A 44,137-nucleotide genomic window follows, 5' to 3' on the forward strand; every position below is an offset into this window, starting at 1 on the left:
CTCTTCCCTTTCCGAACAGAGAAGTTAAGACCGCTAGCGCTGATGGTACTGCCAATGGTGGGAGAGTAAGTCGTCGCCACTCCTTTATAATAGCAAGTTCAATTTTTTTGAACTTGCTTTTTTTATATCTCTATGTATTATAGAGTTTTTCTTTGCATCTTTTTATACTGTATATGATTAGTAAAAGCTAATATCAAGATATTATGGTGATTATGGCAGCGGGGTACACCTCTTCCCTTTCCGAACAGAGAAGTTAAGACCGCTAGCGCTGATGGTACTGCCAATGGTGGGAGAGTAAGTCATCGCCATTCCTTTTTAAAGCGAGTTCAATTTATTTTGAGCTCGCTTTCTTTGTATAAAACCTATAGATTCCTTTAGATTAATTACTATTTTTGTAAAAAAGTATAAATATGTCAGAGAAAAGAAATTGGGTCAGTTTATATGACTTCGAAGATATAAGATTAGAGTTTTGGGAAGGAATTGCAAAAATAACTATCAATAGGCCAAGATATTATAATGCATTTACACCTACAACAACAACTGAAATGTCTGTAGCAATGGATATTTGCCGCGAAAATCAAGATGTTTTAACTGTAGTGATTACTGGAGAAGGGGATAAAGCATTTTGTGCTGGCGGAGATCAAAATGTAAAAGGTAAAGGTGGCTATATTGGAAAAGATGGAATTCCACGTTTAAATGTTCTTGATGTACAAAGAAAAATTAGATCTATACCTAAACCTGTAATAGCTATGGTGAATGGATATGCCATCGGAGGAGGACATGTTTTACATGTTGTTTGTGATTTAACTGTTGCTTCTGATAATGCTAAATTTGGACAAACAGGTCCCAAAGTAGGTAGTTTTGATGCTGGTTTGGGATCCTCATATTTAGCTGCTATAGTAGGACAGAAAAAAGCTAGAGAGATTTGGTTTCTGAATAAGCAATATACTGCTGATGAAGCATTAGAAATGGGGTTAGTTAATAGAGTTGTTCCTTTCGATAAATTAGAAGATGAAGTAGTGGATTGGTGTAAAACAATGCAAATGCGAAGTCCAATGGCTTTGAGAATGATAAAATTGGGTATGAATGCAGAGCTTGATGGTCAAATTGGGATCCAAGAATTCGCTGGTAATGCAACACTACTCTATTATATGACTGATGAAGCACAAGAAGGAAAGAATGCCTTTCTTGAGAAAAGAGATCCTGATTTTCATAAATACCCTAAATTCCCATAGTGTAAATGAGCAAGTTTAATAATTGGTTAAATGCATTTAGGCTTCGTACTCTTCCTTTAGCATTAGCCAGTATACTAATGGGAATAGCTGCGAGCGAAATGCATGGTGTTTTTAATTTAGATGTAAGTATATTTGCTATTATTACTACTCTTTTCCTTCAAATTCTTTCAAACTTGGCTAATGATTATGGGGATGGTATTAAAGGTACGGACAATGAGAACAGACTAGGACCAAAGAGAACAATACAATCAGGACTTATTTCTATTGAGGAGATGAGGAATGCGATTATTGTATTCTCCATATTTTCTTTAGTTTCGGGTTTATATTTAGTCTATATCAGTCAGATAAATATTCTAGAAATTACAATCTTCATTCTTCTTGGGGTTTTTGCTATTCTAGCTGCTATCTTTTATACTGTTGGTGAAAAATCTTATGGTTATCGTGGTTGGGGTGATATATTTGTATTTCTTTTTTTCGGTTTGTTGGCTGTATTAGGTTCTTTCTATTTGAATGCAAAATACTTTAGTCTAGATGTTGTTTTTCCTGCCATCACAGTAGGCCTTTTGAGTACAGCAGTATTGAACCTTAATAATATCAGAGACCTGAAGAATGATAAAGAAAATGGGAAAATGACCATTGCAGTTAAGCTAGGGGTGAAAAGGGCAAAATTTTATCATACCTTATTAATTAATCTGGCATTTTTTGCTTTACTGCTTTTCGTCAGTATGAGTGCAACTGCATGGCAGAATTATTTCGTATTCTTTATGTATCCTTTTTTCCTAATGGATTTATTGAAGATTGATAAAGAAACCGATTTGAAGAAATTGGATCCATATTTGAAGAAGACTGCATTAAAAACCTTTTTATTGGTTTTAATTTTCACCTTATTAGTATTTATATATTAGTAAGTAATGATAAAAGCAAAACAGGCTGTTCATTTAAATTTGAACAGCCTGTTTTTATTGTATTGTTTATTCCATTAAAGTTTAATAAATGGAATAATTTGTTGGTCACCTTTATTATTCAAAAGTTGAATATAATAGGTTGTAGGCTTGAATAAATGAGTATTAATTATAAAGCTACTCGAATTACTTCCACTTTCTATCAACTGTCCCATAGTATTAAAGATACGATATTCAATTTCCTCTTCAGATTTCAGTTTGATATTCAATACTTCTGAAATTGGATTTGGATATAATTGAGCAAGGTTATTATTCTTTGAAGAAGAAATATCTTCATTGCCTAAAATAACTGGATTTCCTGGAGGAAGAATAATAAAATCTAACCATGCAGCATCTAAACCACTTTCTCCGGTCTCATCCTTCATATATTCCCATTTAAATTCATGAATACCTTCAGTTACTGGGAACATAAATTGTTCAAATAAAACTAAACCACTCCATGCTGAAACTAAATAATCATCTATATAGAAATTTAGATAATCATGATTTTCTTCACTTGAAACCTGAAGATAGAATGATATTTCATTATCCGCAATTAATTCATATTCTAATGATAAAATGGAACTTTGATTGTCAGATATTTCACCAGAACGAGCTGAGAAATCTCCATCAACAGTATAATTATCCGCTATTGTCCATTCGAAGTCTCCTGTATTAGTCCAATTAAAACTATCAAAATTTTCAGATTCCCAATTTTCCACAATGATTCCAATATTGAAATAGAGCTCATTTTGAATAGTGAACGGATTAGCATCTAGCTCAAAAATTATGTTTGCAATATAGCCTATAGGTGCTGAAACATCTGTGATAATTTCAAAAGTTGCAGCTAAAGTTTCACCAATTTCAATTTGTTCAAAATTTGAGTTGCCTGAGTTGAGGGTGATAAATTCAGAATTAGGACTTATACTGATAGAACCTGCTGGTAATTTCATATGCCCATTATTCTTGATTTCTATAATTCCTGTAGCAGATTCACCTGCATCTAAATAGCCATTTCCATTGCCTTCAGTTTCCTCAAAACTAATGACGCTAAATTCTAAAGAAGGAGCAAAGACTTTAATTTTGAAGGTGCTTTCCCAAATAGAGTTACCATCAGTAGCAGAGAATGTAAATTCTACATTATGATTATCTGGAATATCAACTGAGGTGTTAAAACTAAAAGCATCAGTAATATTTATTTCCTCACCCGATGATAGGTTGCCAACAGAATATTCTGAACTTGTAATAGTAATATAAGAATCATCAGTTAAAAGTGAAATAATTACATTTTCAGCATCTGCAGAACCAATGTTTTTCACAATAAAATCTAAATCCACGGTTTCATTATAAGCAACGATACCATCCTCAGTTTCATCATTAATGGTATAACTTGTTTTCATAACATAGGCTCCTTCTGATGGAACAACTAAAATTTCACCTTCGTGACGGTAATAGTTTTGCTTAGTAATTACAATTTTAATGATAGTTCCCTCATTTTGATTAGGAATGGTTAAATTAGCAATACCATCCTCTATAAATCCATTGGAGATTAACTCTCCATCTACTGAAAGACCAATCAATGAACCATTTTCCCCACTGACTTGAATATTTGTAGTCGAAGTAGTTATTCCAGCTTCATAAGCAACTGGATTTTCTATAGGAACTTCAGTGTATACAGTATTAAAAGCATCACCATGGTGATGAAATAACCTATAAGTAATAGTTTTCATACTATTACTAGCCCAATTTGTTGAGGATAAGAAGTATTTTCCAGATGCTACTCCAAATGCAGGTCTAAAATCCCGTTCAGGAATTAGATTCCCACCGTAGTCTGGCATAAAATCTGGCCACATATTGTCATATAAACCCCAAACTAAAGCATCGTTTACAAAACTATAGGATACTTGTGTTGGAGCGGTTAGACTTAATGCTCCACCATTTTCATGCCTATGAAATTTTTCAGCGAAACAATTTTCACCTTCATTAAATTGACCTGTTTGGCAATTAATTGTAAATACATGACTTAATAAGTCAGCATTAGTTAATGAGTTAATATTATTGGTGTTAAAGTCTGGTTCTCCCCATCCATTATAATTTCCGTGATCTCTATGTTGAAGAATAAAAGCCCCAGCGTTTAGAGCATTGATAACATCAGTTTCAGTGCCACCGGTCCAATTTCCTAATTCGCCAGGTGTTGCAGGAAGGTATCCTAGACCATTTGGGCCAAAATAGCCTAAAACTGAACTTGTATTTGAAGCTGTAGACCATGGATCTATGGTGGGATTACCTTCGTATATAGCATTGATTCTAGTTGGATTTTTTCCAAGGACAGTTCGCATATATCCACCAACGGTCTCAGAACAAATTTGAAACCATCTTTCGGTTTGCCAACCAAGTGCTGTAATGGGTTCGTTATAAAAAGATTCTAGGGTAGGAGGGTTACGTTCATAATTCACAAATTTGTGTACCAGTACTTCAAATTCTTCATAACTTCTACCTGTCATACGGGCAAATACAAAATCAGGAAGGTTGTTTCCGGTAACATCTGCATAATAATTATCTGAGATATAAGTACCTTCATAGGGATGTGTCCATGAATTAGAAGTAATTCCATTTTCATCTTCACTGTAATCTGCCATTAGTAATACTGCTGATGGAACAGGATCCCAATTATCATATACTTCTTCAAAAAAACTATTAATATTTTCAATGTCATTGCCACCAATTTCGTCAACGGTCATTATTTTAGTATGAATACCTTGTTCATTTCGGAATTTTTTTATGGTATCTGCCCAAGGCAAGAAGTCTATATTATCAGGTACAACAATTAAATATTCACAACCTTCTTCTTTTGTGGTATTCATTCTTTTTGAATAGTCTATAGCAGGAATATCATCAATATTATAAGTTAAATCGCTTAAAATTTGATCCCAGAAAGGAGAACGGAATCTATCTTCACCATAGGTGCCTTTTGATTGACTTAATGAGATTTCTATTTCAATATTGTGATGAACCATTAATTCTTTACTTATGGCATTAAATTGGAAAGGTGAAATGGCAATTTGCAAGAATTGCATTCCTCTAATTTCTGATTGCTCAAAACTTGCAATGCTGCTTGGGTAAAATTCGTTTTTTTGATATTGAACTCCTTTTTTAGCCTTTATACTTTTTTGGGTGTCGAAAGGAATTGGAGCATTTGGAGCTAAATTAATACTTTCAATTATTTCTGATTGCGTGCTTTTAATAGCCAAATGAGGAATGGCACCATCGGGAATTAAAATTGATCTACTAAAGAAAGGAAGCTCGGGAGCCCCTTCAAGGCCAGGAACTAAACTTTCTTGGAATATTACTTTATTGAAATTCTCTCCATCAACTTCAGCTTCAATAAGTGTAAACTGATGAATATTAAAGCTTAAGTTTATAACTTCTTGTTTTGAGGAATTAATAATTAATCCTTCTTTACCTTTATTTGCGTCATAAGTATATTGCTGTGCTTGAAGAAATAAACCAATACTTAAAAATGAAAATATAAAAGTAAATTGTTTTAAAAAATGACTCATAGAGGTAAGTTTGTGTGTTTGAATGCACAAATCTAACAAAAATGACTAAGAATCCCCCCGATAGTTCAGACTCTTAAGTATTTATTTTGAAATATAATAAATAATGCCTACAATTAGCAATTATCTTTGTAGGCATTAAGTTCAGCTATTTTTAAATTGAGTTTATCTTGTAAAACAACATCTAAACGATTTGTTATTACTCATATCTTCTGTACTTGCATCATTACATGAGCCGTTACCTACTACAGTTGCTGTAGGAGATGCACCAGGTTGACCAGTATTTAACCATTCCCAGTCATTGGTCATATTAGTAGTACCACTGCCTGACTTCTGACATGTGTAATACCATTCGTCCCAAGTGCATAAACGGGAATCTTGATCACCACATAGTTTTGAAGCATCCCACCAGGTAATTGCACTTCTTTCATTAACTTCTATACAGAACTGTTCATTGATTGCCGACCAATCTCCAGCAGGGCAATCTCTTAAACTCGTTCCAGCAGGACCAATTGGTCCAGTGGGTCCTTGAGGACCTGTGGCACCATCAATTGTCATGATACTCCATGTACTTCCATTATATATGAAAGAAGCTTTCAATACGATATTATAATAAGCATCGTTTAGACTTGGGTTTGCAGGATCTCCTGCAGCTAATCCTCGCCAATTGATACTAGTGCCATCTGCTCCTGCAGGACCTGTATTTCCATCTGGTCCCTGAGCACCAGTTGCTCCAGTAGCACCAACACTTCCTTGTGGTCCAATAGGACCTTGGATTCCTTGAGGCCCAGTAAAATCTTCGCTAAGGAATGTAGTTCCATCTGTATAGGTTATAGTGAAAGTTCCATTGCCATTATTTACAGTTGATTGGATCCCAAGCCCTGTATTTCCAATTGGTCCTACGACACCTTGGGGACCAATAGGTCCTTGTACACCTTGAGGACCAGTTAGATCATCACTTATAAAAGTATTCCCATCAGTATAAGTTATTGTAAATGTTCCATTACCATTATTAACAGCAGATTGTATTCCCAAGCCTGTGGCACCTGTTAATCCAGCAGGTCCTTGGGTTCCAGTGACTCCTGTAGGTCCTTGAGGACCAGTTAAATCATCACTTATAAAAGTATTCCCATCAGTATAAGTAATGGTGAAAGTTCCATTTCCATTATTAACAGCAGATTGTATTCCTAAGCCTGTAGCTCCAGTTAATCCAGTTGGACCTTGGGTTCCAGTGGCTCCTGTTGGTCCTTGAGGACCCGTAAAATCATCACTAATGAAAGTTGTTCCATTAGTATAGGTAATAGTGAAAGTTCCATTTCCATTATTTATAGTGGATAGTATTCCAAGTCCGGTAGCTCCAGTTGCTCCTGCTACACCTTGCGGTCCAACAGGGCCTTGTACGCCTTGAATACCTTGTGGTCCTGTTAAATCGTCACTAATAAATATAGTTCCATTTGTATAGGTAAGTGTGAAGGTCCCATCTCCGTTATTTATAGCTGATTGTATACCTACTCCATCCGTTCCAGCAGGCCCTGTTGAACCACTTTCTCCTTGAGGACCTTGTGGTCCTTCTTGTCCAATAATAGAAGAAATATCTAGTGTGTTTCCAGAACTTATACTTAATGAATTTCCATCTAGACTTAAATACTGATTATCTGATGAAGTGATATCTAAGGTTTTGGTGGCAGGATTAAAAAATAAATTCGTCGCACCTGCTCCATTAATTTGCAATTGCTCTCCTAATTGAACCTCCCCAGAGTTTCCATGATCATCGTTTATTGTAATGGCAGAATGCTCTAATTTTTCATTAGTCACATTGGCATCGGCAATTTTATTAGTGATGATAGAGGCGGGGTTTAATATCATAACTCCAGTATTTGTTAATTGCGCATCGCCACTCAAATTAACTCCTGTAGCTATATTACTATTATTACCAATAAATATTTTTCCATTTTCTAGGCTTGGGTCTAAACCTCCTCCAGCTAATCCATTGATTTGATTCTGGAAGTGGGTACTATCTGTTATATTTTTGTTGTATAAAATTTGAATGGAGTCACTATTAACTGCATCTCGGTAGATGGCACGTGTTATTTCGGCTTGCAAAGAAAAATCTAAAGCATTTATTTGATTTTGAAAGCTTGTACTGTCTTCAAATATATTTAGTTGATTGATTAAAATCTCTTGAGTGTTGGCAGAAATACTATTTGAATTTTGCAATTCAGCTGAAATAGCTCTTGTAATTTCACCCAAAATAGAATTGGTATTGGCATCTATTAATTGTTTGAAATATAATGAATCACCATCGTATGAATTCTGAAGATTAGCAATAGCATCTGTATTGATTTGAATATTACTATTATTGATGGCTTCAGACATTATTGCACGAGTTACTTCTTGTAATATGGCATTTTGATTGGCATCGATAAGTGATTTGAGGTAAATACTGTCAGAAATAATTTTAGAGGTATTATTATCGATGAGGGATTGAAAGTAAAGACTGTCACTTTCAAATGAAATATTATCAAATAGATCTTGGAAATATAAACTGTCGCTAATAATTTGGATGGCATTCTGGTTGATAAGTTCTGCCAATTCAGTTTCAGCTCCAATGGCTCTATTCATTTCTTCAATGATACTCAGATCTAACAGCTCAAGAGCTTCATCTATACTCTGGAAATTTGACTCAAAATACAAACTATCGACTTTTATTTTTGAAATAAGTTCTTGAATTTCTTGAGAATTATCGAAAAAACTTAAATCAATACTTCCCCCTTCTTGAAGAAGGCTTAGAATATTCCCTTCCAATTTTATTTTTTGTAGTTCGTTGGTATTGCTAGTATCCACTACATTACCAGCAACAGCAGCATAACTAGCCATAGGTACAGATAATAATTGGGAAGTTCCCATCAGTACCCAGTTAGTACCTCCTTGGGGGTCTATACTCACTTCAATAAAATGTTCACCAAATCCCCAATCGATATCATTAAATGAACCTTGAGTCATTTCACCATTACCTACTTCAATGTTGATTAGTCCAAAACTATTGGTAGTCACAAAATGAGCTTCTAAATAATCAGCTGCATTTTCGCTAGTTATTTTAATTTGAATACTTACGTCGGCATCAGCGATAGGATAGCCAGCAGCATCACGAGCCACAGCTTGATATTTAAATGCCTGAGTATTTTGTCCAAAAGCAATGATTTGCAAGAGGAGCAATAAAAATAGAGGTATAGCTTTATATTTCATTTTTCTGTTTTTTAAATCGAGGATTCAATAATTATTGTTTAATAATTTTGAAAGTTTTAGTTTGTTGACCAAATACTATTTTCAAAATATAATGAGATCTTTCAAAAGATTGAAGGTTCCATTGAATGATGTTATGGCTAGATATTTCTTTTTCTTCTTTTATTAATCGGCCATTGGCATCGAAGAGTTGAACAAGGCAATTTTCATTGATTTGTTTTTCAGTATTAATTTTGATATTGACAAAATTGGGAGTAGGGTTAGGGTAAATATCTACTGATACATTATCTAATTTTATTTCATCAATAGCAGTAATAATATATAAATCCTGATGAAATCCTTGGGTTAAAATGTAATTTCCTTCAAATGTAGCAATGACAGGTTCCCCAAGAGTCCAACTTAAAGACACATTCCCATTTTCAAAATGATCACCTGCTGATGCAATAACTTCTGGACTAAGTTGTTGACTATAAGAATTTAATCCAAAAATTACAAATACGATTATAATAATTTGTTTCATGATCATTTGATTTTAATTTCAGTTTCACTCATCATTAGCTGTTTCTACGCAGAGCTATTGAAAATGTTACTTGTTTGGCGTGTTTTTGAGTTCTCATCCATCAAGCCTAACAAAGTTAAGAATATTGAAGAGGGATATCAATTAATGGCATAAAAAAAAGGCTACCTGAATAAGGCAGCCTTTATGAGAAATCTTATTAAAGCTTATTGAGCGATATACGACCAAGTAAGCGCATTAATATCAACTGTAAATTCATAAGAACCAGCAGCAGGAACTTCTAAGTTTCCAGCACTAGGATCGATAGATAAAGTACCATCTGTATCACCAGCTCCATAATTTGTGCCATCCCAAGAACCTTCAGAGGTAAACTTGAAAATAAGTTCATCACCAGTAATATCAACTATACCTACGAAAATACCATCAGCATTATCATCAGTTATTGTAGGTGCTGTTGCAGGATCCCATCCTTGATGAGCACCAGGAACATATAACATAGCTACAGGAGCATCAGAAACTACAGAATAGGTCATGTCATTTGTATTAACAGTGATAACATAAGTACCATCTGCTTCAACAGGGATTGCAGCAGGATCTGTACCAGTACCATCATTAACAGCAAGTTCACCAGCATTAGCTCCCATACCATATTGTGGTTGCCATTGACCAAGAACTGAAATAAACTTGATACCTTCACCACCAGCAATTAAATCAGCAGTGAGAGTGTATACTCCACCTGTTCCATTAAATGGAATAGCAACAGTATTATCCCAACCTGCAGCACAACCATCACCTAACATATAAAGTTCTGGATCAGTAGTACCTGCAGATTTAACTGTAAGTGTATAAAGTTCAGTTATAGCATCAATTTCTAATACGAAATCATATGTTCCATCAGCAAGAGGAACAAAGTTTCCATCACCATTACCTTCGAAATCAGCAGCAGCAGTACCAGCCATTGTTACATCTGGGAAACCGATTGATTTACCATTCCAGTCTTGACCTTCTCTAATTTTGAAAGAACCAGCAGTAGTTACTTCAACACCTTCATAAGTCCATGTGTAATTTGTTTCATCTACAGCAGGAACAGAAGTAAGAATAGTAACATCCCAGTTATGTTGCTCTCCACCAACTACAAGACCGTCACCAACTAAACCTAGTTCAGTAGCAGAATAGTCAATAGTTTCCAAGTCACCAGTTTTAACCATAGTAGCTACAGTACCACCAGTTAGAGACCAAGTTACTGTGATTGTATATTTACCAGGAGTATCATTAACAATATTATCTCCACCAGGAACTAATGCATTAACAGCACCACCATAGTTAGAGTTAACTTTGATACCAGCATTTCCATCACCAAGATCAAAATCGGGGCTTAAGATAACTTTCCAACCATTAGAATAACGGAATTTGAAATCAGCTTTAGTCATGACGATGTCAGTACCTGAGAAAGTCATAGTATTAAGATCGAAAGTAGCATCTAATTGAGTACTTCCACCCCATCCACCAGGAGTAGCAGCACCAATAACACCCCAAACCACTTTAGCTACAGTTACAACTCCCAATTCTGAGTCATAAGCAATATGGTATAAACCATCTTCAGATACTGTGAAAGGTGTAGTTGATTCAACTAAAGAACCACGATATAAACCTAAAGTAGGCTCATCACCATCAAGGTCTGCTTCAGCAACCATTCCGAAATCAGCACCAGGACCATAAATAGTCTGAGTAGCACCATCAACAGTAATAATATTGAATCCTTCAGTACCACCTTTAATAGCAACATAAAGATCCATTAATTCTGCTCTATCTTCTTGTAAAACTTCGTTACGAGTGATAGCCATTTTACCTTTAGTATCGAAATCAACTAAGGCTGTTCCAGCACCTTTAACATAAGTTCCATCCAATACGATTACTGGAGGAGTATCATTTGTATCATCGTCATCATCTTTGGTACAGGATGTACTAATTAATGCGAATGACATTAACATTACCCATGCGATATGGGTTAATTTGAAAAGATTATTCTTTTTCATAAGTCTAATTTTTGATAATTATTTAATCAGTTAATAAATTATTTTTTGTTTTTGTAATTGCAAATATACTTAATTTCCTAGATTAGGATTTACATCAATAGCCCATTGAGGGATTGGAAAAACATCCTTCTCAGCACCATGTGCAGCTTTTTCCCACCATGAATTCTGCCATTTGTTAAATCTAATTAAATCTTGACGTCTATGACCTTCTAAAAAAACTTCTCTTCCTCTTTCAGCCAGTAATTCATCAAGAGTACAGCCAGAATAAGGAGTAACTTGGGCACGCTCTCTAATAGGATTAACCCACTCGTCGCCACTATTCCCTAATCGAATTTCACATTCAGCTTTCATTAGATAGAAGTCAGATAGACGGAATAACGGAAAATCGTTAGATAAATTTTCCTTAGCACCCATTTTTATTTCATATTTTCTGAAACGGGCTCCTGTAGTTCTAATTTGTTCTGGAGTATAGCCATCAGTCATTGATAATGCAGGTAAATATGGATCGATATTTAATGGTTCACCTGTAATACTTTCAATAATTTCGGTTCCATCAGAAGCAAATTGAGGACCCCAAATAAAATGAGCTTCTTTTCTTAAATCAGTATCTTCATAAGTATCAAAATGTGTAGGAACTACAGCAAAACCATTCCAAGGACCAACAGACATGTCATATGTAAGGTTATGCTGATAATGTAGAGTTCTCATGTGTAACCTAAAACCTTGGAAATCATTTTCATCGTAAGGGATGGAGAAAATAACTTCTGAAGAGTTTTCATTAGCAGTTACAAATGGTGATTTTACATCGTTTGCTAAAGAATAAGGACCTTCCATAACTTTGTCGCAATATTCACCAGCTTTAGCCCACATTGGAGTTCCAGTATAAACTTCAGCATTAATATATAGTTTCGCCAATAAAGCGTGTGCCATATTTTGTGTAGCTAAGTATTTACTATCACCTGTTTTAAGGTAATCAAGATTTCTTTCAATGGTGTTTGTTAAACTGTCAAAAATAATAGCTCTATCCACTTTTTCAGGTTGAAAATCAGCAGGAACGTTAGCTGTTATCAAATAAGGAGCATCACCATAATTATCCATTAATAGATAATAATAGAAAGATCTCATAACTTCTACTTCACCAATTTTAGCTTTAATAGCCTCATTCGTTTCCAATAATCTGAGCATGTCAAGAGTTTGGTTTGATGTGGTTATCCCATCCCAAAATAAACTCCACATTCTATTTACACTTTCAGTATCATTACCCCAAGTATGCATATGAACTTCTGCCCATTTTCCACCATCATACCAGTCTGCTCCACGTGTAGGGGCACAGATTTCATCAGAACTGATTTCTTGGGCTAAATACCACCATCCATTATCATCAACCATATTTTGAAGTCTCTTATAAGTGTTAACACTTAAATTGGCAACTTGGTCGGCATTTTCTGGATACAATTCTCCAGGAATTTGATCGTATAATGGTTCGTCTAACTTAGTACAGGCACTAGTGAATGCTAGTGCTAGTAATACAATAAATGTTGTTAATATATTTAATTTTTTCATCGTTAGTTCCTCCTAAAATGTTGCATTAATACCAAATGTAAATGATCTTGTATTAGGGTAGACATTGTATTGGTCGATACCATAAGCAAGATTTGAATAATATATTTCTGGATCAGCACCAGAGTAACCAGTAATAGTAAATACATTATTGGCAGCAACATATAATTTTACTTTCTTTAACCAACTTACTTTTTCAAGGTTGAAATTATAACCTAAAGAAACATAATCAAGTTTTACAAAAGTAGCATCTTCAACATATTCACTAGCTACAACTGCAGTTGATGTTCTTCCTTGGTCATACCAATCTAAGGCATCTTCCATGGCATTTAAATCAGGCAAATCAAATGGAGAATCTAAGAAAGATTTTGTAGCATTATATTTTTGATGTCCAATCATGGAACGTAGAGCAAAATCCAAAGTCCAATTTTTATAAAATTTGAAATTATTACTCCACCCTACTTCTACATCAGGGTTAGGAGAGCCTACAAAAGTTCTTTTTGCATCGGCCATTTGAGTCGTGTACCCTCCACTTTGAGAACGGTAAATAAACTGGCCATCTTGAATAGAAACAATTTCAGGAGTATAAAACTCACTAACTTCGTGTCCTACTTGGTTTCTTACCGTATAGTAACCTTCACCTACTGCACCTCTACCAGAGATATATCCATCGTTTCTCCCTTCAGCTCCAAATTCTCCAAGTTCTTTCCACTCAGATTTGTTTTTTGCCACGGTTAAGGAAGTTTTATAGCTAAAGTTTGAGTTGTCAACTACAAAAGCTTGTAGAAATAATTCAATACCTTGATTGCTAACAGCGCCTATATTAGAGAATGTAGTACGGGCCAAGTTTGGAGGGACAGGCACATTCTGAGCATATAGTAAATCAGAAGTTTGTTTGTCATAAACCTCTAAACTACCACTTAGCTTGCTTTTAAAGAAAGCAAAATCAATTCCTATATTTACCTCTGCTGTTTTTTCCCATTTCAAATCAGGGTTTTCATTTCTAGCTGCTCCAAAAGAAACCACTTGTTGTCCTGTTTCTGGATTGGTGGCTAAACCTTGAGAAACCCAAGATAATTGACTATTTCCAATACCAATTTCTTGATTTCCAGAAATACCATAACTAGCTCTTAACTTTAATTGGTCAAGCCATGTGACATTATTTAAGAAAGCTTCATCTTGAATATTCCAACTGGCAGCAACAGTAGGGAACATACCCCATTTATTATTGGCTCCAAATTTTGATGAACCATCATATCTTAAACTAGCAGAAAGATAATACTTTGATAAGAAATTATACTGTGCACGTCCGAAGAATCCAATTAGAGTTTCTTGACTTTTATATGAACCTACATCACCATAATTAACTTCTGCAAAAGTTCTTAAATCATTAGCTCCAATATGAGGAGATTGAGGATTCTGTGCTTGTGCAAAAAGTCCATCAAAAGCTTTTTCTCTCCAAGAATAACCTGCCATCACATCGAGATTATGCTTTTCATTAATACTTTTGGTATAGGTTAAATATCCTTCGAAAAGTTTTTCAGCTGTATTGTCATATGATCTTCTACCAAATCCATTATCAGCAGAAGCAAACACACCTTTTGGTCTGAAATATGTATATTCTTGGTCATTTCTGATATAACTAATCATGGCAGTTCCTTTTAAACCATCAATGATATCTAAATCTGCCCTCAGGTTCCCTAAGTATCTTTTAGCATCTCTTTTATTTGTCACCATATTGATAACTGCTAATGGATTTTCATAATTGAAAACCCTTTGTGTTTGGTCATATCCACCGGTAGAATTATAAACAGGATCTGTAGGGTTTCTAGTTAATGCCTGATAAATAATGTCATCTTTATCATTTCCACCATAATTTTCATAATCATTGTTTTCGAATGAAGTAGAAAGATTTGCATTTAAGGTTAACTTATCATTTATGCCTTTGTGGGTTATATTCATTTTGGCAGTAGTTCGTTCTTTTTCTGTCCCTTTCATTACACCCACCCAGTTGGCATTTGTAATGGAAGCTCTGTAGAAGCTTTTTTCAGAACCACCAGAAAAGCTTAAATTATTTTCAAAAGTACTTCCTTGTCTATAGATTTCATTCTGCCAATCAGTATTTGCTCCACCATCAATGAAATAGTCACTTACTGTAGAACCAGGGTTCTCAGCAATAGCATCAGCATATTTGATTGGTGCAAAAGCTCTAATCTGATCCGCATTAAGCATGTTAATTGTATTAGCAACATTGCTTACTGAATATTTAGAATTAAAGTTAACCTCTGAAACTGCTTCCCCATTTTTAGTACCACCTTGTTTTGTAGTAATAATAATAACACCATTGGCACCACGAGAACCATAAATAGCAGTACTAGCAGCATCTTTTAAAACATTATAATTCGCAATATCTTCTGGAGCAACACTCGTGGGATCTGCACCAGGAACACCATCAATCACATATAAAGGCTCCACGCTACTGTCAAAACCAGAAGCACCTCTAATACGAACAGAGAAACCACCATTCGGGTCACCACCTTTTTTGGTAATTGAAACACCAGCTGCTTTACCTTGTAATCCTTGTATAGGATCAGATAATGCACCTTGGTTTAATTCCTCAGCTGTAACATGCGAAACAGCCCCAGTTTTGTCTGATTTCTTTTGTGTACCATAACCAATAACGATGACCTCATCAAGAAGCTCTGATTTTGGAGCTAAGACAATGTCGATTGTAGATTGTGCGGCAATAATTTCTTGTTCGTTATAGCCAATGTAAGAATAAACAAGAGTAGTTCCTTGTTCAACAGTAATGGAATAATTTCCATCGAAATCTGTAGTAGTACCTTGTGTGGTACCTTTTTGAATTACAGAGACACCTATTAATGTAGTTCCATCTTCCGAATCGGTAATGGTACCAGTCACGGTGATTTGCTGTGCGTTAGATAGCGATACCATTCCTATCATCAAGAATAGAAAAAGTATAGGCCATTTCCCCAGTTTTTGTAACATCATACTATGTTTTTAGTGTTAATTTTTGATTAATAACCCCGCTAAAGTAGTAAATTTTTAGTGATTTACAGTGGTTTTGCTATATAGAAGAGTCAATAAAGTCCGCAATCGTTTGCGAAAACGTTTGATGTTGACAAATATTAAAAAAGGCCATATTTATTAATATGGCCTTTAAATATTTTGTAAGTAATTTACTTATTTGAACTGGATGATGGTAGATTCTTTTGCGGGAATCTCAAAATCATCGATAATAATGGTTTCTTTTGAAAAAATATCAGTCCCTTCAATATTAGCTATTTCCATTTCAGGAAAGCTAGAAGAATTCAACTTTCTACTTCTATTTCCTTTATTGATGATCACCATGATTTTCTGATTTTCATCGTATCTAAAGAATACATATAATCCACTGTCAGGGGCATAATGCATTAATTTCCCTTGATGGATGGTGCTACAGTTCTTTCTAAAATTCAATAAAGTTTTGAGGAATTCTTGTGCTTCTAAAGCTTTTGGACTTAAGTTTTCTCCAGTAAATGCATTCACTTTATCATTTGGCCATCCACCAGGAAAATCTGTTCTGATTTCACCATGATCGTGGGAAAGTGGATTTGACATCAGAATTTCAGTTCCATAGTATATTTGAGGTATTCCTCTTGTGGTGGCAAAGTAAGTTAATCCCATTTTATAGAGCTCAAAATCTTCATTCAACTGCGTATAATATCTGTCCATATCGTGGTTGTCGGGAAAGATAACCAAGTTATTGGCATTTGGGTAAACATAGTCACAGGCAATGAGTTCGTATAGGTTATTTAAACCAGTATTCCATGCTTCCTCTTGTTTTAGGGACTCTACTAGTGTAGCCTGTAAAGGGAAGTCCATTAATGATGGCAGGCATGAGTTTAGGTTTTTGGTTTGTTCATTTCCTCTTTGCCATTTGGCGATAATAGAGGGGTTTAGGCTCCATTCTTCACCCACTATATTAAAGTTTGGGTATTCATCCATGATGGCACAGGTATAGGCTGACATGAATTCTGCTCCTGGATAAGGATGGGTATCGTGACGGATTCCTCCGAGGTCGGCTACTTCAACCCACCAAATGCTATTTTGTATCAAATTATCGCGTAATAGGGGATGATCGCCATTTAAGTCTGGCATTTCACTAACAAACCAACCTTTCTCGAATTTTGCTTTGTCGGAAGGAGCAGCATAAGGATCATTAATGACTGTTCTGCGGTGATTGGTGATTTGATAAATATCTTTATCATTGATCCAGTCTTGGTCAGGCATATCCTTCATCCACCAATGTTCGCTTCCACAGTGGTTCATGATTTGATCCATGATGAGTTTAATCCCTCTTTTATCTGCTTCTTTGGAGAGGAGGATATAATCATCAATTGTACCATAGCGAGGATCTATTTTATAATAATCGGTTGTGGCATAACCATGATAAGAAGTACGAGGCATATGGTTAATGAGTATTGGATTCAGCCAAATGGCAGTGAATCCCATTTCTTGAATATAGTCTAAATGATCGATGACACCTTGTAAATCTCCTCCATGCCTTGCTTGGTTATCTTTCCTATTGAGCTCATCTCCTAATTCATCAAAGTGATCATTATAAGGATTTCCATTGGCAAAACGATCTGGAGTAATGAGATACATCACATCAGAACTATTAAAGCCTTCTCGTTGTGCTGATTCTTCTCGTCTGTCTTTTAATTCATATTGTATAGAGGAGGCTATTTTATTATTCTTGAGAAAATTTATTTTAATGGCATCCTCCGAAAACTTTTCATCAATAGCAATATAGATAAACAAGTAATTGGAGTTGTTGGTGAGTTCAGTTCTTAAGAGCTGAATCTGTTTATTCTCGATTTCAATTTTATGTTCAGCAATATTCTCTCCATAAAACATGATTTGTAATTCAGGATTATTCATGTTTTTCCACCAAAAAGGAGGTTCCATTCTTTCAACCAACTCTTCTTGGGCAAAACTATTTATTGAAAATATAATGGCTAGAATTAAGATTATATATTTCTTCATTATTGAGATTATTTAATATAAAAAAGCTGCTTATGAATTAGCAAACTAAAACATAAGCAGCAATGATTTGATCACCTTTTTACTGAGGTGTTAAATTATAAGTTTGAGCAGCTAAATCTACTTCAATAAGGTAAGTTCCATCAGCAGGAACAGGAATATTAACTGGGTCAGGATCTGCTTCAGTTGGTCTGAAAGCTAAGCTTCCTCCATAACCAGAAGTTCCATCTACAGTTCCCCATTGAGGAGCCCATTGACCAAGTACTTCAATAAATTTGATGCTATTTGCAGTTAAATCAGCTGTAAGCGAGAATTTACCAGCACCATCATTTGTCATTTCGATCGCAGCAGTATTGTCCCAACCAGCAGCAGAACCATCACCTAATAGATATAGGGTAGGAGATGCGGCATAAACCTCATAGCTAAGATTAGCGGTATCCACAACAATTCTATATAATCCAGCATCTGTTGGACATGGCATAGCCACAGGATCTGCTACATCTTCTGTTGGACGGTAAACTAAGTTTCCATTCTCACCAGTTCCGGCATCATCAGTTCCCCATTGAGGAGCCCATTGACCAAGAACAGAGATGAATTTGAAGAATAACCCTTCACCTCCTAGATTTGCTATAATGCCAAATTTACCATCAGCAATATGACTGGCTGGAAGAGCGTCTGTATTTGACCATCCGGGGTCTGTACCATCACCTAACATATAGATAGACTTAATTTTAATTTCAGAAGAATAAGGAGTAATACTAAGAGTAATGGTTTCAGAAACAGCAGATTCGCTAGTGTTGTTTGAAGTGATATTAGACTTCACACGGAAGTTTAAATTAGCAGCTTCATCAGCAGGGAAATTATTGGTGAGAAGCAAAGTATTCATTTGTGCAACTGTATAGTTGATTTCCAATTCTTGGGTGTTTTCTAAGAATATAGGAGATTCAAAATTATTTGATGCTTCATCCATTTCCACAGTATAAACAGTATTTGCTAAATTATTGAGGTTGTATCCAGTAGCTTTCCATTGAAAGGCATCAAACATTTCAGAAGCATTAGCTTCCAATAGTACATGAGCAGTTCCGCTGCTGGGGCTTGTAAATACTGGAGCGGCTATTTGCTCTGTATTTAAGATAGGTTCTTTTTCTTCCTTTTCACAAGAATACATCAGGAGTAAACTGAACAATCCAAGGTATAATATTGTTATTTTTTTCATTGTCTTCGTTTTTAAAAAATTAGTATCCACTGTTTTGTGTAAGATTAGGGTTAGCACCTATATCTGTTGATGGAATAGGAAATAGATTATATTTTTCATCAACAGCAGTACCTGTAGCTACATTTCCTTTCCAATCCCAAAGATAATTACCACTAGTGAATTTACCGAAGCGAATGAGGTCGGTTCTTCTGTGACCTTCCCAATACAATTCTCTAGCCCTTTCATCTAATAAGAAATCAAGAGTTAAATCTGCAGCTGTAATGTTTTGAGAATCCTCACCAAAAGCTCTGGAGCGAACTCTGTTTACATATTCTACGGCTTTTCCTAGGTCACCATTACCACCTCTAATAACAGCTTCAGCATACATCAAGTAGAAATCAGCCAATCTGAAGACAGCATAGTCATTATCTGGATAGGTTAAATCAGAACCAATACTTCCATCTCTATTGATATTTCTAAACTTGGTGATGGCATAACCTTCAGTAAATTCAAAGATATTGTCAATCATTAATGTTTGACCATCAGCATGAAAAGCTGCACGAGAATCGTAAGAAGGAGCAGAGAATAATTCAACTAAATAAGTATAATCTGGAGCTCCAAGTTTGAGGCTGATTTTATAGGTTCCAGGAGCTGCAATAGCTATATTGTCTCCTCCCTCAGTTAGGATGCCGTCAGCACCAGTATCACCATAGTTTAGGTCCCAAGCATCATTAGCACGGAATTTAATTTCACCTTCTGCAAGGTCTGTAGTTAGTTCCCACATAGAAGTTTCGCTATTATAAACCATATCTTGGTCGGTATCCCATCCACCAGCAGTAGCAGAACCAATAAGTCCCCAATACGTATTTAATAAGGTATATGTTTTAGCAATTGTATCTACATTGATTTTATAGTATCCTGCATCGGAAGCAACAATATTTGCACCGCTTCTGTCTAAAGTTCCATCAGCATCATCATCACCCCAATCGTATGACCAGTCAGGATTAGTTGTAAATTTAAATTCTGTGCCTGCATCAGGGAAATTTAAGTATCCTTCATAAGTTCCATCATCAAGTACTGAAGCCAATACAGTTTCAGTATTACTTGGGTCCCAACCTTGGTGTGAACCGGGTACATATAATAATGGATAGTCGTTTAACTGTGGAGTAGGTGATAGCTTTAATGTCTCCTCGGTAATCTCTGGGTAGAATTTCTTAACGAAAGCACTTGTTGTACGAGTTCCTCCCCATCCACCATCGATACCAAAAGCAGCAGGATCCATAGTTCCACCAACTGCAGCATGAATGATAAAGGTCATACCTCCCCATGTACGAGTACTTATTCCATCAAATGTAACTGGGAAAATAACCTCAGAGCTTAAATGATTGTCAGCATTGAAATTATTGAAATAATTGTCTTCTAGTGAATAACCACCATCAATAATTTTACTACAATACTCAATAGCTTCAGTATTCATTTCAGAGTTGATATAAACATTTGCATTTAAATACAATTTGGCTAAAAGCGCCCAAGCAGCAGCTTTGTCAGCTCTTCCATATTCATTTGTTTTAGGATCGGGTAATTGACTTTCAATTGACTTTAATTCACCTTCAACATAAGCAAATAAAGCAGTTCTATCTATTTGTGTAGGTTGGAATGCTCCAACAGCATCGTTCTCAGTTACAAAAGGAGTGCTTCCATACATATCAAGCGCATGATAATAACTTAAGGCTCTTAAGTAACGAGCTTCTTGTCTATAGGCAATAATATTGGTTTTGTCATCTCCTGTGATATTTCTTTCAGATAATTTATCATCAGTAGATTCTCTAATGAACTCATTACATAAAGAAATTTGATAGAAAATACGATTATACATGGCAGTAACAAATTCATTTGAAGCTGTCCAATCCATGTCATGATAATCTCTTAAGTTACCATCGTTCCAAGCAATAACAGCTTCATCTGTTGTTAACTCTTGAGCTTTCCAATATTGTCTTAAATAGGTTGAAAACCCTTCGTCGATACCTGCTATATCGGGTTGTCCGGCAGGACCTTCTTGTCCACTAACAGAAAGGCCAGCATATAGTTTGGCCAGTACATTATAGTAATTAGCAGGGTTTTCATATACAGAGGCGGATGTGATCACAGTCTCATCCAAAGGGGTGGTGTCTAAATCTTTCATGCATGAAGAAAGACCAAGAGCCAATACTAATAATATGATATAATATTTTTTCATGATTTTATTTTCTTTGGATTAGATATTTAATTTTAAGCCTAGTACGAAGTTTCTAGAGCGTGGATAAACATTATTATCAACGCCACCAAATACTTCAGGATCAAGACCAGAATATTTTGTAAGAACAAATGCATTTTGCACTGTGAAAGATACATTAAGGTCTGATTTTTCACTAAAAAGTTTGCTAAATGTATATCCCAATCTAATATAATCCATTCTAAAGAAAGAAGCATCTTCTAGATAGTAATCTGAGAAATATTCATAATTACTAAAGTTAGTTTCAAGAGCGTCTTGTGTTACATTTATTAAATACTGAGTGTTGTTATACATTTGACCAACAGCTCCAGTAGAAGAACGAACATTATTATAGACATAATTTCCAATGTTACCATGACCTGCAAAGCTCAATTCTAATTGTTTGTAAGTAAATCTAGAGTTGATACCAAATGAATAATCTGCTGTAGGTTTATGAACTCTATATTTATCATCATCAGTAATAGTACCATCACCATTTCTGTCTACATAAAGGCCTTGTATGGGTTTACCTGCTTCATCATAAACTTGTTCATAAACATAGAATGAATTCATTGGGTAACCAACAGTATGAATTTGAATATTATTTCCTACACCACCACTGATTCCTCCGGTTGGAACGCCAATATAATCTGGATCATCATTTAGTGTTAATTTGGTGATTTTGTTTTCATTATAATTCATGTTTACACCTAATTCCCAATAAGTGTTTTGAGTAGAAATAATTCGTCCCGTTAAAGTAACTTCATAACCTTTGTTTTCCATAGAACCAATATTGGTTAAGATATAGTTAGACAAGTTTGATCCAGCAGGTACAGGAATGAAATTAATCATATCATCTGTGGTTTTCTCATAATATTCTAAGGAACCAAATATTCTATCTCTAGCAAAACCAAAATCTAAACCAACATTAAGCGTTGTTGTTTCTTCCCATTTAATATCTGGGTCATAACCACTAGGACGTAAGGTATATACAAATTGATTTCCGAATTGATACATAGCTGTCATTTCACTCCACATATATAACGGAAGGTAAGGATAATTAGATGTTCCAATATCTTGTTGACCTGTGACACCCCAACCTCCTCGTAATTTCAATTGAGATATGGCATTCACATCTTTCAGGAATGATTCTTCATTAATTTTCCAAGCTAAAGCAACGGAAGGAAATATACCAGCTCTAGTATCCTTAGAGAATCTGGAAGAATTATCATTTCTAACTGTAGCAGTTAAAAGATATTTCTCGTTAAGAGTATAGTTTAATCTACCAAAGAAAGATATTAAATAACTTTCAGTTGGTCTAATTGGACCATCTACAATATCAGTTTGAGAGATATTACTGTTATATCTATAGTCGTTACGATAAAAATGCTGCCAAGAATAACCAGCTGTCACATCAAATTTTGATTTAATGGACTCAATAGTTTTAGTATAATTTAAGTAAAAATCTAAAGTATTGTTTCTTTTGGCTTGAGAATAGTGATTCATGGTACCACCAATGAGGTTACCATCTCCATCAATGTCCCAAGAACTTCTTGCATTCATCGGAACATCTATTCTGCCTCTTGAACCACTAACATCGAAAGCCATATTCAGGTTGGCACGAAGTTCGGGTAAGAAATGGAATTTATAATCAGCCATAAAGTTTCCTAAATATCGGCTGACTTCTGAACGATCTTCTCTTTGTTCTAGCATTCCAACTGGGTTAGCAGGAGCAATAGTTATTGGATTCCCATTATCTTGCAACCATTCCCAATACCCACCATAGGCGTTTCCTTCGTCTCGAACAGGTTGAGTAGGGTCAAATGTTACAGCATTACCTATAGCACCATTATCGGCAAATCGGGTTTCTGTAAACATAGTTTTTATATTGAAATTTAGTTTTAAGTAATCATCAAAGAGTGTAGGGCTTAATGAAACCGCTGCAGTAGTTCTTTTGTAATTAGAAGTATTTACAATACCATTTTGGTCCATATATCCTAGAGATACATAATAAGGTATGTTTTCTGTACTTCCCTTTACGCTAACGGTGTGGTCTTGGCTAAAAGAATTACTCATGATTTCTTTTTGCCAATCGGTATTTGCAGTTCCTAATAAGGCCGCTTGAGTGGATTCCTCTCCAAAATAGCTTTTGATTTGGCTTCTGAATTGATTTGCATCAAGAGACTCTATATAGGCAGGAATAGTATTTACCGTAGCTTTTCCATTATAAGTCAATACAAAAGGAGCTCCCTTTGTACCTCTTTTGGTAGTCACCTGAATAACACCATTTGAAGCTCTAGAACCATAAATAGCAGTAGCACTCGCATCTTTTAGTACCGTCATAGATGCAATATCATCAGGGTTAATAGTACTTAAGGGATTACCTAATCCAGAAATTCCATCATTATCCACTGGAATACCATCGATGACCACAAGTGGATCATTGTTTGCACTCATACTAGCACTTCCTCTAATTCTTATAGTGCTACCACCACCAGGTGCACCATCAGTAGTAACTTGAACACCAGCAATTTTACCTGTAAGTAGTTCTTGCGGAGAAGTGATAACACCTTGGTTAAAGTCTTTTTCACCAATAGTGGCCACAGCTCCTGTTGCATCCCCTTTTTTTACTTCACCATAACCAATAACTACAATTTCATTTAAAATCTCTGATTTGTAGTTCATGCTGACATTAATTCGAGTACCAGATACTAGAATCTCTTGTTCCTCATAACCAATGTAAGTGAAAATTAATGTAGCACCTTCATTAACGGAAATAGAATACCTTCCGTCGATATCGGTAATGGTACCATTCATAGTACCTTTTTCAAGAACAGTTACACCAATTAAGGTAATACCGTCTGATTCATCAATTATTGTCCCGTCCACAGTCGTTTTCTGACCATAAACCATAACTGAAAATCCAAATGCTAAAATTAAAAGGCATAAGGACCGTAGTTTTTGATAAATTTGTAACATATTTGATTTGTTTGATGTGTTATTAAAATAACATAGTTTTGATTAAAAATTCAAAGCACTAATTTAAGAAAAATTAACATGAATAACAGGAAATCAATATTATAATAAAATATAGCTAACGCAATCGTTTTCACAAACGTTTGCAGTTGAAAAAAAATGTGTAATTTTATACCATAAAACTAAGAATAATCACATGAGTAGACACCCAATCACCATAAAAGATATAGCTAGAATTCTTAATGTCTCCGTTTCCACGGTGAGTAGAGCTTTAAAAGATCATCCGGATATTAGTAAAGCTACTAAAAAATCGGTGCAAGATATGGCTCGTGAACTCAATTATCGGCCTAATGAAATTGCATTGAGTTTAAAGAATAGAAGAAGTAAAATTATTGGGATTATGGTACCTCAGTTGGTACATCATTTTTTCTCTTCTGTGATTGAGGGTGTTGAGAATGTAGCCTATGATCAAGGCTATCAAGTTATGATTTATCATAGTGATGAATTATTAGAAAGAGAATTGCAATTGATTCAGTCTTTTATGTCCTATAGATTGGATGGTTTAGTGGTTTCTATGAGTAAGGAAACCAAAGATTTTGCTCACTTTAATAAACTCTCACAACTGGGCGTCCCCATTGTGTATTTTGATAGAGTTCCTGAAGGCGATTATAATAAAGTTTTATTTGATGATTATCAAGGTGCTTTTGATGCCGTTCAACATATGATAGATTGTGGATGTAAGAAGATTATTCATTTTGCAGCCTCCTCAAGTATGGATATTGGAAAAAAGAGAAAGCAAGGGTATATTGATGCATTGAAAAAGAATGGATTAGAGGTGAATGATGCCTTTATTGTAGAATGTGATACCTATGAATGTGCTTTGAAATCTGCAGAGGATATACTCTATTTGTTTCCTGATTTGGATGGGATTTTTGCAGTTAACGATTTAACAGCAATTGGAACGATGAAGCAATTGGTGAAAAAAGGCAAGAGAATTCCTGAAGATATTAAAGTAATGGGCTTTACTAATGAAACGAGTTCCGCTATTTATTCGCCAAGTTTGAGTACAGTGGATCAACAAGGTGTGCAAATGGGAGAGGAGGCTGCTAAACTCTTATTAGACAATATGGATGGGATAAAGCGTGCCATAACCAAAACCATCTCGGCTAGTTTAGTTTTACGAGAATCAACAGGAGTAAAATAGTTGAGTAATTACCAGTCGTTTGGTAAATCTTTTTGAGAATTAAAATTTCTAAAACATGTTTGTAAAGCATCTTCATGAGAAAGTTTGATGATATTATGTGATCTGCTTCTGATAAAACTAATAAGTTTTACCTTCTTGCTTTTGATATGCTCTTGCATGCTTTCCAGAATGCTTTTATGATAAAAACCAATGAGTGGATGTATTTTTCCGTCAGCTGTTTCAAATAATAGGATTTCCTCACCATTATAAGTATCAATGAGCTTTTGAATTAATTCTTCGGAAATAAATGGGCTGTCACAGGGCAGTATTAAATTTAATGCTAGATTTGATTCCATTAATGAAGAATATAATCCGCCCATAGGCCCTAGTTCTGGATAAATATCATGGATAACTGGATATCCAAAACGAAGATAATCTTTTTGATTGGCAGATATTAAAATTTTCGTGGAAAATATTTGCGCCATTTCTAGGGCATATTCTATCATTTGTTTCTTCCTGAAAACAAAAAGTCCCTTATCAGTACCAAACCGACTGCTTTTTCCCCCTGATAAAATAATAGATCCGAATTTCATATATGCAAAAGTACTATAATATTCAGTATGGATTGTGAATCGAAGTACCACGAAAAATATCTTTAAATTGCCATACAATTTATATCTTTGAAAAAAATTGCAAGCATGCTACTTAAAGAGAGAATACTGAGTTTGTCTGAAGAACTTTTTGAAACCATTAATGGACACAGAAATTGGCTTCACCAACATCCTGAAACTGCTTTTGAGGAGTTTAAAACAGCTAATTATATCTGTGCATTTTTAAAGGAGCAAGGCATTAAATATGAATATGGTATTGCTAAAACGGGGATAGTTGGAATCATAGAAGGCAAGAATCCTCAGAAGAAGGTCATTGCACTTAGAGCTGACATGGATGCTTTGGAAATTAAGGAGGAAAACGAAATTCCTTATAAGTCATTAAATGCGGGAATGATGCATGCCTGTGGTCATGATGCTCATATGGCATCATTAATGGGAACATTGAGTATTTTAAATCAAATAAGAGATCAATTTGAAGGCACTGTTAAATTTATTTTTCAGCCTTCGGAGGAGAAAAATCCCGGTGGTGCTAGTGTTATGATTAAAGAAGGAATTCTTGAAAATCCAGCACCAGAAAGTATCTTCGGACAACATGTTTATCCAGATTTAGAAGTTGGAAAAGTGGGTTTCAGACCAGGGAAGTATATGGCAAGTACCGATGAGATATATTTAGATGTACGAGCTAAAGGAGGACACGGAGGAATGCCACATCAAATTATTGATACTGTATTGATTGCATCGCATATCATTGTGGCATTACAACAGATAAGCAGTAGACGAGCCAACCCGACTATGCCCACAGTTTTATCCTTTGGTAAGTTTATAGCAAACGGACAGACTAATGTAATTCCAAGTCATGTTCGTATAGAAGGAACCATGCGTACTTTTAATGAGGCATGGAGGCAAGAGATGCATCAAGAAATCAAGCAAATTGCCTCAGGAATAGCAAAAAGTATGGGTGGAGGTTGCGAGGTTGAAATAAGTCATGGTTATCCATTTGTAGATAATAATGAGGAACTAACATTAAGAGCAAAACAGAATGCTATTGAGCTTTTGGGTGAAGACTTAGTTGTGGATTTAGATATGCGAATGACTGGTGAAGATTTTGGTTTTTATTCACAAGAAATACCAGGGTGTTTTTACCGTTTTGGAACAAAAAATGAAAAGCTAGGTATTCAATCTAAACTTCACACACCAACATTTGATATTGACTCAGATGCACTAAAAACGGGTATGGCCCTTATGGCATGGTTGGCTATTAAAGAATTACAAAATGTTGCGAATCAAATTTAAAAGCTCTACTTTTACATCTGCTTATTTAAAATCAAATTTATTGCCAATCATTTACTTGAATTAAATGCTTAAGTCTGTCATGTTGTTGGTTGCTAGTGCTGTATGATGGGTTTGAAATGGGTTGACGAATATAAAACTGTTTGGTAGAAGAAAAAATATTCTATTGGCACTTTATGCGTTTGATTACTAGAGAATAAAAATTAACGTCATGTTGGAGGATAAAAAGAAAGTTTTAATTGTAGATGATTCAATAACCAATTTGCAAGTTATTGGCAAGATGCTTGAAAGAGAACAATTTCAAGTTATTTTTGTTGAGAGTGGTTATGAAGCCCTAAATCTTTTAAAAGAGAATTACATGCCGGATATTCTTCTTCTTGATATTATGATGCCGGGTATGAGTGGTTTTGATTTTAAGGAACAAATTAATAAACATGAAATCTGGAAAACAATTCCAGTTATTGTCATTAGCGCCCTGTATGAGCAAAATGATAAATCAACAGCATTTGAATTGGGCTGTGTGGATTTCATGGTTAAGCCGATTCACAAGCTTGAGGTTTTGCACCGGATAAATGTGCAGTTAAACGCTAAAGAACAACAAAGGCAATTAAATACCATAAACTCAGAACTTCAAGAGGCCAATAAATCTAGAGATAAAATTTTTTCTATTATATCTCATGACTTGAGAACTTCTATAGGGAACATAAAAAATGTTTTTAGGTTTATTTTGGATGGTCTAATTGATCCTAAAGAGGATTTTGAGCTTTTATCCGATGCTGAAATCACAGCACGTAATACTTATAATCTTTTAGAGAATTTATTGTTTTGGGCGAAATCTCAACAAGGCCAAATCATTTATCGTCCGGAGTTGATTAATTTATCACGACTAATTTCCGGAATTGTGGAAATGGAAAGAGGTTCTATAGTAAGTAAAGAAATAGAACTAGTTGAAGCAGTTCCTGCAGATTTCTTTGTTTGGTCAGATAAAGTACTACTTTCCATTGTTGTTAGAAACCTTTTGGCTAATGCCGTTAAATTTACGGATGAAAAAGGTAAAATTATCATCCAAGCACTGCCAGACGTAGATAAAATTAAACTTTCCATTATTGATAATGGAGTTGGAATGAATGAAGAACAATTGAATAAAATAAAAGGTAAAGAAACCTTCACTTCGATGGGTACTCATAATGAAAAGGGCACTGGATTAGGATTGATTCTGGTTAAAGATTATGTGGAGACATGTAATGGAGAATTTGAGGTGAAGTCAGTTCTTAATGAAGGCAGTGAGTTTATTGTTTTTTTACCTATAGAAGAAGATTGATGAAATTATTGTATTCAAAAGCAAAGATTGTATCACTAATTATTCTATTTTGTTTTTTATTTATAGGAAATTTAAAATCACATGGTTTCGTTTTTGCCTCCTATGAAAATATATTATTGAATAAGGGTTACAAAAATGCGAATGGGTTAAAGGCAGCTAAGAATTTAGAAGATAATTGGTATTGTAATGAGGACAGGTTAGTACTTATTGATAGTTTGCTTAATCAGTATAAGAATGATGCTCAGATGACAGAGTATTTAATGATTCAGAAAAGCACTCATTTTAGGTTTTTTTCCAAGCATGATGAGTCTTTGAAAATTTTAGATCAGGCTCTTCAAAATAAAATAGTATTTAATAAAGGCTTATTACTACAGTTAAAAGCTGTCAGTTACATTCAAGATAATCAACTTGCCCAAGCATATGATTTACTTCTTTTAGAACAAGAAGTAGAAGAAAATAATACAGATACTATTCGTCTTATATATAATAGAGTTTCTCTAATGAATACTCTAAGGAACTATCGTGATTTATCTTTTTCGAGCAAATATTATTTTGAAGCATTATTACTAGCTGAAAGCTATGGGAATAATGTAGCTTTAGCTTCCGTGCTTAGAAGATTTGGACACCTTAATACTATCGAAAACCCTGATTTTGCAGGAGAACTATTTGCTAAATCTTGGGATATCATGAGAAATGAGAAAAGTGTTCAGAGAATCCGTGGAGCAATATCATATTTAAAATTTTTAGTTACTCATAATAATTATGAAAAATTTAATATTGTTTTCAAGGAAATAGAAAAAGAACTAGATGAATCTTGTTTTTATAATTTAGCAGGAACAATATTTACACTCAATGCATTTAAGTATTCAAAATTACAACAATATGATTCTTCACGAATTTATAATAGTTTGGCTTTAGAATCTCGACTAAAGGGAGGAGTGGCTCAACTAATTGGAGCTTCGTATTTAAATCTTTTTCAGAATGCTTTGAAAATTAATGAATTAGATGAGGCTTATGAGTGTCTGTCTTTGTCAAAGAGTTATTTATTGCAGAATAAAGCATTGAGTAATAAACGATATTATTTACAATATAAACTTGATTATTATACTATTGTTAATAATACTGATTCTATTATTGATACTCAAAATCAGTTGATTGGATTAAATGAAAAGTTTTATAAAGAGCAAAATGCATCTTATGTGGCACGGATAAACTTAGAACATAATCTAAAAGTTAAACTTGAAAGGGAAACCTTTGAAATAGAAATAAAGAGCAGAAAGAGTAAGATTACCTATTTGATAGTTATTTCCTTTTTACTCGTGATTATTATTATTGGTTTAAGTTATTTATTCGTCAATAAATCTAGAAGGTTTAATATTCTTAAGATTCGCTCAAAAATAAGCTTCGCCAGTATTGATGAATACAAAAAAGAAATAAAGCAATTAAAAAATGTATTTGAAAATGCTGTAACTGGATTTTTTATACTTGATAGGGATTTTAAAACTCGCTATGTAAATAAGAGAGCGGAAAGTATTTTTCAATCGCATGAGAAACAGATGGCGTCAAAGCCATTTTCTGATATGTTTTTAGATATATATCATAAAGAAATTGAAAAGGGTTTGGAGAAAGTAACTATGACTTTGCAAAATTGCGAGTTGCAGGTGAAACATAGAATTAATGAAAGTGATTTAGTATTAAATCTCTCTTTCTCCCCAATGATCATTAATAATGAACTAGAATCTATTTTGGTAATTGCTCTTGATATATCCAGTAGGGTTAAAGCACTTGAATTAGAAAAGAAGCAGCGAATGATTCTACAAACTTTGTTTAATTCAGTTACCGAGTCTATTATATTATTGGATGGCGAAGGAAATATTGAATCCATAAATGAAACTGCAGCAAAACGCCTTGGTAAAACGGTTGAGGAATTAATAGGAGATAATTATTTTAATCAGTTGCCAGAAATAGTTAAAGCAGGTAGAATTCAGAAAGTGAGAAAATCTATTCAAGATAAAAAGGCAGTTATTTATGATGAAAATATCGATTCATATAATTCATTAGTTTCTATTTATCCCAGTTTCGATGCTGATGGTGATGTCAATTATATTGCGGAATTTCTACAAGATATTACAGAACGGAGGATGGCAGTTGAGCAGATAAATTCTTTAAGGCAAAAAGTATTGAGATCACAAATGAACCCTCATTTTGTCTTTAATTCATTGAATGCAATACAAAGCTATGTTTTGAAAAATGATGCTAAAAAAGCTGTAAAATATCTAAATAGTTTTGCAAAATTAATTCGGATGATTTTAGATAGTTCTCGATTTGACTATATCAATCTTGATAAAGAAATACACATTTTGGAATATTACCTAGACTTACAACAACTCAGGTTTGGCGATAAATTTGATTGGTCTTTAAATGTAGATCCTAAAATTGATACTGATGGTACTTTAATTCCTGCTATGTTAGCACAGCCATTTATTGAGAATGCTATTGAGCATGGCTTGCAGCACTTAGAAGGTTCTGGTACTGTGAAAATCAGTTTTGTTAGAGATAAAGAAACTATTGTTTTCAAAGTGGTTGATAATGGAATTGGCAGAGAAGAAAGTAAGAAGTTAGATAAGGGAGAATCTCGTAGTGCTGAAAGTCTTTCTACAAAGCTATTTAAAGAACGTCTTTATACACTCAATAAATATACCGAACGAAAAATTACTTACGATATCATTGACCTAAAAGATGAACAGTCAAAGTCAAAAGGTACAATGGTGGTCATTAACTTGCCTATCATCTATAATTCTAATATAGATTAGTCTGTTATTATACTACTCTTCTATAAACTTGAACACTTCTATTTGGAGAATAGATATTCATTTTTGGCATGCCATTCTCATGTTTTGATAAGAATGGTAGATTTCCTTGGATTCTATCGAAGCCACCAAAATAACCAGCATCGGAATTGAAAACTAATTCATAAGAACCAATCTGAGGAGTCTGAATTGAATAATTAAAAGGACTCTTGATAGGGTGGAGGTTGAAAACAAAAACTAAGTTTTTGCGTTCAAATGCAATGATATTATTGGTCTCGTCCAGCCAAAGTTCTTGTGGAGCTCCGGATTTTAATATATCATTTTCTTTAGTAAAAGATATCATCGCCTTATCAAACTCTGAAAGATATTGGTATTTAAGACTGTCATTCTCTAGTAAAGACCATTGACGTCTAGCATACTGAAAGCTCCAATTATTTCCTTCTCTAGGAAAATCGATCCATTCAGGATGACCAAATTCATTACCCATAAAGTTGAGATAGGAATCACCACCTAATGAGATGGTCATCATTCGCATAACATTATGAAGATTGATACCTCTATCTACAATAATATTGGCGTCATCTTTTTTCATGTGGAAATACATCTCCTGATCCATCAGTCTGAAGGCAATGGTTTTGTCACCTACCAATGCTTGGTCATGAGATTCAGCATAGGCAATGGTTTTAATATGATAGTTTCTATCCACCATCGTGTGATAGAGCTGTTGCATATTCCATTCTTCATCGCTTTGTTCTTTGAGGAGCTTGATCCAATTGTCAGGAATTCCCATGGCCAAACGGTAGTTGAAGCCAAGGCCTCCATCCTCAATGGGGTGGCATAAACCTGGCAAGCCACTCACATCTTCTGCAATGGTAATGGCATTTGGATTAATGCTGTGACAAAGGTCGTTGGCCAATTGCAAATAGGTAACTGCATCAAATTCTACTCCTTGACTAAAATACCCATCTCTATTTCCAAAATCAACTCCTAGACCATGATGATGATATAGCATACTGGTTACGCCATCGAACCTAAAACCATCAAATTGGAATTCTTTCATCCAGTATTGAACATTGGAAAGTAAGAATTGTAAAACCTCTGTTTTCCCATAATTGAAAAGCTTAGAATCCCAAGCATCATGATATCCTCTAGGTCCTTCGTGGAAATATTGGTCTGGACTACCATCAAATTCATTCAAGCCTTCGAAAACATTTTTCACAGTATGACTATGCACAATATCCATAATCACACGAACTCCCATTCCATGGGCAGTATCTATAAGTGATTTGAGTTCTTCGGGAGTTCCAAAACGAGAGGAGGGAGCAAAGAAATTACTCACATGATAACCAAATGAGCCATAATAAGGATGCTCAGCAATGGCCATAATTTGAATGGTATTATAACCGCATTCTTTAATATATGGAAGTAGGTTTTCTTCGAACTCAGCATAGGTTCCAACATCAGCTTTTTCCTGTGCCATCCCCACATGAGTCTCATAGATAAACAAACTGTCATCAGCATTGAAATCAGCTTTGTTCTTCCATTTATAGTTTTCTTCCATCCATAACTGTCCAGTAAAATCTTTAGTCTCCTCATTTTGCAATAAGCGATTCATATAGGCAGGAATTCTAGCTGTGACCCCATTTTCCGTTTGAACTGCTACTTTTATTTTACTACCATGAATGAGTTTTTGATTTTCACTTCTCTTGATTTTAATTTCCCAAATTCCATTCTTTTTTAGGCTTAGTGGGTGTGTGAAATATTCCCAATCGTTAAAATCGCCCATTAAATACAAGCCTCTTGCTGCAGGCGCCCATTCTCTATAAATGATATAGTCTTTATCTTCAGAAAAATGAAAGCCCATATATTGATAAGCAGAAGCAAAGTTTTTTAAACTTCCGAACTCATTTTCTATGTTCTTTTTTCTATCAACATATCTTTGATAACGTTCGTAAATATCTTTAGATACAGGCTCTAGCCATGGATCTTCATTAACAATAGGCATTATTTTATATTCACTCATTGACCAGGGATTTTAGAGCACTAATTTAAGAAATTAAAATTCAAAAACTTGATAATAATAGGGTTTTAAATTCACAGATATTCCATCATTTACCATGGTATAATAAGGGAGTTTAATATTTTCTTTTGAAAAGACATTTTTGAAAACTTGATCTTTTAGTTTTGTGGTGTCTTTTTGTGCAAATTCAAGGGCGTGTCCAGGAATAATTACTTTTTGCTCCAATGTTTTATCAGAGAAATTAAGGATAAAAAGCAAACATTTTTTTTCAAAAGATCGGAAATAAGCAAAAACATGATTATGATAAAAATGATGGTTATATCTATTGGCCCATGTTAAATCATAAAATTCTCCATTTGCTATAATCGGATTGTTGATGCTCAGTTTCAATATCTTCTGATATTCCTTTTGAAGTAGTTTTTGACTAGAATTTAAGCCAGAACCAGAATAGGCTGACTTTCCTCTCCACTTTTGAATAGTCTCTACATTCCAATAATCGAAAATCGTTGTTCTGCTATCATCACCACTAAATCCTGTTGAGCCTTGGGCTGCTTCTCCAAATTCTTGTCCGAAATATGTCATGATTGGGCCATTATGCATAGTTGCACTAAGTAACATGGCGGGAATGGCTTTTTCTGCTTGTCCAGCAAAATAAGAGGAAGGAATTCTTTGCTCATCATGATTTTCAAGAAAACGGAGCATATATTCGTCCAAACCTTGTAAACTTTTCCAACTGTCGCTTAAGGTGCCTGCTGGTTTTTCTCCTCTAAGTACAGCTTTTAATTGGTCGTATAATCCTACTTTATCGTAGAGATAATCGAATTTTCCTTCTTTAATATAAGCTTCATATAGTTGAGGCTGATAGACTTCGCCAATAAATAGAATCTCTGGATTGATAGATTTAACCTGAGGAATAGCCCAAGCCCAAAATTCTACAGGTACCATTTCTACCATATCGCAGCGGAATCCATGGATGTTTTTAGCTGTCCAGAATTTGAGTATTTCGAGCATTCGCTCCCAAGTGTTTGGAATGGGAGAGAAGTGCTGCTGGTAATGGTTTTGAACATCAACCCCATAATTGAGTTTGATGGTTTCGTACCAATCTGTTATTTGAGGATGAGCATGAAAGCAATCATTGCCACTAAATTTGGCTGGGTTCTCAATGTATTTTTGCTGTTCACAGAAATCAAGTTTCAAATCTTCACCAGGTAGGTAATAAAAATTGTTTTGAGGATTAAAGCTTTGGTTTTTGTTATCAGTTTCACCTAAGTCTTGGATTCCCTTTGGCTTGTTCAAACTATTATAATCTCGACTTACATGATTGGGAATAAAATCGATGATGGTTTTCATTCCAGCAGCATTTGTTCTTTCAATAAGCTCCTCAAATTCTTTCATTCTTTGTGAAACATCCACTGCCAAATCGGGATTTACATCATAATAATCGGTGATGGCATAGGGAGAACCGGCTTTCCCTTTTACTATGCATTGGTCTTGCGACTTAAGCTTAGGATAATTTGTAGTGGTGGCATGGCGAATAATTCCAGTATACCAAATATAATTGATTCCTAGGTTTCTCGTCTTTTCTAAAGCCTGAGGAGTGAAATCATTAAACTTTCCGCATCCATTTTCATGGATATTGCCATTTGGGATTGGTTTTTTGTTTTGGTTTCCGAAGAGTCTGGGTAAGACTTGGTATATTGAGATTTTTTCTGTCATAGTTTCTGTAGTATAAAAGAACAAGGCGAATTTAGTAAAAATCGCCTTGTTGGTATTATGAGTATTAGCTTTGTGAATTCTTTAAGCTTTCACCACCTGATATTCCATATTCACCAATAAGTGAGCTTTGGGCTTTATAGACTGAACTACTTTGTGCTCTTGCTCTAAAACTCTTGCACGATATTCGTTTTGAGGTTCTTTGCCTCTCACTTTTTGCGCTTTTTTGGTTTCGTGATAAGTAAGCTCTATGAAAACACCTAAATCTACGCCGTTAGTTTCAACAGCATAAAGTCCATCAATAATCAACATATCCACTTCTGAATAATCTGTAGTGAGTTGGTCTACTTGCTCTGTCACTAGATCTACACATGGGCCTGTTGATTTGCTTCCAGTTTTGAACTCTTCTACATTTCTGTAGATGGTATCCCAATCATATTCGCCCAATCCTACAGCCGTTTCAATTCCATTCTCAGTTCTCCATTGTGTTCTTTCTAATGGGAGAATGCGATAATAATTATCAATATGTAATGGTTTAGCCGTAATCTTATGGCTTTTAAGTTCTTTCGCCACAGCGTGTGCCAATTCACTTTTTCCGGAACCACTTTCACCTGAAATGGCAATGATAAATTTATTTTTCTTTTGCTCTAAAATGACTTTAACAATATCATGAGCAGCATTTATATGCTTTTCTGTGATTAATAATACGTCGCCTAACATAAGTCTAAGTTTAAAGTTTAAAGTTTAAAGTTTAAAGTTGGTGCACTCACACAACTCATCCCTCCGTTGTTAAACTAGGTTGATTATTTCTTTAATATTTTCTTTTAAAGATACTTCTTTTCCTGATATGATCACTGTTGTATTTTGATTTGTTGTGATGCAAATTTCAGATTTAGAAATATTTATATTGAATTTGACTCCTCTGAATACCATATTGAATTTAATGGTTTTCCAATGTTTTGGTAATTGAGGGGTGATTTCGAGTATTTCTTTGTGGAGGTTGATTCCTGCATAATTGGTTAAAGCTACCATTACTGTTGAAGCCATTACTCCAGTATGAATGCCTTCTCCAGTAGTTCCGCCTTGAATATCTACATAATCACTACCCAAAGCATCTTCGTATAATTCCCAGCTGAGCTTTTCATTATCGATGATATTGGCCAATTGAGCATGAACCACACGGCTTAAGGAAGAACCATGAGAAGTACGAGCCAAATAGTAATCCAAGTTTTTCTCCAAATAGTTATCTGGAAGTTTATATCCTAAATTCTCGAAAATCTCGTCTACCTCTTTTTTCTCCAAATTAAAGAAGGTCATTAAAGTATCGGCTTGCTTTGCTACTTTATAATCGTCGGCAGATTTTCCTTCAGCTTTGAGGAGTCTGTCCATGCGGTAAATGTTGGTGTATTTTTCGCGATAAGCTTTCCAATCTAATTCCTTTAAATCAAAATAACCATCGTATTGCGAAATAATACCCTTCTCGGAAATCACGATGTTTAAGTTGGCAGCAATATCGTCCCAATGCAACATTTCCTGATAGGTAAGCTGTATTTTTAATAATACATTCTCCTCTGCAGAGCAGTCCATTTTGCTGGTGATTTCCTTCACTTTGCCTAGCATCCAAGCCACCATGATATTAGTATAGGCATTATCTCTTAATCCGCCTTCTTTAGCATCGGGATACATTTCATGGAATTCATCTGGTCCCATTACTTTGTCGATGCTATATTTACCTGTTTCTTCATTTTTTGAAGATTTACTGGCCCAGAAACGACAGATTTCGAGGAACATTTCTGCTCCATATTCTTCCATGAATTTTACATCATTGGTGGCTACGAAATATTCATATACATTATATGCAATCGCTAAACTGACATGTCTTTGTAGGCAGCTATTGTCTTCGCCCCATTTGCCAGAAAGAGGGTTTAAATGAACAGTTTGTGTTTGCTCACTTCCATCTGATCCACTTTGCCAAGCAAACATCGCTCCTTGATAACCATTCTCTTTGGCATATTCGCGAGATTTGTTTAATCGGCGATATCGATACATCAATAATGACTTAGAGATTTCTGGGTAATGGATATTATAGAAAGGAAGAATAAATAATTCATCCCAGAAAATATGTCCACGATAAGCTTCCCCATGAAGTCCACGAGCAGTTACACTGGCATCTAATTCAGTATTGAATTCAGAAGCAGAAAGCATCATGTGATAGGAGTGGAGACGTAAAAGTTTTTGACTCATTCTATCTCCTTCTACTTGTATATCTATATCTTTCCAAATCTCAGCCCATTTCGTTTTGCTTTCTTCAAAAAGGGTGTCAAATGACTCTAAATCATTTAATTGATCCAGTGCTAAAGTCTCTGGTTTTTCAACTACATGTGAGCTGTAAATACTGAGGAGCTTTTCAATTTTAAAACTTTGTTTTTCTTTTAAATCTGCCTCATAATAGGCATAAGCACCATCGTACTCTACTTTTGACTTGAAAGTGTGGTTTTTTGTAGCATCAGAAGTTTGAGCGAAGTGTTTAATAGCTTGGCTTACTGAAATGTTCGATTGACGAGTTTTTACGTTTACGAGTAGCTTCTCATCGGTTGCATTGGCAGATATAAACTCCAAATGGTTCTGATTTAGAGTGTTATATCTGTTGACTCCTCTGTTTTCAATCTGTCCATCAATTCCAATTCTGAAAGTGATTTTTCCGTCGAAGTTTAACGGCGTGAACACATATTGTTGTGCTCCAGCATGCTGACGAACCATGCTCGCCATTCTTTTCGATTCAATTTGGAATCGCTTGCCATCAGCAGCTTTTATGATTAAATTTTTTGAAAATAAGCCTGTCTTGAGGCATAAATGTTTCTTATAAACTTCGAATTCAGCAGTTTTGTAGTCCCACCATTCGCCATCATTGATTTTAAATTCTATCAATGTCCAGTTTGGGGTATTTACAAAATCTTCGTTGGGAATCATACGGTCACCAATGGGCGACTCTAATGTATTATATAAACTAGCAATATAAGTTCCTGGGTAATGTTTCTCGTCGGCTCGTACTTCTTCCATAGCACCTCGGTTACCAAAATAACCATTTCCAACTGCTAATAATGACTCACGACTTTTTTCTTTGGCCTCCTCATATTCATGATAAGTGATAGACCAATTGTCTTTATCTAAACCATCCTCAAACCATTTATTAATGCCTTCGAGTTTGATTTCTTCAATATCTTCGACTACAACATCGGCTCCATTTCTATAAAGCTCCTCAATATTATGCTCACGAGCTAATCCTAATACAAAACCAAAGTTTCCAGCTTTTCCTGCAGCTACTCCAGAGGAGGCGTCCTCTACAACCACAGCTCTATCATAGCTAACACCTAAATTATCGGCTGCAGTGGTGAAAATATCTGGTGCTGGTTTTCCATTTAAACCTAAACGAGCAGCATCTGTTCCATCAACTATGGTTTCCACGATATCAAAGACACCAGCGGCTTTTAATACGGAACGGCAGTTTTTACTTGAAGAAGCCACACCCAAACGAAGATTATGCTCTTTCATCTGGTGCATCAGTTCTATAGTGCTATCGAAAGGACTAACGCCATCACGATCCAATACCTCGTTGAAGGCTTTGTTTTTTCTGTTTCCAAGGCCACAAACAGTGACTAGTTCGATACTGTCTTCTACATCGCCAAATTCGAGCTCTATATTACGACTAGCGAGAAAATCCCTAACCCCATTATAGCGTGGTTTTCCATCTACAAATGGGAGATAGTCTTTTACATAATCAAACTCCTGAAAAGGCTCACCAGTTTCTTGAGCTCTATCCATTAGGTATTCATCAAACATTTTTTTCCATGCTGCGGCATGAACTTCTGCTGTTTTAGTGATAACCCCATCTAGGTCGAAGATGATGGCATCGAAGTTGAATTTTGAATTTGACATTTTTATTTAGGTTTTTTATTATCTATTTTATGTATTTGCCACGAAGTCACAAAGTCACAAAGAGTATTTTGATTTAGTCAATGTTTTAACTTTGTTTCTTAATATTATATGTTTTTTACTATTGTTATTTTTTACTACGCAAAGTCATGTAGTCAAAACTTCCTTTAAGTTCTAGTTTTAGTGCCTTTGTGGTATTATTTTAGCGCAATCCAATAATAAGAATAAGCAGGAATCATTACTTTGTTTTTCAAGGTTCTGATATTTTGCCCTAGTATATCTTGGAATGGAAAACGACCATCGTAGTCATAACTAATATCAGTTCCAGATAGGTTAATTAGAACTAATATTTCTTCATTTTCGAATTTTCGTTTGAAGCTTAATAGACCCAATTCATTATTTTCTAGCCACTCAATTTCTCCTCTACCGAAGGCTTTGTATTTATTTCTGGCATTTACCATGGCGCTTAAGCCAGCAAAAATCTGTGATTCAAAGGAGTCGCGCTTGTCCAGCTGAGCTTCTACCTCTTCCCAGTTCACTTTTCCACGAACTAAAAACCTGGTATCATCTTTACCGGTCATCTGAATCATTTCTTTATAGAACTCCTCATCGTTTCCTTTTCCAAATTCGTCACCGTAATATAGTACAGGTGTTCCAGGTAAAGAAAGCATTAAGCTATATGCTAATTTTATTTTCTGTACATCTTTTTTGAAAAGTTCTGACATGCGAGAAGAAATACCTTCTCCAACTCTAAAATCCCATTCTGGTTGGTGGCAATAGTTTTTATGAATATAGGCTCTATCAGCTTCATCCACATAGACCAATTCGAGACTTAACTCATCGTGGCAACGAAGGAAGGTAAACCATTGGCTATTGGCTGGAATTTCTGGTGTGACTTCTGGGCTCAGGGTTTTTAATACAGGTTCTGCACTTTCCATGCTTAATGCTTTAAACATTTGAGGCATCAATGGGAAGTGGTAAGCCGCATTACATTCATTACCAGTTTTAATATAATCCACTACATCTTGTGGTTTTTGGCAAGCTTCGGCTAATAATAAAGTACCTGGACTTAGATATTCACTTACGGCTCTGAAAAATCGGAGGATGGTATGGGTTTTAGGTAAGTTTTCACAATCAGTACCTTCTTCTTTCCAAAGGTAAGGAATGGCATCGGCTCTAAAACCATCAACGCCTTGCTGCATCCAGAAAGCAATATTTCGGCTCATGTCTAATAAGACAGCTGGATTGCGGTAATTCCAATCGGGTTGGAATTCGAAAAAGCGATGGAAGAAATACTCTTCTCCATCTTTTTCCCAATTGCTAGGGCACATGCCTTTAAAAAGAAGACGAGCCTCTTTATATTTTTCAGTGTCTTTATTCCAAATGAAATAATCGCGATAGGGATTGTCTTTTCCTTTACGAGCTTCTTGAAACCATGGGTGTTCCATGCTGCAATGATTCATGGCAATATCGAATATTACCTTGATACCTTTACTATGTGCATGTTCTAAAAATTCACGAAATTTCACTTGTTGATCTTCTGAAGAAGCCGTGTCGGGCATATTAAAAAGCTCTGGACGAATTCTACGATAGTCTTTAATATCGAAACCCGCATCTTTCATGGGTGAATCGAGGATGGGGAGTAACCATAGACAAGTCACACCCAAAGAGGCAATATGATCGAGTTTATCTATTAAACCATTAAAATCTTTATTAAACAAATCCACGTAAAGGCTATAAACCACAGCATCTTTATACCAATCTGGATTCTCATTAGTAGGGATTTCTTTCTTTAAATCAGTAAGTTCCGAAATGAAACTCTCTAATTTGCTTAAAGGCTCATTTGGATATAGTTCCTTGAAACTGTTCTTTAAGATTTCAAAATTTTGTGCTTTATTCATGATAAAAACCTTGATGATTTGTTCAATTTGTTTAATTCCTTTTATGCAAATCTAGTAACAAAAGGAGTGGTTTATACTAAGATACAAAAAGTATGGGACTTTCAATCGTTTGCGTTAAAAAGTTTTGCATTGGTAACGTTTGCGGTTTGTGGGATTGGGGAAAATGCTTAAAATTGAAATTATCAGTAAATTCACGTATAAATTAGGTGTAATATTTTTGATATATTTACATGCTGCATATAAAACAATAAATATGAAAAAGAATTACTATTTAACTTTTGCTATCATCCTTATATCATCATTTAATGCATTGAGCCAAGAATTTCCTACCCGAGGAGAAGTCTATGATTATGAAATTGGGGATGTTTTTCATATGGTAAATACTGAAAAGGCAGGGGAATATGGTGAGTGGTATTATACAGATAGTATTGTTAGAATTAAAAAAGTAATTGATAAAGTTTATTCTATCAATAATGATACTGTAATATTTGAATTTTTTGTTAAAGAAGCTAAGATATTTGAGTATCAGCCCAATATATATAGTGAGTATGAGCTGACATTATATTATACAAATTTGGATGAAATTGTGTCAGGAGATTCTATAATAGAGGATCCTGAAGTCTTTAATGGTAGAAAAATGGTGCTTTTTGATACGATTTATATTGAGGGCGCAGAAGAGGATCGCTATGAGAGAAGTTGGGTAATAGGTTGTGGCCAAACAAAAAATAATAGCGATTACTTTTCTTGGGCTAACATTATGAGACAATTATATACAAGGGAACTAGTCTACTTTAAAAAAGGAGAGGAAGAATGGGGTGAAGAGCTAGTTATGGTTGGGGTAGAGGAGGATATTTTTGAAAACAATTTTACAGTATTTCCAAACCCAGTTCAAGATAGGCTATATATTTCAACCCATATTGCCAGCCAGAATCAATTTTCGATTCAATTTTATAATTCCACAGGTCAATTGATGAATACTCTTAGTGTCTCATCGAATGATGTATACGTAGATATGAGTAATTATTCCAATGGGTTGTATTATGTTAAACTCCTTAATGAAAGCGGAAGTATCCTTGCAAAACAGAAAGTTTTGAAAATTTAAAATAGTCTAGTCTGATTTATCTCAGAATAGAAATCATAAAAATGCACTCAAGGTCTGAGCTTTATTTTCAGTTTCTTGATACTCATCTTCTGCAATACTATCTTTTGTAATTCCTCCACCTAAATATAAATGGAAAGCCTCATCATCGATTTGCATACAGCGTAGATTGACGAATAAATGGAATTTCTGAGGAGCGTAAATACCAATAAATCCAGTATAATATATTCGATCGTGCTTTTCAATTTGCAATAGGAAATCTTTAGCTTTTTGAGTTGGTGTGCCACAAACGGCAGGAGTGGGGTGGAGTTGGAGGAGTAGCTGGGTGGCGATGGTCGCTGCAGCCATAGCGGAGAAATCACTTCGTATATGTGCAACTGGGCCAGCAATAGCACTATAAGGTTCTGATTGTGTGAAATTGAGCATATGACTTTTGAATAGACTTCTGATATAATTCTGAACCCAAATTTGCTCGTCCTGCTCTTTTACTGGCCAGACCAAATCCTCTGCATTTTCTTTGTCTATCACCTTAGTTCCTGCCAAAGCCATAGTCTCAAATTTAGACTCCTCAAATTTTGCTAAGGTTTCTGGGCTTGCGCCACACCAGATTTGCCCATTAGGCAATTGAGTGAGGTAGACAAAAGCATTGGCGTATTTATCACATAATTGAGTAAATACCTGCTTAATGGATTTGTCATTTCTTTTGAAAGCTTGTACTCTGCTCAATACTACTTTTTTCAGTTCTCCTTTTTCTATTTCTTCAATAATTTGATGAACTTGCTTTTGGTGTTCTTTAGCTGAAGCATGATGTGTCTCGAAAGGCTTCGATTTAAAATCTAAGGCTAAATCAATCCATTCTTCAGAATTTATTCTTTTTGTATGCTTAGAATTAAATGCAAATATGGGGCAAGCTGATTCTTCATCAAAGGGAGTCATTATAAAATGACTTTCTTTTAAATCACAGATTTTCTCGATGATACGTGCTTTACTTGAATTATAATATAGTTCAGTTTGCTGGGGGAGTCTATAAACTACAAATGAAGGACTCTTTGTCATTTTTATTTTTCTTTAGACTCTAAAATGAAATTGGTTAAACGAGCTATAGATACCAAACGCTCCTGCTCATCGAAGATTTTAATATCCCAAATATGGGTGTTTTTTCCAAGGTGAATAGGTCTAGCTTCTCCTATCACATAGCCACTTCGCACCGCTCTTAAATGGCTGGCATTTATTCCGGCTCCACGAGAAGTTTTATTGGAATTAGGACCAATAATAATATGAGAACCCACACTACCAATAGTTTCAGCCAAAGCTAAACTAGCACCGCCATGTAATATTTTAAAAGGCTGGAAAGTTCTTTCATCCACAGGCATTTTAGCACGGATTAGGTCTTTTTCCACTGTAATCATTTCAATATTCAAAGCTTCCATTAAGGTGCCTTTGCTCATGCTATTTACTTGATCTATTAAGCTCATATAAAGATTGGGGTTTCGTATAAACAAAATAAAGAAAAATTATTGATTCTAACACGAATTTCATTTGAGGTATTATAAAGCATTTTCGGCTAATGTTGGGTCACATAAAAAATTATGGGGAGCAATGGTTTTTAGCCTTTTCATAATTTAAAATGCTATTAAGTAATAACATAGGATCAGATTCAAAATTATGGAAGTAACAAAGGATGGCCACTTCACTGTCG

The 44,137-nt window shown here is 35.0% G+C and carries 25 protein-coding genes and 2 rRNA genes; 9 read left to right on the top strand and 18 right to left on the bottom strand.

The features are described from left to right. The 4 genes from rrf (HNS40_RS14345) to HNS40_RS14360 form a co-directional block, all read left to right on the top strand. Window positions 1-82: ribosomal RNA gene (gene rrf, locus HNS40_RS14345) — 5S ribosomal RNA — on the top strand; the annotation flags it as partial. Window positions 83-202: 120 nt separating this feature from the next. Beyond that, window positions 203-311, top strand: a 5S ribosomal RNA gene (rrf, locus tag HNS40_RS14350). A 99-nt stretch (window positions 312-410) separates the two neighbouring features. Next, complete coding sequence (menB, locus tag HNS40_RS14355) at window positions 411-1,235, top strand: 1,4-dihydroxy-2-naphthoyl-CoA synthase (protein WP_172281995.1); 825 nt, start codon at window positions 411-413, stop codon at window positions 1,233-1,235. Window positions 1,236-1,240: 5 nt separating this feature from the next. Then, window positions 1,241-2,140 (top strand): 1,4-dihydroxy-2-naphthoate polyprenyltransferase, encoded by a 900-nt coding sequence (locus HNS40_RS14360; RefSeq protein ID WP_172281997.1) that lies wholly within the window; start codon window positions 1,241-1,243, stop codon window positions 2,138-2,140. Window positions 2,141-2,214: 74 nt separating this feature from the next. Here HNS40_RS14360 and HNS40_RS14365 read toward each other — a convergent pair whose 3' ends face one another. From HNS40_RS14365 to HNS40_RS14410, 10 genes are all read right to left on the bottom strand, one after another. Continuing rightward, window positions 2,215-5,736 (bottom strand): C25 family cysteine peptidase, encoded by a 3,522-nt coding sequence (locus HNS40_RS14365; protein ID WP_172281999.1) that lies wholly within the window; start codon window positions 5,734-5,736, stop codon window positions 2,215-2,217. 162 nt (window positions 5,737-5,898) lie between these two features. Beyond that, on the bottom strand, window positions 5,899-8,979 hold the full coding sequence (locus tag HNS40_RS14370) for a collagen-like protein (protein ID WP_172282001.1): 3,081 nt from the start codon (window positions 8,977-8,979) through the stop codon (window positions 5,899-5,901). Window positions 8,980-9,010: 31 nt separating this feature from the next. Then, window positions 9,011-9,496, bottom strand: a complete 486-nt coding sequence (locus tag HNS40_RS14375; RefSeq protein WP_172282003.1) for a T9SS type A sorting domain-containing protein — start codon at window positions 9,494-9,496, stop codon at window positions 9,011-9,013. 203 nt (window positions 9,497-9,699) lie between these two features. Next, complete coding sequence (locus HNS40_RS14380; RefSeq protein ID WP_172282005.1) at window positions 9,700-11,529, bottom strand: SusF/SusE family outer membrane protein; 1,830 nt, start codon at window positions 11,527-11,529, stop codon at window positions 9,700-9,702. Between the two features lie 69 nt (window positions 11,530-11,598). Further along, a complete protein-coding gene (locus tag HNS40_RS14385; RefSeq protein WP_172282007.1) occupies window positions 11,599-13,092 on the bottom strand; it encodes a RagB/SusD family nutrient uptake outer membrane protein in 1,494 nt (497 codons plus the stop codon). 12 nt (window positions 13,093-13,104) lie between these two features. Next, a complete protein-coding gene (locus HNS40_RS14390) occupies window positions 13,105-16,098 on the bottom strand; it encodes a SusC/RagA family TonB-linked outer membrane protein (RefSeq protein ID WP_172282009.1) in 2,994 nt (997 codons plus the stop codon). A 195-nt stretch (window positions 16,099-16,293) separates the two neighbouring features. Beyond that, the gene (locus HNS40_RS14395; protein ID WP_172282011.1) at window positions 16,294-18,138 is read right to left on the bottom strand and encodes a glycoside hydrolase family 13 protein; all 1,845 of its coding nucleotides are present in this window, start codon (window positions 18,136-18,138) and stop codon (window positions 16,294-16,296) included. 79 nt (window positions 18,139-18,217) lie between these two features. After that, window positions 18,218-19,351 carry a SusE domain-containing protein gene (locus HNS40_RS14400; RefSeq protein WP_172282013.1) on the bottom strand — a complete coding sequence of 378 codons (1,134 nt, stop codon included), beginning with the start codon at window positions 19,349-19,351 and terminating at the stop codon, window positions 18,218-18,220. A gap of 19 nt (window positions 19,352-19,370) precedes the next feature. After that, entirely contained in the window at window positions 19,371-21,566 is a 2,196-nt protein-coding gene (locus HNS40_RS22950; RefSeq protein ID WP_216663718.1) for a RagB/SusD family nutrient uptake outer membrane protein, read from the bottom strand. A gap of 18 nt (window positions 21,567-21,584) precedes the next feature. Then, entirely contained in the window at window positions 21,585-24,560 is a 2,976-nt protein-coding gene (locus HNS40_RS14410; protein WP_172282014.1) for a TonB-dependent receptor, read from the bottom strand. Window positions 24,561-24,753: 193 nt separating this feature from the next. Here HNS40_RS14410 and HNS40_RS14415 point away from each other — a divergent pair, with 193 nt between their 5' ends. Further along, window positions 24,754-25,761 (top strand): LacI family DNA-binding transcriptional regulator, encoded by a 1,008-nt coding sequence (locus HNS40_RS14415; protein WP_172282015.1) that lies wholly within the window; start codon window positions 24,754-24,756, stop codon window positions 25,759-25,761. Between the two features lie 8 nt (window positions 25,762-25,769). On the opposite strand, the gene HNS40_RS14420 is transcribed toward HNS40_RS14415, so the two are convergent. Then, complete coding sequence (locus tag HNS40_RS14420; protein WP_172282016.1) at window positions 25,770-26,384, bottom strand: molybdenum cofactor guanylyltransferase; 615 nt, start codon at window positions 26,382-26,384, stop codon at window positions 25,770-25,772. A gap of 54 nt (window positions 26,385-26,438) precedes the next feature. Between HNS40_RS14420 and HNS40_RS14425 the strand changes: the two genes are divergently transcribed. The 3 genes from HNS40_RS14425 to HNS40_RS14435 all read left to right on the top strand — a co-directional run bounded on the left by HNS40_RS14425 (window position 26,439) and on the right by HNS40_RS14435 (window position 31,775). After that, window positions 26,439-27,644: a M20 family metallopeptidase gene (locus HNS40_RS14425; protein ID WP_172282017.1), complete on the top strand. Its 1,206-nt coding sequence runs from the start codon at window positions 26,439-26,441 to the stop codon at window positions 27,642-27,644. Between the two features lie 208 nt (window positions 27,645-27,852). Beyond that, window positions 27,853-28,962 carry a hybrid sensor histidine kinase/response regulator gene (locus tag HNS40_RS14430; protein ID WP_172282018.1) on the top strand — a complete coding sequence of 370 codons (1,110 nt, stop codon included), beginning with the start codon at window positions 27,853-27,855 and terminating at the stop codon, window positions 28,960-28,962. Window positions 28,963-29,078: 116 nt separating this feature from the next. Continuing rightward, window positions 29,079-31,775, top strand: coding sequence for a histidine kinase (locus HNS40_RS14435; protein ID WP_172282019.1), 2,697 nt, complete (start codon window positions 29,079-29,081; stop codon window positions 31,773-31,775). 7 nt (window positions 31,776-31,782) lie between these two features. On the opposite strand, the gene HNS40_RS14440 is transcribed toward HNS40_RS14435, so the two are convergent. The 5 genes from HNS40_RS14440 to HNS40_RS14460 all read right to left on the bottom strand — a co-directional run bounded on the left by HNS40_RS14440 (window position 31,783) and on the right by HNS40_RS14460 (window position 41,339). Continuing rightward, the gene (locus HNS40_RS14440) at window positions 31,783-33,795 is read right to left on the bottom strand and encodes an alpha-amylase family glycosyl hydrolase (RefSeq protein WP_172282021.1); all 2,013 of its coding nucleotides are present in this window, start codon (window positions 33,793-33,795) and stop codon (window positions 31,783-31,785) included. 33 nt (window positions 33,796-33,828) lie between these two features. Beyond that, window positions 33,829-35,508, bottom strand: a complete 1,680-nt coding sequence (locus tag HNS40_RS14445; RefSeq protein WP_172282023.1) for an alpha-amylase family protein — start codon at window positions 35,506-35,508, stop codon at window positions 33,829-33,831. Between the two features lie 81 nt (window positions 35,509-35,589). Next, window positions 35,590-36,225, bottom strand: coding sequence for a P-loop NTPase fold protein (locus HNS40_RS14450; RefSeq protein ID WP_172282025.1), 636 nt, complete (start codon window positions 36,223-36,225; stop codon window positions 35,590-35,592). 69 nt (window positions 36,226-36,294) lie between these two features. Then, the gene (locus HNS40_RS14455) at window positions 36,295-39,441 is read right to left on the bottom strand and encodes a beta-phosphoglucomutase family hydrolase (protein ID WP_172282027.1); all 3,147 of its coding nucleotides are present in this window, start codon (window positions 39,439-39,441) and stop codon (window positions 36,295-36,297) included. Between the two features lie 194 nt (window positions 39,442-39,635). Next, on the bottom strand, window positions 39,636-41,339 hold the full coding sequence (locus tag HNS40_RS14460) for an alpha-amylase family glycosyl hydrolase (RefSeq protein WP_172282029.1): 1,704 nt from the start codon (window positions 41,337-41,339) through the stop codon (window positions 39,636-39,638). Window positions 41,340-41,592: 253 nt separating this feature from the next. On the opposite strand from HNS40_RS14460, the gene HNS40_RS14465 reads away from it, so the two are divergent. Continuing rightward, window positions 41,593-42,441, top strand: coding sequence for a T9SS type A sorting domain-containing protein (locus HNS40_RS14465; protein WP_172282031.1), 849 nt, complete (start codon window positions 41,593-41,595; stop codon window positions 42,439-42,441). A 33-nt stretch (window positions 42,442-42,474) separates the two neighbouring features. Here HNS40_RS14465 and HNS40_RS14470 read toward each other — a convergent pair whose 3' ends face one another. Beyond that, window positions 42,475-43,494 (bottom strand): isochorismate synthase, encoded by a 1,020-nt coding sequence (locus HNS40_RS14470; RefSeq protein ID WP_172282033.1) that lies wholly within the window; start codon window positions 43,492-43,494, stop codon window positions 42,475-42,477. A gap of 2 nt (window positions 43,495-43,496) precedes the next feature. Next, window positions 43,497-43,913 (bottom strand): hotdog fold thioesterase, encoded by a 417-nt coding sequence (locus tag HNS40_RS14475; protein WP_172282035.1) that lies wholly within the window; start codon window positions 43,911-43,913, stop codon window positions 43,497-43,499. Window positions 43,914-44,137: the final 224 nt, after the last annotated feature.

Origin of the sequence: Lentimicrobium sp. S6, from assembly GCF_013166635.1 — a bacterium.
In the GTDB taxonomy this organism is placed as follows: domain Bacteria; phylum Bacteroidota; class Bacteroidia; order Bacteroidales; family UBA12170; genus UBA12170.

Bases quoted from the DNA above. Each gene is read 5' to 3' on its own strand.
- menB (WP_172281995.1), top strand. From the start codon at position 411: ATGTCAGAGAAAAGAAATTGGGTCAGTTTATATGACTTCGAAGATATA.
- HNS40_RS14360 (WP_172281997.1), top strand. From the start codon at position 1,241: ATGAGCAAGTTTAATAATTGGTTAAATGCATTTAGGCTTCGTACTCTT.
- HNS40_RS14365 (WP_172281999.1), bottom strand. From the start codon at position 5,736: ATGAGTCATTTTTTAAAACAATTTACTTTTATATTTTCATTTTTAAGT.
- HNS40_RS14370 (WP_172282001.1), bottom strand. From the start codon at position 8,979: ATGAAATATAAAGCTATACCTCTATTTTTATTGCTCCTCTTGCAAATC.
- HNS40_RS14375 (WP_172282003.1), bottom strand. From the start codon at position 9,496: ATGAAACAAATTATTATAATCGTATTTGTAATTTTTGGATTAAATTCT.
- HNS40_RS14380 (WP_172282005.1), bottom strand. From the start codon at position 11,529: ATGAAAAAGAATAATCTTTTCAAATTAACCCATATCGCATGGGTAATG.
- HNS40_RS14385 (WP_172282007.1), bottom strand. From the start codon at position 13,092: ATGAAAAAATTAAATATATTAACAACATTTATTGTATTACTAGCACTA.
- HNS40_RS14390 (WP_172282009.1), bottom strand. From the start codon at position 16,098: ATGTTACAAAAACTGGGGAAATGGCCTATACTTTTTCTATTCTTGATG.
- HNS40_RS14395 (WP_172282011.1), bottom strand. From the start codon at position 18,138: ATGAAGAAATATATAATCTTAATTCTAGCCATTATATTTTCAATAAAT.
- HNS40_RS14400 (WP_172282013.1), bottom strand. From the start codon at position 19,351: ATGAAAAAAATAACAATATTATACCTTGGATTGTTCAGTTTACTCCTG.
- HNS40_RS22950 (WP_216663718.1), bottom strand. From the start codon at position 21,566: ATGAAAAAATATTATATCATATTATTAGTATTGGCTCTTGGTCTTTCT.
- HNS40_RS14410 (WP_172282014.1), bottom strand. From the start codon at position 24,560: ATGTTACAAATTTATCAAAAACTACGGTCCTTATGCCTTTTAATTTTA.
- HNS40_RS14415 (WP_172282015.1), top strand. From the start codon at position 24,754: ATGAGTAGACACCCAATCACCATAAAAGATATAGCTAGAATTCTTAAT.
- HNS40_RS14425 (WP_172282017.1), top strand. From the start codon at position 26,439: ATGCTACTTAAAGAGAGAATACTGAGTTTGTCTGAAGAACTTTTTGAA.
- HNS40_RS14430 (WP_172282018.1), top strand. From the start codon at position 27,853: ATGTTGGAGGATAAAAAGAAAGTTTTAATTGTAGATGATTCAATAACC.
- HNS40_RS14440 (WP_172282021.1), bottom strand. From the start codon at position 33,795: ATGAGTGAATATAAAATAATGCCTATTGTTAATGAAGATCCATGGCTA.
- HNS40_RS14445 (WP_172282023.1), bottom strand. From the start codon at position 35,508: ATGACAGAAAAAATCTCAATATACCAAGTCTTACCCAGACTCTTCGGA.
- HNS40_RS14450 (WP_172282025.1), bottom strand. From the start codon at position 36,225: ATGTTAGGCGACGTATTATTAATCACAGAAAAGCATATAAATGCTGCT.
- HNS40_RS14455 (WP_172282027.1), bottom strand. From the start codon at position 39,441: ATGTCAAATTCAAAATTCAACTTCGATGCCATCATCTTCGACCTAGAT.
- HNS40_RS14460 (WP_172282029.1), bottom strand. From the start codon at position 41,339: ATGAATAAAGCACAAAATTTTGAAATCTTAAAGAACAGTTTCAAGGAA.
- HNS40_RS14465 (WP_172282031.1), top strand. From the start codon at position 41,593: ATGAAAAAGAATTACTATTTAACTTTTGCTATCATCCTTATATCATCA.
- HNS40_RS14470 (WP_172282033.1), bottom strand. From the start codon at position 43,494: ATGACAAAGAGTCCTTCATTTGTAGTTTATAGACTCCCCCAGCAAACT.
- HNS40_RS14475 (WP_172282035.1), bottom strand. From the start codon at position 43,913: ATGAGCTTAATAGATCAAGTAAATAGCATGAGCAAAGGCACCTTAATG.